The sequence below is a fragment of the Pseudomonas sp. Leaf434 genome (genome assembly GCF_001425545.1).
GTDB classification, from domain to species: Bacteria; Pseudomonadota; Gammaproteobacteria; order Pseudomonadales; family Pseudomonadaceae; genus Aquipseudomonas; species Aquipseudomonas siliginis.
Genome location: NZ_LMQZ01000010.1, coordinates 285,375 through 337,141 on the forward strand (window position 1 = coordinate 285,375; position 51,767 = coordinate 337,141).

The following is a 51,767-nucleotide window of genomic DNA, read 5'->3' on the forward strand; positions in this document are numbered from 1 at the left end:
GCGCCGGCGAGATTGACGATCGCATCCAGCGGCTCTTCGCCGAGGTCCTCCAGACGCGAAATTCCGCGCACCTGCGCGCCGCAGATCTGCGCGACTTTTTCCGCGCGGCGACTCCACACCGTCAGCCGATGGCCCTGCTCCAGCCAGTGCCGGCAGAGCTGACGTCCGATCAAACCAGTACCGCCGGTCAGCAATATGTGCATGACATCTTCCTCGCGTGGCGTTTAACCCGGATCACTAGTCTATTTTTATAGGCAGGGATCTTTTCGATCGGGCAGGCTCTATGGTTTAACAATAGGCCAAGCTGTCAGAACGAGAACGCTAGAAGTTATACCAAAAAACAGAATTGTACAGGTTTGATCGACGGCGTAGTCTGTACAGAAAGGTAAACGAGGCCCCTATGACTGTACCTATCGCAATCATCGGCACCGGCATCGCCGGGCTCTCCGCCGCTCAGGCTCTGACAGAGACCGGGCATACCGTTCAACTGTTCGATAAAAGCCGCGGCAGCGGCGGGCGCATGTCGAGCAAGCGCAGCGACGCCGGCTCGCTGGACTTGGGCGCTCAATATTTCACCGCGCGTGACCGGCGCTTCGTTACCGAAGTGCAGCGCTGGCAGAGCCGGGGCTGGGCCGCCGAGTGGGCGCCGCAGCTGTACACCTTCCAGGGCGGCCAACTGAACATGTCGCCGGACGAGCAGACCCGCTGGGTCGGCACGCCGCGCATGAGCGCCATCACCCGCGGCCTGCTCGATGGCCTGGACGTGCAGTTTGCCTGCCGCATCACCGAGGTCTATCGCGGTGAAGAACACTGGCATCTGCAGGACGCCGACGGCTGCACCCACGGCCCCTTCAGCCATGTGGTGATCGCCACACCGGCACCGCAAGCCACCGCGTTGCTCGCCGCCGCGCCGAAACTTGCCGGCGTCGCTGCCGGGGTGAAAATGGAGCCGACCTGGGCCGTCGCCCTCACCTTCGAAACCCCGCTGGATACGCCGATCGAAGGCTGCTTCGTGCAGGACAGCCCGCTCGACTGGCTGGCGCGCAACCGCAGCAAACCCGGGCGCGACAGCACTCTCGACACGTGGGTGCTGCATGCAACCAGCGCCTGGAGCCGGCAACACATCGACCTCTCCAAGGAGGCGGTGATCGAGCATCTGCACGGTGCTTTCGCCGAACTGCTGCACAGCGCCATGCCTGCGCCGACGTTCAGCCTCGCCCACCGCTGGCTCTACGCCCGCCCCGCCACTGGCCATGAATGGACCACACTGGCCGATGTCGATCTGGGCTTGTACGCCTGTGGCGACTGGTGCCTGTCGGGCCGCGTTGAAGGCGCTTGGCTCAGTGGTCAGGAGGCTGCACGTCGCTTGCACGAACACCTGCAATGAATCGCATCAATCCGCGCAAATTGCTGCTGTCGAAGTGGACAGCAGCCCATCCGCAAAATCGCGAAAAACACTTTTTGGTCACCGAACTGATCCGCGACGAGGAAGGTACGGTGCTGGAAGTTGAATTACAGGCGGTGCTGACCCAGCGTAGCGAGCGCCTGGATTGGCAGGTGCTGAAAGACAGCAAGCACTGGTTACTGGGCTGGAAATAGATTTCCCTTGTGGGAGCGAGCCTGCTCGCGAAAGCGCTGTATCGGATACGAAATCACTGACTGACCCACCGCTTTCGCGAGCAGGCTCGCTCCCACATATTCAGCGCTGTAGAAAAATCTTATACAAATCATTTGACTTGTACATCCATCGATCTATGCTGAGGAAAAGTTGTACAGAGATAACTCTCTGTACAGGTATAGATTCGAGGTGCTCATGTCTACTGCTTCCCTGTCCAAGCCGAAGATCGCCATCAGCGCCTGCCTGTTGGGCGAAGAAGTGCGCTACAACGGTGGGCACAAGGAATCGCGGCTGTGCAGCCGCACCCTTACCGAATATTTCGATTTCGTCCCGCTGTGCCCGGAAGTTGCTATCGGCATGGGCATTCCCCGTGAGCCGATTCGGCTGGTCGGCGACCCTGAACAACCCGAGGCAGTCGGCACCGTTGACCGGACCATCAACGTAACCAGGCCGCTGGCCGAGTACGGCGAGAAAATGGCCGCCGAGCTGCAGGACCTTTCCGGCTACATCTTCATGCAGCAGTCGCCCTCCTGCGGGCTGGAACGGGTCAAGGTCTATCACGACAACGGCGCGCCAGTGAATGGTGGCGGACGCGGGATCTATGCGCAGGCATTCTGTGCACAGCATCCGGATCTGCCGGTGGAAGAAGCCGGACGCCTCAACGATCCGGTGCTGCGGGAAAACTTCATCACCCGCGTGCTGGCCTACAGCGCCTGGCAGCAAGTGCTCGCCGAGGGTCTGAGCCGCCGCGCCCTTACCGAGTTCCATTCGCGCTACAAGTACCTGCTGATGGCGCACAACCCGCTGCAATACAAAAACCTCGGCAAGATGCTCGGCAACATGGCCGACAGCGATCCCGCCGAACTCGGCCCGCGCTATTTCAGCGAGCTGATGGCCGCGCTGAAGAAATGCGCCACTCGCGGCACCCATTGCAACGTGCTGCTGCACCTCAGCGGTTATTTGAAACAATCGCTGAGCGCCGAAGACAAACAGGAAATGCAGCAGATCATCGGCCAGTACCGCCAGGGCATCGTGCCGCTCGTGGTGCCGTTGACGCTGCTCAAACACCATTTTCGACTCCATCCGGACCCGTACATCGCGCAGCAGGTTTACCTGCAGCCGCATCCGGAAAACCTCAGTCTGCGAAACGCGATCTAATGAACGATAAAACCGATAGCAGCGCCCAGGAAGACCTCGGCGCCGACTTCAAGAAAGCCCTCGACGAGGGCTGGTTGCCGATTCGCGAAGTCGCGCGGCAGACCGGCGTCAACGCCATCACCCTGCGCGCGTGGGAACGTCGCTATGGGTTGGTGGTGCCTCAGCGCACGCCCAAGGGCCATCGACTGTATAGCGCTGAACATGTGCAGCGGATCATGGCCATCCTTACCTGGCTCAACCGTGGCGTTGCGGTCAGCCAGGTCAAGCCACTGCTCGATGCGCCGCAGGCCTTCACGGAAACTGTGGAAAACGATTGGCAGCGTCTGCATCAGACGTTGCTGTCGGCGGTCACCTCGCTCAATGAGCGCGCGCTGGATGACAGCGTCAATCAGGCCATCGCCTTGTATCCGCCACGGACGTTGTGCGAGCAATTGCTGATGCCGCTGCTGGCCGAGCTCGAACAGCGCTGGCAGGGCCAGTTCGGCGCACAGATGGAACGGACGTTTTTCTTTTCCTGGTTGCGCAGCAAATTCGGCGCACGCATCTACCATAACAACCGTCAGCTGCATTCGGCGCCGCTGTTGTTGATCAATCATTCCGACCTGCCGCTGGAGCCGCATCTGTGGCTGTGCGCATGGCTGATCAGCAGTGCCGATTGCCCGGTGCAAGTGTTCGACTGGCCACTGCCGGCCGGTGAACTGGCGCTGACCGTCGAGCATCTGCAAGCCCGTGGCGTGCTGCTGTATTCGAGCAAAGCCATGCAACTGGCGCAGTTGCCCAAGCTGTTGGCAAACGTCAATTGCCCGACCTTGATTGCTGGCCCCACGGTGCACATCCACCACACCGAGTTGTCCGCACGCACCGCCCAGACTGCCGACCTGTTCCTGGCTGAAGATCCGCTTGCCGCACACCAGGCGCTGCTCGAGCGCGGATTGATTTGATGATGGGTTTAATCACATGCAACTGATCTGGCTGCGCAGCGACTTGCGCCTACATGACAACACAGCCCTCGCGGCCGCCGCAGCGCGCGGCCCGACCGTGGCGGTGTATCTGTTGAGTCCGCAGCAGTGGCTGGAGCACGACGATGCGCCGTGCAAAGTAGATTTCTGGCTGCGCAACCTGCGCGAAATGAGCCAAAGCCTCGGCGCGCTGAACATCCCGTTGTTGATTCGCAGCGCACCGCATTGGGATCAGGCACCGGCAGAATTGCTCAAGCTGTGCCGGCAATTGAAGATCGAGGCGGTGCACGTCAACGAGGAATACGGCGTTCACGAAAGCCGCCGTGATGAAGCCGTGGCCGAAACGTTGCGAGCCGAAGGCATCGAATTCCACAGTTACCTGGATCAGTTGCTGTTCAAACCCGGCACAGTGCTGACCAAGACCGGCACCTACTTCCAGGTGTTCAGTCAGTTTCGCAAAGTCTGCTACGAACGCCTGCATCGCTCGATGCCGGCACTGGTCAAGGCACCCGGCAAGCAGGCCGCGCTGGATATCGCCAGCGATGCAATTCCGGAGGCGGTAAAAGGTTTCGCCACACCGAGCGAATCCCTGCGCGCCCTGTGGCCGGCCGGCGAGCAAGAGGCGCGGCGCCGCCTCGACACCTTCACCGATGCACAGATCGACTACTACCGCAGCGAACGCGACTTCCCGGCCAAACCCGGCACCAGCCAATTGTCGGCGTATCTCGCCGCCGGGGTGATCTCGCCACGCCAGTGCCTGCACGCTGCACTGCAAAGCAATCAGGGCGAGTTCGAAAGCGGCAAAGTCGGCGCAGTGACCTGGATCAACGAGCTGCTGTGGCGCGAGTTCTATAAACACATTCTGGTCGGCTACCCACGCGTCTCGCGGCATCGCGCCTTCCGCCCGGAAACCGAGGCGCTGGCCTGGCGCGATGCGCCGGAAGAACTCAAGGCCTGGCAGGAGGCACGCACCGGGCTGCCGATCATCGACGCGGCGATGCGTCAACTGCTGGATACCGGCTGGATGCACAATCGCCTGCGCATGGTCGTAGCGATGTTCCTGACCAAAAACCTGCTGATCGACTGGCGCGAGGGCGAACGCTTTTTCATGCGCCACCTGATCGACGGCGACCTGGCGGCCAACAACGGTGGCTGGCAGTGGAGCTCGTCGACCGGCACCGACTCGGCGCCGTACTTCCGTATCTTCAACCCGTTGAGCCAGTCGGAAAAATTCGACGCCGAAGGCGTGTTCATCAAGCACTGGTTGCCGGAACTGGCCGGGCTCAACAAGAAGGAAGTGCACAATCCGGCGGCAGCCGGAGGACTGTTCGGCGTGGCCGATTATCCGGCCCCGATCGTCAACCTCAGCGCCTCACGCGAGCGTGCGCTGACGGCGTTCAAGAACCTGCCGTCGCGCCAGCCTGTGGGCGGCAGCGATGAGTGAATTCCTGCGCAGCTTCGCCCGCGAGTTTTGCGGGTTGAACAAAGACAACCTGCATCGCCTCGGCGAGCTGTACAGCGACGACATTCATTTCACCGATCCGCTGCACGAAGTTCAGGGCCTGGCACAACTGCAGGATTACTTCAGCGAGCTGTACGCCAACGTCAGCGATCTGCGTTTCGATTTTCATGGTTTCGACCAGATCCGCGAAGGTGAGGGTTACCTGCGCTGGGTCATGAGTTATCGCCATCCGCGCCTGGCCAACGGGCGGAAAATCAGAGTCGGTGGCTGTTCGCACCTGCTCTGGCGCGACAAGGTCTATCGCCATCGGGATTATTTCGATGCCGGGGCGCTGCTGTATGAACACTTGCCAATATTGGGCCGGGTGATTGCCTGGCTGAAAAGGAGAATGGGATGAGTCGTACACCTCCACGGCGGTATTGGTTGACCGGGGCCAGCAGTGGCATCGGTGCAGCCTTGTGTGAGGACATTCTGAAAAGCGGCGCGCACCTGGCGGTCAGCTCGCGCTCGGCCGCGCCGCTCAAGGTCTTGTCCCAGCGTTATCCGGGCCAGGTGCTGGTGGTGCCCGGCGATCTGACCAACAGTCAGACCGTGCGCGAAATCGGTGAGCAGATCGCCGACGCCTGGGGATCGCTGGACAGCGTGATTCTCAACGCTGGCACCTGTGAATATGTCGACGCACGCCAGTTCGATTCGTCGATCATCGAGCACGTGGTGCGCACCAATCTGCTCGCCAGCAGCTATTGCATCGAAGCCGCCCTGCCGCTCTTGCGCAAAGGCACCGCGCCGCATCTGGTCGGCATGGCCAGCTCGGTGACTTACCTGCCGCTGCCTCGCGCCGAAGCCTATGGCGCATCGAAGGCCGGGCTGCGTTACCTGTTCGAATCGCTGCGCATCGATCTGGCGGATGAAGGCATTGAAGTCACCATCATCAGCCCGGGTTTTGTCGAAACGCCGCTGACCGAAAGGAACGATTTCCCGATGCCGCTGAGCTGGCCTGCGGATAAAGCGGCGCGGCACATCTTCGCCAAACTCAAGGACCGTCCGCTGGAAATTGCCTTTCCGGGACTGTTCATGGCCGCGCTGTGGCCGCTGTCGAAACTGCCCGCCCGCGCGCAATTGGCGATCGGCAAACGCATGGTGCGCAAGAACCCTCCGCAGCGGGACCCGATATGAAAATCGCCGTAATTGGCAGCGGTATCGCCGGGCTCACCTGCGCCTACCTGCTGAACCGCCGCCACGACATCACCGTGTTCGAGGCGAGTGACTGGGTCGGCGGCCATACCCACACCGTACCGGTCAGCGTGGCTGGGCAATCGTTCGCCATCGACACCGGTTTCATCGTGTTCAACGACTGGACCTACCCGAACTTCATTCGCTTGCTCAACCAGCTCGGCGTGGCGTTCAAGCCGACCGAAATGAGCTTTTCGGTAACCGACCCGGACACTGGCGTGGAGTACAACGGCAACAACCTCAACAGCCTGTTCGCCCAGCGCAGCAATCTGTTGTCGCCGGGGTTCTGGGGCATGCTGCGCGATATTCTGCGCTTCAACAAAGAAGCCCAGCGCGACCTGATGGAACTGCGCATCGCCGCCGATACCACGCTCGATGATTACCTCAAGGCCGGCGGCTACGGCGAGCGCTTCATCCTGCACTACATCGTGCCGATGGGCGCGGCGATCTGGTCGATGCCGATGGCGGAAATGCTCAATTTCCCGCTACAGTTTTTCCTGCGTTTTTTCAAGAATCATGGCCTGTTGTCGGTCAGTGATAGGCCGCAGTGGCAGGTCATCGAAGGCGGTTCCAGTGCCTACGTCGCGCCGCTGACCGCTTCGTTCAGCGACAGGATTCGTCTGAACTGCCCGGTCAGCCGCGTCGAGCGCAACCAGCACGGCGTGGTTATCCACAGCCCGGCCGGCCTCGAACATTTCGACAAAGTGGTGTTCGCCTGTCACAGCGATCAGGCTCTGAGGCTGTTGGCCAACCCGAGCGACGCCGAGCGTTCGATTCTCGGTGCCCTGCTCTACGCCGACAACGACGTCGTGCTGCACACCGACACACGCCTGCTGCCGACGCGCAAACTGGCCTGGGCCAGCTGGAACTATCGCCTCGGCGGCGCCGGCCATACCCGCGCGGCGGTCACCTACAACATGAACATCCTGCAGGGCATCGAAAGCGACACCACGTTCTGCGTCAGCCTCAACCAGACTGCCGGCATTAGCCCGGACAAAGTGCTGGCCCGCTATACCTACGCCCACCCGCAATACACCTTGGCCGCCGCAGCCGCGCAAAACCGTTGGGGCGAACTCGATGGCGAGCAGCACACGCATTATTGCGGCGCCTACTGGGCCAACGGCTTTCATGAAGATGGCGTGGTCAGCGGTTTGCGCGTGGCCGCCGCGTTCGGTGAAACCCTGTGAACAGCGCACTGTATAGCGGCGTGATTGGCCACCGACGTTTTGCGCCGCGCCGCCACGAATTCCGCTACCGCATTGGCCTGCTCTATCTCGACCTGAGCGAACAGGACGCCGTGCTGGCCTTGTCGCCGCTGGCGGGGCGCAGTCGTTTCGCGCCCTTCTCGTTTCGCGAAACCGATTACCTCAAAGCCTTCACCGGCAAGGGCATGCGCCTGATCGACGCCGTGCGTCAGCAGGTCGGTGCAGCCATCGGTCATGAACCACAAGGCGCGGTATGCCTGCTGACCCAGCCGCGCAGTTGGGGGCTGTCGTTCAATCCGGTGAGCTTCTTCTACTGCCATGAAGCCGACGGACAACTGGCGGCGATCGTTTGTGAAGTCACCAATACGCCATGGCGCGAGCGTTTTCATTACGTGTTGCCGGCGCAGACGCCGACCAGTCTGGTGGATTTCCACCAACATTTTGCTGTAGCCAAGGCGTTTCACGTTTCACCGTTTCTGCCCCGCGACCTCGAATACCGCATGAGCTTCAGCCCGGCCGCGCAAAGCCTGGGTGTGCACATGGCCGATTGGCAGGGCAGCGAGAAACTGTTCGACGCCACACTGAATCTGCGCCGCGAACCGCTCGATCGTCGCAGCCTGCATCGCTATCTGCGGCGCTTCCCGTGGATGACCGCAAAAACCGCTCTGGCGATTTATTGGCAAGCACTGCGACTGCTGCTCAAGCGCGCGCCGATCTTCCCTCACCAGGCTGCCGACGGCAGCTTTAAAACCGCCACTGTGCCTCCGAAGGAGCCGCACCATGAAATCCTCTAGCCTGCCGCTCGGTCGCTTCAGCACCAACGGTTTGACCGGCTCGCTGCTGCGCCGTGGCGTGTTGCGCCAATTGGCCCAGCTCAAACACGGACAATTGATGGTCGTCGAGGATGGCGAACAAATGCTTTTCGGCACCCCGGGCAGTGCTCTGCTCGGCGAAGTCCATGTGCTCGATCCGGCCCTGTGGGGCATGGTCGCCAGTAGCGGCTCGATCGGCGCCGGCGAAGCATTCATCCACGGCTATTGGAGTTCGCCGGACCTGACTGCTGTGGTGCGCGTGTTCGTCAGCAATCTCGATGTACTCGATGCCATGGAAGGTGGCCTGGCGCGTCTGGGCCGGCCCTTCGTGCAAGGCCTGCACTGGCTCAATCGCAACACGCGCAAGGGTTCGCAGAAAAACATCGCCGCGCACTACGACCTCGGCAATGAACTGTTCGAACAGTTTCTCGACCCGACCATGATGTATTCCGCCGCCCAGTTCCTTTCGCCGAGCGACACCCTGGAACAGGCGCAATTGAACAAACTTGAACGCATCTGCCAGAAACTCGCGCTCAAACCCAGCGACCACCTGCTGGAAATCGGCACCGGTTGGGGCAGCATGGCCCTGTACGCAGCGCAGCATTACGGTTGCCGCGTGACCACCACGACGCTGTCGAAAGAGCAATTTGCGTTCACCGCCAAGCGCATCGAACAACTCGGCTTGCAGGATCGCGTCACCCTGCTGCTCAAGGACTACCGCGACCTCAGCGGCGAGTACGACAAACTGGTATCGATCGAGATGATCGAGGCGGTCGGCCATCGGTTCCTGCCGACCTACTTCAAGCAATGCGCGCAGTTGCTCAAAAGCAACGGCCTGATGCTGCTCCAGGCGATCACCATTCGCGAACAACGCTACGAACAGGCCAAGCGCAGCGTCGACTTCATCCAGCGCTACATCTTCCCCGGCGGCGCCCTGCCCTCGGTGCACAAGATGCTCGATGTGGTCGGCCGCGAAACCGACATGAACCTGCTGCACATGGAAGATTTCGGCCTGCATTACGCCAGGACACTGCGCCTGTGGCACGAGAACTTTCGCCTCGCCCATGGTCGTCTGAACGAATTGGGCTATGACGATTATTTCCTGCGTTTGTGGGAGTTTTACCTGTGCTATTGCGAGGGCGGGTTCCTCGAACGCACCATCGGCACCGCGCAATTGCTGCTGGCCAAACCGGCGGCGATGACCGCTCCCCTGCTCGGGCGCTTCGATGCGTGAGCGAATCGCCAATGCCGTGCTGTTTCAGCTCGGCTGGCTGGCCTGCGTACTTGGCGGCAACAGTTTGTGGCTGCTGCTGGCACTGGCGGCGCTGGTGATACATCTGCGCTGGATCAGCAGTTGGGCGGCAGAAGGTCGTTTGATTCTGTGCGTGGTGATTGTCGGCACGGCGGTGGACAGCGTCTTGCGTTACCTCGACGTGTTCCGCTTTGCAGACGCCTCGCCGCTGATTCCGCTGTGGCTGATGCTGCTATGGGCACTGCTCGCCACCACGTTGCGCCACTGCCTGGCCTGGAGCGCGCGGCCATGGTGGCTGGCCAGCGGACTTGGCGCGGTGGGCGGGGCGTTGTCGTACTACGGTGGCGGACGCCTGGCCGGCGTACATTTCCCTTACGGCGAAGTGTCGACGCTGATCGTTATCGGGCTGCTCTGGGCAGGCTTGTTCCCACTGTTGCATTTGATGGCGCGACGACTGGTGCCGTGAGCGTCCGTCAGCGCTTTCACACCCACCGCGATCACTGCCTTACACTGCCACGATGAAAACCATCCCACACACCCAAATCGCCGAACCGGCGGTCACCTGCTCGACCTGTGCGGCGTGCTGCTGCCAGCTCGAAGTGATGCTGATCACCGACACCGGCGTGCCTGATCGCTTTATCGATACCGATGAATGGGGCGGCGAAGTGATGCTGCGTCTGGACGACGGCTGGTGCGCGGCACTGGATCGCGACAGCATGATGTGCACGATCTATGAACGACGCCCGCTGATTTGCCGCGAGTTTGAAATGGGCGCGCCGGAGTGCATCGAAGAGCGCCGGGGTATCGCTACAGCCTACCGCTGATTTCTTTCACGGCGCAGAAACAACTGTGGGAGCGAGCCTGCTCGCGAAGGCGGTGTGTCAGCCACCATTTGAATTGACTGACACTCTGCTTTCGCGAGCAGGCTCGCTCCCACGTTGGTTCCGCGTAGGCGGATTACAGCGGCATTGTGTAATGCAGCGCGTAGCTTTCTACACCATCGTTGTCGCTGGACAGGCCGGCGTTGGAGTAGTGCGTGGCGCGGATTCCGACTTCGTGGCCGCCGTTGAAACGCAGGCCGACACCGATGCGGTCTTCAAACTGGAAGGAGCCGCCCAGGTTGTTGCTTTCGTATTCGGTGTTGGAGAAGAACGCCACGCCGATACCCGCTTCCACGTATGGCTTGACCGACTGGCCGGCAAACTCGTAAACGAATACAGGTGAGAACGATAGGCTGTTGTTGCTGGAAGTCTTGTCACCTTCCCAGTACGTGTAGGCACCGCTCCAGTAGCCGGTCAGGCGACCGACGTCGCTCTGCAGCCAGCTCTTGTCCCAGTCGAAATTCATGCCTAAGCGATACGTCATTGTCGAATCGCTGGTACCGCCGACGGCGAATTCAACGCCAGCGGCTTGTGCAGAAATGCTTTGCCCCATCAGTGCGGCCGCAATCGCGGCCAAGCAGAATAGTCGCTTCACTTTGAAACTTCCTTTTCCGGAACGATCGTTTGGTTTTTAGTTGCTGCTGTCGCTATAGAAATCCGCGCTTGGTCAGAAGTTCAGCGTTTTTTTAGTTATTTCACATTTTTTTTACAAGTCGAAGTTTTGCACATTCGACGCAGTTTGGCCCAGCAACGGTAGGATTTTTCTGAGAGATTGCGGATCGCCGCTGGTCCAGAACTTCACCGGCTGGCTCGGACGTTGCGCCAGCAGATCACGCTCGGCGAGCAAGCGTTGCAACTGCCGGGCCACGGCAGCTCCGGTATCGATCAGGCTGACATCATCGGCGATCATCGACCTGAGTAACGGCTTGAGGAAGGGATAATGGGTGCAGCCAAGAATGATTGTGTCGCAGTTTTGCGCCAGCAATGGAGCGACGTAACTTTGCAATAAAGTGCGTAATTCAGCGCTGTGCAGATCACCCGTTTCGATCAGTTCGACCAGTCCCGGACAGGGCTGGGTGATGACTTTTATGTCAGCCGCGAAACGATCCAGCAACGCGGCAAACTTCGCGCTCTGCAACGTGCCGGTCGTGGCCAGGACGCCAACCACGCCGCTTCGCGTGGCCGCTGCGGCCGGTTTGACCGCCGGTTCCATGCCGACAATCGGCCAGTCGGGGAAATCGCGACGCAGATCGGCAACCCCCGCTACGGTCGCGGTATTGCACGCTAGCACCAAAGCTTTGGCCCCCTGCTCGCGAAAGAACCCGGCCATCACGCTGCAACGCTCACGGATGAATTCCGGGGTTTTCTCGCCGTAAGGAATGTTCCCGCAATCGGCGACATAAAGCAGCGATTCGTTGGGCAGCAAGCGCTGGATTTCGCCGAGGACCGACAAGCCGCCGACCCCGGAATCGAACACGCCGATCGGCGCTTCACGCATGGCGGGCGCCACAGACGCTGCAGCCCGGATCACGCTTGACCCGCAGCTCACGGAAGCGCGAACCCAAGGCATCGATCAACAACAGTCGCCCCACCAATGGTTCACCAAAGCCGACCAGCACCTTCAACGCTTCCAGCGCCTGCAAGCTGCCAACCAGACCGACCAATGGCCCGACCACGCCGGCCTCGCTGCAGGTCAGTTCGGCTTCGCTGCCGTGTCCGTACAGGCAGTGGTAGCAAGGGCTTTCGGCACGCCGTGGATCGAACACCGACAATTGCCCTTCCAGACGAATCGCCGCGCCACTGACCAGTGGCTTGCGCGCGGCAACACAAGCGGCGTTAACCGACTCGCGCGTGGAAAAGTTGTCCGAACAATCGAGCACCAGATTCACCGCCGCCACCGCTGCACCGAGAGAATCCTCGTCCAGCGCCTGGCGATGAGCGACCAGTTGAATTTCCGGATTGATCGCGCCCAGGCGCTTGAGCGCCGAGTCGACCTTGGACATGCCGACACTGTCGGTGTCGTGAATGATCTGCCGTTGCAGATTGGTCAGATCGACCGTGTCGAAATCCGCCAGATGCAATTCGCCGACGCCCGCTGCTGCCAGATACAGCGCCACTGGCGCGCCGAGACCGCCGAGGCCGACGATCAGCACGCGGCTGGCCTTGAGCTTCAGCTGCCCGTCGATGTCGATGTGTTGCAGCAGAATCTGCCGGCTGTAGCGCAGCAATTCCTGATCATTCAGCACGGCAGGCGCCCCAGACTGATGCGTTGATGGCCGCCCAGATCGGTGCGGCTGTGGACTTCTTCAAAGCCACGGGTAAGCAGCAGATCACGCACCGCTTCGGCCTGATCATAGCCGTGCTCGAGCATCAGCCAGCCGCCGGTTTCAAGATGATCCGGCGCCTGCGCAACAATCAGGCGCAGATCGTCGAGGCCATCTTCACCGGCGATCAGCGCACTGGCCGGTTCGAAGCGTACATCGCCCTCGACCAGATGCGGATCGGTGGCGGCAATGTACGGCGGGTTGCTGATGATCAGTTGAAAGCGCTGGCCCTCAAGGGCGCTGAACCAATGGCTGCTCAGCACCGTAGCGTTGTTCAAGTGCAGACGCTGGCGGTTGCGCTCGGCCAGGGCCACGGCTTCGAGCACGCGATCCACAGCGGTGACCTTCCACGCCGGGCGCTCGCTGGCCAAGGCCAAAGCAATCGCGCCACTGCCGGTGCCCAAGTCGAGGACCTTGGCCGGGGTTGCCGGCAGCAGCTCAAGGGCTGCCTCCACCAGCAATTCGGTGTCGGGACGCGGAATCAGCGTATGTGGCGCGACTTCCAGATCGAGTTTCCAGAAGCCCTGCTGGCCGAGAATATAAGCCACCGGTTCACCGCTGCGCCGCCGTTGCAAATACTCGGCAAAGGTCAGCGCAGCCTCGCTCGGCACGATGCGCTCGGGCCAGGTGTGCAGGAAGCTGCGCGACTTGCCCAGTGCGGCGGCGAGCAGCAGTTCCGCGTCCAGACGCGCTGTGGGCGAGTCCGGCAGCTCGGCGGCGCGCAACAGGCTGGCGATGATGGTCATTTATTCACCTATCGCTGCGAGTTGGTCAGCCTGATATTCGGCCAGCAAGGGCTCGATCACAGCTTCGACGCCACCGGCGAGAATTTCATCCAGCGAATACAGGGTCAGGTTGACGCGATGGTCGGTGACCCGGCCCTGGGCGTAGTTGTAGGTGCGGATACGCTCGGATCGATCGCCGGAGCCGACCAGCAACTTGCGCTCACTGGCAATCGCGTTGGCTGCCGCTGCGTTTTGCTGATCGTTGAGCTTGGCCGACAGCCACGCCATCGCCCGGGCACGGTTCTTGTGCTGGGAGCGTTCTTCCTGACACTCGACGACGGTGCCAGTCGGAATGTGGGTGATGCGGATCGCCGAATCGGTGGTGTTGACGTGCTGACCACCAGCGCCAGAGGAACGGTAAGTATCGACACGCAGATCCGCCGGGTTGATCTCGATCGCTTCGCGCTCGTCCGGCTCCGGCAACACCGCCACGGTGCAGGCCGACGTGTGGATCCGGCCCTGGGATTCGGTAGCCGGTACGCGCTGGACGCGGTGCGCGCCGGACTCGAATTTCAGCTTGCCGTAAACGTTGTCGCCTTCAATGCGCGCGATGACTTCTTTATAGCCACCGTGTTCGCCTTCGTTTTCCGAGAGGATCTCGACGCGCCAGCCACGCCGCTCGGCATAACGCGAGTACATGCGGAACAGGTCACCGGAGAAGATCGCTGCCTCGTCGCCACCGGTGCCGGCGCGAATTTCGAGGAAGACGTTGCGGCCGTCATTCGGATCTTTAGGCAGCAGCATGCGCTGCAGATCGGATTCCAGCGTGACCAGCAACTCCTTGGCTTCGCGAACTTCTTCCACGGCCATTTCGCGCATGTCCGGGTCGTTATCCTTGAGCAGCGCCTGCGCGCCTTCAAGATCGCTTTGTACGCCGAGCAGCTTTTTATAGGCGGCCACTACCGGTTCGAGTTCGGCGTACTCCTTGGAATAGGCGCGGAATTTGGCCTGATCGGCAATGACTTCACCGTCGCCGAGCAGCGCGGTCAGTTCCTCGAAACGGTCCTGGAGAATGTCCAGCTTGTTGAGCAGTGACGCTTTCATTGCGGTTTTTTATCCGAAAAACTATCCGGTGAGCCCTCAAGGGCAAAGAGTTCCTGGGCCATGGCCAGCGCATCGAGGCGGCCTTCGGCAGACAGCTTTTTCAATTGCACGCTGGGCGCATGCAAGAGTTTGTTGGTCAGGCCACGGGCCAGTTGCCCGAGCACGTCTTCGGCGTTGCCGCCGTTGGCCAGCAGACGCAGGGCCTTCTGCAATTCTTCGTCTCGCAAGCGTTCGCTCTGTTGACGATAGGCCTTGAGCACATCGACTGCCGCCAGTTCGCGCAGGCGCACCATGAAATCGTCGGCGCCGACCGAGACCATCTCCTCCGCTGCCTGGGCTGCACCCTGGCGGCTCTTGAGGTTCTCGGCGACCACTTCGTGGAGATCGTCGACGCTGTACAGGTAAACGTCGTCCAACTCGCCGACTTCTGGCTCGATATCTCGCGGTACGGCGATGTCGACCATGAAGATCGGCTTGTGCTTGCGCAGCTTCAGCGCACTTTCCACCGCACCCTTGCCGAGGATTGGCAACTGGCTGGCGGTCGAACTGATGACGATGTCGCTGCGCACCAGCTCCGCCGGAATGTCCGAGAGCAGCACCGCGTGGGCGCCGAACTGTTCGGCCAGTTGACTGGCGCGCTCCAGCGTGCGGTTGGCGACGACGATGCGCTTGACCCCCAGCTCATGCAAATGGCGCGCGACCAGCGTAATCGTCTCGCCGGCACCGATCAGCAGCGCCTGGCTGCGTTGCAGATCGCTGAAAATCTGTTTCGCCAGGCTCACCGCAGCAAACGCCACCGACACCGGGTTCTCGCCAATCGCAGTATCGGTACGCACCTGCTTGGCGGCATTGAACGTCGCCTGAAACAACCGCCCCAGCAGCGGACCGATGGTGCCGGCCTCGCGGGCCACGGCGTAGGCCGATTTCATCTGACCGAGAATCTGCGGTTCGCCCAGCACCAGCGAGTCGAGCCCGGAGGCGACGCGCATCATGTGACGAACAGCCGCATCGTCTTCATGCACGTAAGCACTGGCGCGCAGCTCGTCGAGACTCAGATGGTGATAATCGGCCAGCCAGCGCAGCACGACATCGGCCGACAGCTGATCCTGTTCTATATAAAGCTCACTGCGATTGCAGGTGGAGAGGATCGCGGCTTCGCGGCTGTCGGTCAGTCGGCAGAGCTGCTGCAAGGCCTCCACCAGCTGCTCAGGGGTAAAGGCCACGCGCTCGCGGACGTCTACTGAAGCAGTCTTGTGGTTAATACCGAGTGCAAGGAAGGCCATTCAAGGTCGCTGATGGTGACGTGAAGCCGGCAATTGTCCTACTTCGAAAGATTCAGAACAACTACCGCTGACTATTGTCCCAATCGTCAGCCCCTATAATGGCCACAATTGAGTCTCGGTTATGTTTGGCCGAAGGCTTGTGTCATGATGATCCGACCGCAGGTTAGTCGTCCTCTTCCTATATGAATAGATCTTCCGCGTTGCTCCTCGCTTTTGTCTTCCTCAGCGGCTGCCAGGCCATGGCGCCCGTTGCGCCGGATGGCACCCCGCCGGTCGAAGACACCACGCCCGCACCTGAAAAGCCCAAGGTTTACGGCTCGTTCAGTGAGGAAACCGTGTTCAGCCTGCTGAGCGCCGAACTCGCTGGCCAGCGCAATCGTTTCGACATTGCCCTGGACAATTACGTGACCCAGGCCATCAACACCCAGGATCCGGGCGTTTCCGAGCGTGCGTTCCGCATCGCCGAATATCTGGGCGCCGATCAACCGGCCCTCGACACCGCGCTGATCTGGGCGCGCAACGCTCCGGATGATCTCGAAGCGCAACGCGCCGCTGCCGTGCAACTGGCCCGCGCCGGGCGTTACGACGACTCCATGGTCTACATGGAGAAAGTCCTGCAGGGCAAGGGCGACACCCATTTCGATTTCCTCGCGCTGTCGGCCGCCGACACCGATCAGGAAACCCGCAACGGCCTGATGAAAAGCTTCGACCGTTTGCTCCAGCGCCACCCGAACAATAATCAGCTGATTTTCGGCAAGGCTCTGCTGTTGCAGCAGGACGGCGACAATCAAGGCGCGCTGACTCTGCTCGAAGACAACCCACCGGAAGACGGCGAGATCGCACCAATCCTGCTGCGTGCGCGCCTGCTTCAATTGCTCAACCGTGGCGACGAAGCGCTGCCGCTGTTGCAGAAAAGCATCAGGAAATACCCGGAAGACAAACGCCTGCGCCTGACTTACGCGCGCATGCTGGTCGAACAGGACCGCATGGACGACGCCAAGGCCGAATTCTCCACGCTCGTTCAGCAATACCCGGAAGACGATGAACTGCGTTACTCGCTGGCACTGGTGTGCCTGGAAGCCAAGGCGTGGGATGAAGCCAAGGGCTATCTGGAAGACCTGATCGCTCGCGAAAGCCACGTCGATTCAGCGCATCTGAACCTCGGCCGGATTGCCGAAGAGCGCAACGACCCACAAGGCGCGCTCATCGAATACGCCCAGGTCGGTCCGGGCAATGACTATCTGCCGGCACAGCTGCGTCAGGCCGATATCCTGATGAGCAACGGCAAAACCGCCGAAGCGCAGAGCAAGCTGGCGGCCGAGCGTGACGAGCAACCGGATTACGCGATCCAGCTGTATCTGATCGAATCGGAAACCCTGTCGGCCAACAAACAGGACGACAAAGCCTGGAAGGTTCTGCAACAAGCGCTGCAGAAATACCCGGACGATCTCAATCTGCTTTACACCCGCGCCATGCTCGCGGAGAAACGCAATGATCTGGCGCAAATGGAGAAAGACCTGCGCCTGATCATCAAGCGCGACCCGGACAACGCCATGGCGCTCAATGCTCTGGGCTACACCTTGTCCGATCGCACCACCCGCTACGCTGAAGCGAAAACGCTGATCGAGCAGGCGCACCAGATCAACCCGGAAGACCCGGCAGTTCTCGACAGCCTCGGCTGGGTGAACTATCGCCTGGGCAATCTGGACGACGCGGAGAAATACCTGCGCCAGGCGCTCGAGCGTTTCCCTGACCACGAAGTCGCCGCGCACCTGGGCGAAGTCCTCTGGGCCAAGGGCAATCAGCGCGAAGCCAAACAAGTGTGGGGCAAGTTCCTCAAGGATCAGCCCGACAGCACCATTCTGCGCAGCACCATCAAGCGCCTGACCGGATCCGAGAATCTTTAAACCATGCTTTTGCGCCACGTTATTGTTTTCAGCTTCATCGCCCTCCTCGCCGGCTGCTCGGGTTTCGGCACTCGCGAATCGGTCGAGGGCCACGGCAGCCCGGCCCAGTGGGCGGCGAATAAACAGCAACTGACCGGCCTTGATGGCTGGCAGATCGACGGCAAGATCGGCATCCGCGCGCCGAAGGATTCCGGCAGCGGCACGCTGTTCTGGCTGCAGCGTCAGGATTACTACGACATTCGCCTGTCCGGCCCGCTGGGTCGTGGCGCGGCGCGCCTGACCGGGCGCCCGGGCAAGGTGTCGCTGGAAGTCGCCAACCAGGGCCGCTACGAATCGCAATCTCCTGAAGCCTTGCTCGAAGAGCAACTGGGCTGGAAATTGCCGGTGTCGAATCTGGCCTGGTGGGTTCGCGGCCTGCCAGCGCCGGAAAGCAAGAGTCGCTTGAACCTGGACGCCGACAGTCGCCTGGCCAGCCTTGAGCAGGACGGCTGGAAAGTCGAATACACCGCCTACACCGAACAGAATGGTTATTGGCTGCCCGAGCGCATCAAGCTGCACGGCACCGATCTCGACGTGACGCTGGTGATCAAGACCTGGCAACCGCGCAAGTTGGGGCAATAAAGCATGACCGCTGCACGCCTGACCCTGCCCTCGCCGGCCAAACTCAACTTGATGCTGCACATTCTCGGTCGCCGTGAAGACGGTTATCACGAATTGCAGACGCTGTTTCAGTTCCTCGATTATGGCGATGAAATCACTTTCGCCGTGCGCGATGACGGCGTGATTCAGCTGCACACCGAGTTCGCCGGCGTGCCCCACGACAGCAACCTGATCGTGCGCGCGGCGAAGATGTTGCAGCAACAGTCCGGCTGCGCGCTCGGTATCGACATCTGGATCGACAAGGTGCTGCCCATGGGCGGCGGCATCGGTGGCGGCAGTTCGAATGCGGCGACGACTTTGCTCGGCCTCAACCATCTCTGGCAGTTGGGCTGGGATGAAGATCGTCTGGCGCAACTGGGCCTGTCACTCGGTGCCGACGTACCAGTGTTCGTCCGTGGCCATGCGGCATTTGCCGAGGGCGTCGGCGAGAAACTGACCCCGGTCGACCCCGAAGAACCGTGGTATCTGGTGCTCGTGCCGCAAGTCGCTGTTAGTACGGCAGAAATTTTTTCCGATCCTTTGTTGACACGTAACACACCGCCCATTAAAGTGCGCCCCGTTCCCGAGGGAAACAGTCGAAATGACTGCTTGCCGGTGGTCGAAAGGCGTTATCCAGAGGTACGTAACGCATTGGATTTGTTAGGTAAATTTACCGAAGCAAAGCTCACCGGAACTGGAAGTTGTGTGTTTGGGGGCTTCCCAAGCAAAGCTGAAGCTGATAAAGTCTCGGCCCTTCTGACAGAGACCCTTACAGGGTTTGTAGCGAAAGGAAGTAACGTTTCGATGTTGCATCGCAAGCTGCAAAGTCTGCTCTAAAGGAATCAAGTGCCCGGCACTTGAAAGCAACAGATACAGGGGCGTCGCCAAGCGGTAAGGCAGCAGGTTTTGATCCTGCCATGCGTTGGTTCGAATCCAGCCGCCCCTGCCATTTTCTCTACTCATCCAGGTTACCCTCAGCCTCTAGGTACTGCGCGTGTCCAAGATGATGGTCTTTACGGGGAATGCCAACCCCGATCTGGCTCGGCGTGTCGTACGTCAGCTGCATATCCCTCTCGGTGACATCTCTGTCGGCAAGTTTTCCGACGGCGAAATCACAGCCGAGATCAATGAAAACGTTCGCGGTAAAGACGTCTTCATTATTCAGCCGACCTGCGCTCCGACCAACGATAACCTGATGGAACTGGTAGTGATGGCTGATGCCTTCCGCCGCTCCTCAGCTACTCGTATCACTGCTGTTATTCCTTATTTTGGTTATGCCCGTCAGGATCGCCGTCCGCGTTCCGCACGTGTGGCTATCAGCGCGAAAGTCGTTGCTGACATGCTTACCGTAGTCGGCATCGACCGTGTTCTCACGGTTGATCTGCATGCTGACCAGATTCAGGGCTTCTTCGATATTCCGGTAGATAACATCTACGGCTCCCCGGTTCTGGTGGATGACATCGAAGATCAGCGCTTCGAAAACCTGATGATCGTGTCTCCGGACATTGGTGGCGTCGTGCGTGCACGGGCTGTTGCCAAGTCGCTGGGCGTCGATCTCGGGATCATCGACAAACGCCGTGAGAAAGCCAATCACTCTGAAGTGATGCATATCATCGGTGATGTCGAAGGGCGTACCTGTATTCTGGTCGATGACATGGTCGATACCGCCGGCACCCTGTGCCACGCGGCCAAGGCCCTGAAAGAGCATGGCGCAGCCAAGGTCTTTGCCTACTGCACACACCCTGTGCTGTCGGGCCGGGCCATCGAGAATATCGAAAATTCCGTGCTGGACGAGCTGGTGGTCACTAACACCATCCCGCTGTCCGCTGCAGCACAAGCCTGTGCACGTATCCGTCAACTGGATATCGCACCGGTTGTTGCCGAAGCGGTTCGCCGCATCAGCAATGAAGAATCGATCAGCGCGATGTTCCGTTAAGGGCCCTGCCCTTCGCGAAATGTCTCGTTGACGAAAAGCGCCCCGCCCCGGCATTCCTGTCGGGGCGGGGCTTTTTTGCCCATACCGTGTTCGGCGCTGGTCGCAAACGCCACTCGGTCATGGCTATTTTGGAGATACAAAATGAACGATTTTACTCTGAATGCTGAAGTGCGTTCCGACCTGGGGAAAGGTGCGAGCCGCCGCCTGCGTCGTCTCGCCGCTCTGGTTCCAGCTGTTGTTTACGGTGGCGACAAAGCCCCTGAATCCATCAGCATGCTGGCCAAAGAAGTTGCCAAACTGCTCGAAAACGAAGCGGCTTACAGCCACATCATCGAGCTGAACGTTGGTGGCACCAAGCAGAACGTCATCATCAAGGCGCTGCAGCGTCACCCGGCCAAAGGCCACGTGATGCACGCTGACTTCGTACGCGTTGTTGCCGGCCAGAAACTGACCGCCATCGTGCCTGTACACTTTGTTGGCGAAGAAGCTCCAGTGAAGAAAGGCGGCGAAGTTTCGCACGTTGTTGCTGAAATCGAAGTGACCTGCCTGCCAAAAGATCTGCCTGAGTTCATCGAAGTCGATCTGTCGAAAGCAGAAATCGGCACCATCATTCACCTGTCGGACCTCAAAGCTCCTAAAGGTGTTGAGTTCGTTGCTCTGGCACACGGCGATGACAAGGCTGTTGCCAACGTCCACGCTCCACGTGTTGCTGCAGAACCTGCCGAAGAAGGCGAAGCAGAGTAATTCACTCTGTCATGCCGGGGAGTGAGCAAGTAACATCGCGGACTGGAACGTAGCGAGAAAGCGGGCGAGAACGCGGAGTTTACATCCATGGTAAATGAGCATTTTTCGTCCACTTTCGCCGCTTTCCCCGATCGCGGCGATGTTATCCACCACTCCAAGGAAGGGCCCCTATCGTGACTGCCATCAAACTGATCGTTGGCCTGGGAAATCCAGGCGCTGAATACGAACAGACCCGGCATAACGCAGGGGCCCTTTTTGTTGAGCGCATCGCCCACGCACAGAATGTGAATCTCGTGGCCGATCGCAAATATTTCGGCCTGACCGGGCGCTACTCGCATCAGGGTCAGGATGTTCGTCTGCTGATTCCCACCACCTACATGAACCGCAGCGGCCAGGCCGTGGCGGCACTCGCCGGTTTCTTCCGCATCAAGCCTGAAGAAATCCTCGTGGCGCATGACGAACTCGACTTGCCTCCGGGCGTTGCCAAGCTCAAGCAGGGCGGCGGCCATGGCGGTCACAACGGATTGCGCGACATCATTGCGCAACTGGGCAATCAGAATACGTTCTACCGTCTGCGGCTTGGCATCGGCCACCCGGGCGTTGCCAGTATGGTTTCAAATTTCGTCCTGGGTCGTGCGCCACGCGCCGAACAGGAAAAACTCGATGCCAGCATCGACTTTGCCCTCGGCGTGCTGCCGGATATCCTCGCCGGGGAATGGAACCGCGCGATGAAAAACCTGCACAGCCAGAAGGCCTGACTTTTACCCGAGGGGAAACACCATGGGATTCAATTGCGGCATCGTCGGCCTGCCTAACGTCGGCAAGTCCACCCTGTTCAACGCCCTGACCAAATCCGGTATCGCGGCCGAGAACTTCCCCTTCTGCACCATCGAGCCGAACAGCGGCATCGTGCCGATGCCTGATCCACGCCTGGAAGCGCTGGCGGCCATCGTCAATCCCAAGCGCATCCTGCCGACCACCATGGAATTCGTCGACATCGCCGGCCTCGTCGCCGGCGCCTCGAAAGGTGAAGGCCTGGGCAACAAGTTCCTGGCCAACATCCGCGAAACCGACGCTATCGCTCACGTGGTGCGCTGCTTCGAAGACGACAACGTGATCCACGTGTCCAACAGCGTCGACCCGAAACGCGACATCGAAATCATCGACCTTGAACTGATCTTCGCCGACCTCGACAGCTGCGAGAAACAACTGCAGAAAGTCGCGCGCAACGCCAAGGGCGGTGACAAGGACGCCGTGGTTCAGAAGGCTCTGCTCGAGCAACTGATCGCGCACTTCACCGAAGCCAAACCGGCACGCAGCCTGATGAAGAACATGAGCGCGGATGAGAAAGCCGTGATCAAGGGCTTCCACCTGCTGACCACCAAGCCGGTCATGTACATCGCCAACGTTGCCGAAGACGGTTTCGAGAACAACCCGCACCTGGACGTGGTCAAGGCCATCGCCGAAGAAGAAGGCGCCATGGTCGTTCCGGTGTGCAACAAGATCGAAGCGGAAATCGCCGAGCTCGATGATGGCGAAGAGAAGGACATGTTCCTCGAGGCCCTGGGCCTGGAAGAGCCTGGCCTGAACCGCGTGATCCGCGCCGGTTACGAAATGCTGCACCTGCAGACCTACTTCACCGCCGGTGTCGAAGAAGTCCGCGCCTGGACCGTCAAGGTCGGTGCCACCGCACCACAGGCCGCCGGCGTGATCCACACCGACTTCGAAAAAGGCTTCATCCGTGCCGAAGTCATCGCCTACAACGACTTCATCCAGTACAAGGGCGAAGCCGGCGCCAAAGAAGCCGGCAAGTGGCGCCTGGAAGGCAAGGATTACATCGTCAAGGACGGCGACGTGATGCACTTCCGCTTCAACGTCTAAGCAACAGCCGCACAAGAAAAAGCCGCGTTTGATACGCGGCTTTTTTGTGCCCGAAAGATTGTTAAAAGATCGCAGCCTTCGGCAGCTCCTACAGATGTACATCTATCCCCTGTAGGAGCTGCCGAAGGCTGCGATCTTTTGATCTCAAGCTTTTTTAGTACGCGGGAGAAAGATCGCCAACACACCAAACAACGGCAGGAATGAGCAAAGGAAATACACGTACTCAATCCCGTGCACATCCGCCAGATGCCCGAGCAGCGCCGCGCCAATCCCGCCGAAACCGAACATCAGGCCGAAGAAAATCCCGGCAATCATCCCGACATTACCCGGCACCAGTTCCTGCGCGTACACCACGATCGCCGAGAATGCCGACGCCAGAATGAAGCCGATCACCACGCTGAGAATGCTGGTCCAGAACAGATCGACATGCGGCAGGATCAGGGTGAATGGCGCCACCCCCAGGATGGAAAACCAGATCACTGCCTTGCGCCCGATCTTGTCGCCGATAGGCCCGCCGAAGAACGTCCCCGCCGCCACTGCGCCCAAAAACAGGAACAAGTGCAATTGCGAGCTAGCCACCGACAGGTCGAACTTCTCGATCAGGTAGAAGGTGAAGTAGCTGGTGAAACTGGCCATGTAGAAATATTTGGAGAACACCAGCAGCCCCAGGACCACCAAGGCACTGGTCACCCTGCCCTTCGATAAGCCGTGCGTCGCGGCTTGGCCGGCCTTGAGCTTGAACAGGTTCAGGTGATTGGCGTACCAGCGGCTGATGCGGTACAGCACGAACAGCGCAAACACCGCGAACAGACCGAACCACGCCACATTGCCCTGGCCGAAGGGAATGATGATCGCCGCCGCCAGCAATGGGCCGAACGCAGAGCCGGCATTGCCGCCGACCTGAAAGGTCGATTGCGCAAGACCAAACCGGCCGCCCGAGGCCAGCCGCGCAACACGCGAGGCTTCCGGGTGAAAGGTCGACGAGCCGATACCAATCAGCGCCGCCGCCAGCAGAATCAATGGGAAGCTGCCGACCACCGACATCATCAGAATGCCGATCAAGGTACACACCGTGCCCGCCGGTAACAGCCACGGTTTGGGGTGGCGATCAGTGTGATACCCGACCCACGGCTGCAACAGCGACGCGGTCAACTGAAAGGTCAAGGTGATCAGGCCGACCTGGGTAAACGTCAGGCCATAGCTGGCCTTGAGCATCGGGTAGATCGACGGCAGCACCGACTGGATCAGGTCATTGATCAGATGCGCCAGCGCCACCGCGCCGATGATGCGCATCACCAAGGGGCTGCTTTGCGGAGCAGCGGTCGCCGAGGCAGCGGCGGTCTGGACGTTGCTGATAGCCATGGAAAATTCCGGACAGCAGATGGGTGCCCGCAGGCAGGTGCGTCAATGTGCCATTTTTCGGTGCGCTCGCGCTATCCCCTTAGCCAGCTAACTAACCAACATTCCTATCTCGCGTAGGAGCTGCCGAAGGCTGCGATCTTTTGATCTTGCTTCTAAGCATCAAAGTCAAAAGATCGCAGCCTTCGGCAGCTCCTACAGGGGATCGCTGGTGGCGAAGGTGATAGCTCAACGCCATGGTCTGAATCTTGCCTTGCTTCTGCCCTTGAACACGATCGCCTTACAAAGGCGCTCGACAATGGGAAGTTTCGCTACAGAGCCGGCCTACAGAGCGGGCGAGGGTGAACTTTCGAGGCCTTTTAGAGGGCACGGGTCGTGAGCCAACAGCTCGCGATGCACGCCAATGGTGCGTGGTGTCCAGAGGAGTCATGAGGCATGCAGGCTTTCCTTTCACCGGGGATCAAATTGCTGGGGCGGTTTGGCTTCGCAGGTAAATTCCAATTGTTGTTTCTGCTGTTCATTCTGCCGCTGGCCGGCAGCCTGTTGATGATAGGCCATGACTATCGCGAGAAGCTCAATCTGATCTCGGGCGAACGTGCCGGCGTGCGTCAGCTGCTCGCGCTGGATGCGCTGGACAACCTGCTCGCCGCTCAACGCGACCGCGCCGCCCGCTGGCGCGCCACCGAGACCAATCGTCAGCCGACACCGGCCACTCTCGCCGCCATGGCCGCCTTCGACGGCGTGCAACCGGCGGTGCTGCAAGCCACCACGGAGCTGGGCAATGCCCTGAACCAGCAAGGCGCCGACGGCGCAATCCTCGAACGCTTTCAGGCGCTGCAAACCGCACTCAATGGCCTTGATTCGAAAAGCTTGAGCAGTGTCGGCTGGTGGCCGGACGGTTATGACCGCTTCACCAATGCCCTGGGCGCGCTGCAAGCCTTGCGCGAGCAGATCGTCATGGACAATCGCCTGACCCTCGCGCCGTGGCTGGAAACCTACCTGCTGACGCAGATTTCCACGCAGCACGCGCCGGACCTGATCGAGCGTGTCGGCCGTCTCGCCGCGGTCGGCCAGGCTTCGGTGGTCTCCGGGCAGTTCACCCTGCAGAGCCGCCTGCAGTTGCGCGACCTGCGCAGCCGCATTGGTGACGCCCGCGAGCAACTGGTGAAAACCGCCGGCCTGCTGGAGGCGCGTCTGCCAGCCGAGCTGCAAGCCTGGGCCGGCCAGTATCACGACAGCCTGAAACACCTCGACAGCGGCCTGAAAGTCCTCGACGACGGTGTGTTTGGCGGCAGCATCAACCTAAAGCCAGAGGACTTCGAACGCAGCCTCGACGCGCTGCTCACCGACCTCGCTTCCCTGCGCCAGCAATCCCTGGTCGCGCTGGATCAGCGGCTCGATGCGTATTACAGCTCGGCGATCCGCCAGTTCATTGTTGTCGCCGCAATCTTCGGTTGCCTGCTGTTGGCCGCGTTATACCTGTTCGTTTGCCTGCAAGCCTCGATCCGCCGTAGCGCCAGCGGCATCACCTTGCTAGCCGAAGCCTTGCGCGACGGTAACCTGAGCCTGCAAGTGCCGGTGGTGGGGCGCGATGAGCTGGCAGCGATCAGCACCGCGCTCAACGTCGCTGTGGTGCAATTGCGCAGCAGCATGCTCGGCGTCGACCACGAGACCTCGCAGTTGAGCAACGCGGTGCGCAGCCTCAACCAACACTCCAGCGGCGCCCTGAGCGAAGTCGAAGCGCAGCAATTGCAGATCAGCCAGATCGCCGCTGCCGCCACGCAATTGGCCGCCACCTCGCAAGGCGTCGCGCAGAGTTGCGAACAGGCCTCCGGCAGCGCCCAGCAAACCCGGCGCATCGCCGCCGACAGCAGCCGCGACAGCCAGCGCACCACGGCGAGCATTCAGCAGCTCAATCAGCGCCTGAACGACACCGCCGCCGCGCTCGGCCGGGTCAGCGAGCAAGGCCAGCAGATTCAACTGGTCGTGGACACCATTCGCGGCGTCGCCGAGCAGACCAACCTGCTCGCGCTCAACGCCGCCATCGAGGCCGCCCGCGCCGGCGAACAGGGTCGCGGCTTTGCCGTGGTCGCCGACGAGGTGCGCAGCCTATCGCAACGCACGCAATCGTCCACCGCGCAGATCGCCGGCACCGTCGACAGCCTGCGCGCCACGGTCAACGAAGCGGTAAGCCTGATGGAAGCCGCCTGTGGTCAGGCGCAATCGGATGCCGAAGCGGTCACCGGACTCGGCGAACGCCTGGGAGAAATCGCCAGCGCCGTACAGAGTGTCACCGACACCCTGGCGCAAATCGCCACAGCGGTTGAAGAACAGGCCAGCACTGCCGACGAAGTCAGCGGCAATATCCAGCAGGTCGATCAAGCGGCGGTGCGTTTGCTTGAAGGTGCACGCGCCGTAAACCTCGCGGCGGACACCTTGAGCCATGGTAGCGAGGCCCTGAGCGCCAATACCGCCAGATTCCAACTGCGCTGACGCCCTCCCCGGCCCCGATTTTCGGGGCTGGAGGATAAGCAGTTGAAAACAGGAAGAAATATTTTCGATTTACGCTTGACGCTTTGCCATTTCAGCGGAATAATGCGCGCCACTTGGCTACATAGCTCAGTTGGTTAGAGCATAGCATTCATAATGCTGGGGTCCGGGGTTCAAGTCCCTGTGTAGCCACCAAGTACTAAAAACGGCTTACCGAAAGGTAGGCCGTTTTTTTATGCCTCGAGAAAAGTCCTTTTCCTCCCGCTCCCTGCATGCAATTCAGATGCCTCCGTAAGAAAAAAGTAGATCTCTGGTACGAAACGGATCTTTCGTAGCATCGGCCACCTGTCGCTCTCTCCCCGAATCGCTCCTATACCGACAAGCTCCCCTGGCTCGATTCAGCGCCATACAGGGAGTTGGCATGCCTCAATACAAATACCTTCTCGACGATGACTGGTTATTAAATCCGTATAGCGGTGGCAGGGCCTGGTTTACTTTGCTTCCACCGAAAGCGCCGGAGCCGGTGTACATCGAGAAGGATGAGTGGCCTGCGCCCAAGCCACGCGAAGACAGGGTCTTTGCCAAGTCCTGCACGCCGGACAACTGGTGTCGCACGGACGCTGGCACTGCCGAGGAGCCAGCCAGCAACTTCGGCAAGATCATGGTCGCCGGCGCCATGCTCATGCCCTCCGCCAGTACCGCTGTCGCGACGGCAATTGGCGCCGACCTGGCTTTGGGGCGTCTGGCCGGCGGCGGGATTTTGCAACAGCGCCTGAACTGGGCCATCCGTGGCGCCGGCGGGCCGGCCAGCGTGTTTGTGCTGGGAATGCTGCCGAGCAAAATGGCCGACGGCACGCTTCACACCGACGAAGAACTACGCCGCATGAGCCGCGCCACCACGCGCGTGCGCTTCCAGTTTCGTCGTGATGCCGAAGGTGTTCTGCGGGTTTACGGCATCCATTCCGGCGCCTCTGGCGACGACGCCGTACGCACGGTGAACGTCAAGTGGAACGCCGACAAGACCGCCATGGAGGCCAAGCTCAACGGCATCACCATTCTCTGGACGCCGCAACGCGGGCCGTTGGGATCGATGCCACCGCTGGTTTATCCCGACCACGGTGAGGCACTCGACCCGATCCTCGTCCACCCGATTCCGGACAATACCGATAGCCAGATTGAGGGTCTGCCGGGCGAGGATGTAACGGCCGAGGATTGTATTCTGGTGTTCCCGGCGGACACCGGGCTGAAGTCGTTATATGTGGTTTATTCGAGGCCGGCGAGGCAGACGCCGGGGATCGTTACGGGGGTGGGGGAGGATGTGTCGGGGATATGGCTTGCGGGGGCTGGGACTGGAATTGGTGTGCCGATTCCTACTCGGATCGCGGATAAGCTCAGGGGGAGGGAGTTTTCGAGTTTCGACAAATTTAGGGAGGCGTTTTGGCAGGAAATTGCGAATGATCCAGAGCTGTTCAGTCAATTCAAACGAACCAACCAAAGTAAGCTTACAGATGGCAGAGCACCATTTGCTCCGATGCCAGAGCATCATGGGGAGAAGGCCAAGTACGAACTCCATCACATCGAACACATCCGCCATGGAGGCGCTGTTTACAATGTAGATAACTTGGCCGTAATCACGCCGAAACGGCATGTAAAAATACATAAGGAAAATAAAGATGACTGAAAAATCTACTTTCTCGGATTATACGGAACAAGAGTTCATTGCCTTGCTTGAGCGCATCATTGGCAATGATGAGAACGAGGAGGAAGAAAGCAAACTTGTATTTCATTTCAATTCCATTTGCGGACACCCCAGAGGATCTGACTTGATTTTTTATCCTGAAGACGACGCAGATGATTCACCAAGAGGCGTGACCGAGACCTTAAAAAAATGGCGCGCAGCCAATGGACTGCCTGGATTTAAGCAATAAGCAGCTATCCTTCCTGTAAAAATCAATAACTCAAGAGCAGAGGCGAGGCTAATTTTACTTAAAAGAAAAATTTCGGCTTACACCGAAACCGAATTCGTCGCGCTGCTACAAGAGATCGCGAAAGAGGATGAAGAAGCTGAAAACGATGATCGTGCTGATTTACTGTTGGCGCACTTCGAGTCAATCAGCGAGCATCCAGCAGGATCAGACTTGATCTACTATCCGGAGCCTGGTGCTGATAACTCCCCAGTGGGGGTAACGCAAAGTGTCAGGGACTGGCGAGAAGCAAAGGGATTGCCGGGGTTCAAAGACTCTTGATAAGTCGAGTCGTTGAGGATTCGAGCAACCGGATCAACGCTGGCTTTCACGACTTACTTGCGGCTCAACACATCCAAGATTTGTGCAGGAGATACGCAATGGCAAACGAAACTCCCGGTTACACGGAGAAGTATTTTTCGGGCCTCTTAGAAAGAATATTTGCTGCCAATCGAAATGGTACGCCTGAAGTCTTGCTGGCGGATATGTTGGATAACTTCTGTGAACTGGCCGAGCATCCCGCCGGCACCGATCTGATTTATTGGCCCGAAGATGAAACCCAATGCACTCCGGAAAGCATCACGGCAACTGTTAAAAAGTGGCGGACTGACCATGGTCCAACTGAGTTCAAGCGATAGGCACCTACAGTATGACCACTCACTCTCCAAAAAACTGCCTGTCGGATTACACCTTTAAAACATTCGTCCGTCTCATAGATGAAATAAGAAAGGAAGATTCAGCAACGACGGATGTCCGTGCAGATGCATTAGTACTGCACTTCAACAAGATAGCAGGACATCCGAGCGGGATGGATCTGATCTACTATCCCGAGCCCGGAGCAGATACAACATCTGCCGGAATAGCTCGTACAGTCATGGCATGGCGCGAAGCGAATCGACTACCCGGGTTCAAGACATGAATCCTGCCGCCCGTTTCATTTGAACTGTGGAACTTCAACTTGAGAACGTTATGACTAAGATATCCGACTACACCGAAGCAGAATTCTTGAAATTTGTGCAATCTGTTCTTGCAGCCAACACAAGCCCAGACGAGATTCTCGATCCGCTGTTGTTTGAATTTGTACGTCTGTGTGAGCACCCAGCGGGCACTGACCTTATCTATTGGCCCGAGGATATGAAACAACAAACAGCCGAGAGCATTACCGAAATCGTGAAAAAGTGGCGCTCTACCCATGGTCTGCCGGGCTTCAAGCAATGAGTTTCTGACTCACTAACCCTGCATCACTCTCAAGAAGATCGCACCACCCGAGCTACCGCTTTCGCGAGCAGGCTCGCTCCCACAAGGGCATCGTTTTCGGCCAATCGATTGGCGCGGCCGCTGATCGGAAGGGCTGTAATCCCCACGCAGTTTGCACCCCGCCGGCCCGCTCGATAAAGTCCCCGAAGACTTTTACCCCACGGACGGAGAGCCCGCGTGTTTCCAGCCCAGCCCTTGAAGCGCTTTCGCCTGCCAGCCCTGACACTGTTTGTCAGCGCTCTGACCCTCACCGCATGCAACGCCCCGCCCTCTTCTTCGTTGCCGCTGGCACCGGAAGCCGCTTCCGGTTACCGCACTGATCTGCAAACCCGTCACGCCAATAAACACATGGCCGCTGCTGCCAATCCACTCGCGGCCGAAGCCGGGCGGGAGATGTTGCGTCAGGGTGGTTCGGCGATTGATGCGGCGATTGCGATGCAGGCGGTGTTGACGCTGGTTGAGCCGCAGTCTTCCGGGATCGGTGGCGGGGCGATGATTGTGTTGTGGGATGGCAAGCAGGTGCGCACCTATGACGGCCGCGAAACGGCGCCGGCCGGGGCCACCGAGAAGCTGTTCCTGAAGGCTGACGGTAAACCGATGGCCTTTACGCAAGCGCAGATCGGCGGGCGCTCGGTCGGTACGCCCGGGGTATTGCGGGCGCTGGAGCTGGCGCATCGACAACACGGTCGCTTGCCTTGGGCGAAGCTGTTTGAGCCAGCGATCAAACTGGCCGAGCAAGGCTTTGCGATTTCCCCGCGCCTGCATTCGCTGCTGACTGCCGATCCACTGATACGCCAGTCGCCAGACATGGCCGCGTACTTCCTCAATGACGATGGCAGCGTCAAAGCTGTCGGCACACGCCTGCAAAACCCGAAATTGGCTGCCGTGTTCAAACGTATCGCCAGCGAAGGTGCCGATGCGCTGTACAAAGGTCCGATCGCCGAAGAGATCGTCGCCAGGGTTCAACAGCACGCCAACCCCGGCAGCCTGTCGCTGAACGATTTGCAGCGTTATCAGGCCAAGGAGCGCGCGCCGCTGTGTACCGACTACAAGCGTTGGCAGGTCTGCGGCATGCCGCCACCGTCGTCGGGCGGGATCGCCGTGGCGCAGATTCTCGGCACGTTGCAGGCGCTGGAGACTCGCGCCCCACGCCTGTCGCTGACCCCGCTCAAACCAACGAAAACCGATAAGCCGGCCGGCATCGAACCGGTGCCGCAAGCAGTGCACCTGATCGCCGAGGCTGAACGTCTGGCCTATGCCGATCGTGCGCAATACGTGGCCGACACCGACTTCGTCCCGGTGCCGGTCAAAGGTCTGCTCGATCCGGCCTACCTGGCCAGCCGCGCCAGCCTGATCGGCGAGCGCAGCATGGGCAGCGCCAAACCGGGCACACCGCCGGGCGTGCAGGTTGCCTACGCACCGGACCGCTCGCCGTTGCGCATCTCGACCTCGCAAGTGGTGGCGGTGGATGACCTCGGCGGCGCCGTGTCGATGACCACCACCATCGAAGCCGCGTTCGGCTCGCACCTGATGGTTCAGGGTTTTCTGCTGAACAACCAGATGACCGACTTTTCGTTCATCCCCGAAGAGAACGGGCAGAAAGTCGCCAACCGCGTCGAACCGGGCAAACGCCCACGTTCGTCGATGGCGCCGACACTGATCTTTGATCGCAACACTGGTGAATTTGTCGCCACGGTCGGCTCGCCCGGCGGCTCGCAAATCATCGAATACGTGGCGAAAACCACCATCGGCCTGCTCGACTGGAACCTCGATGCACAAAGTGCAATCAACCTGCCCAACTTCGGCAGCCGCAACGGTCCCACCGAACTGGAACAGGGACAGTTCAGCCCGGTGCTGATTCAGGCGTTGAAAGACAAAGGGCACACGGTCAGTGAAATCGACATGACCAGCGGCACCCAAGCGATCGTGCGGGTGAAGGATGCGCAGGGCAAAGCGACCTTGACGGGGGGTGCCGATCCTCGGCGTGAGGGAGAAGCGTTGGGGGACTGAAACACTGCATTGAAAAAAGGCCTGTCGAGCAGCAGGCCTTCTCCCAGGAATAAATCAGACCGCCAACGTCTTGCCATCCACCCCGTCCCCAATCTTCAGGAAATGCCCCCCCGCCACGTGGTGCAAGGTACGCAATCCATCCTGCCCTTCGAAATGCCAGCGCCCATCGCTGAACACACGCTCATCGGCCTGGGCGGCGATGACTTCGGCGAGGAACAGGTCGTATTGCTCGTGATTGCGCGGCTCTGGCAGCAGGCGGCATTCGAGCCAGGCAACACAGCCCTCGAGCAGCGGCGCTTCAACCTGTTCGCCGGCAAAGGTGTGCAGGCCGTACGCCTGAAATTTGTCGTGCCCCTGGTTGCGGGTGATTTCCAGGCCGGACGTATTGCCGACGGTTTGCACGATATCGGCCTGATTGACGCAAGGCACGTTCAGCACAAAGGTCCCGGAGGCTTCAAGCAACTGGCGGGTCCAGGTGGATTTGTCGAGGACGACGGCGACTTTCGGCGGTTCGAAATCCAGCGGCATGGCCCAGGCGGCGGCCATGATGTTGCGCTGGCCGTCGTGAGCGGCGCTGACCAGCACGGTCGGCCCGTGGTTGAGCAGGCGGTAGGCTTTGTTCAGAGGCACCGGACGGCGGTGGGAAACGCTCATGGGATTTGCTCCGGAGGAAAAGGAGCCGATTGTAGCGCTGTCACTGGCGAAACACAGAACCTGTGGGAGCGAGCAGATGCGGCGCTGCCCCTCGGTGGTCGTTCCCACGCTCTGCGCGGGAATGCATCCTGTGACGCTCTGCGTCACGCCAGCGAAGGAACGCGGAGCGTCCCGGGCGGCATTCCCACGCAGAGCGTGGGAACGATCAGTGCGGTGTCAGTGAGAGAGCTGATTGGCAAACTGCCCCACCGCATCCACCACTTTCTGCGCACCGTCCTGAATCTCGACGATCACCGTGCCCGCCTCCGCCGCCAGCGCCAGGCCCTGTTCGGCCTGAAGCTTGCCGTCGGTCATCAGCGCCACGGCATTGCGGGCCATTTCCTGGTTCTGCCGTACCACGCCGACGATTTCGTCCGTCGCCTGGCTGGTGCGCGAGGCCAGTTGCCGGACCTCGTCCGCGACCACGGCAAAACCACGGCCCTGCTCGCCGGCCCGGGCGGCTTCGATCGCGGCGTTGAGCGCCAGCAGGTTGGTCTGTTCGGCAATGCCGCTGATGGTTTTGACGATCGTGCCGATCACCAGCGACTGCTCGTTGAGCGCCTCGATACCTTCGCCAGCGGCTTGCATGTGCCGCGACAAATCACGCATCACGTTCACCGCTTCGGTGACGACCGTGGTGCCCCGTTGCGCGGTGCTGTCGGTTTGTTGCGAGGTGCTGTAAGCGATGCTCGCTGCGTCGGCAACCGCCTGCTCGCGGTTGACCTGATCGGTGATCACCGTGGCGAACTTCACCACTTTGTACAGTCTGTCGTTGGCATCGACCACCGGGTTGTAGGACGCTTCCAGCCACACCGTACGACCATGGCTGTCGATACGCTTGAAGCGGCCTGCGACGAATTCGCCACTGTTCAAGCGCCGCCAGAAGTTCTGGTACTCGGCGCTGTTGTACTCTTCCGGGGCGCAAAACGTGCGGTGATGTTTACCCTTGATCTGCGCCAGGCTGTAACCCATGCCGTTGAGGAAGCGATCATTGGCGCTGAGCACATTGCCGTTGAGGTCGAATTCAATCACGGCGGTGGAACGCACCAGCGCACCGATCAGGTTCTCATGCTCGCGGGAGGCCTCGATGGTGCGGGTCAGGTCGCTGGCGTAGAAGGAAATGTGTCTGATCCGGCCATCGGACGAGCGTACCGGTTGCACGATGGAACGCAGCCACGCCTCGTCGCCATTGCCGCGCAACAGGCGCACGGCGCCGGCAAAATGCTCGCCACGGCTCATCGAGTTCTTGAAGCGCTGATGGAATTCGTCGGTTTTGACGTGGGCCGGCACGATGTCTTCGATTGCCCGGCCGATCAGGTCCTGGCTCTTGTAGAACATTTCATCGAGAAAATTCTGGTTGACCGAACGAATCCGCCCGTCGGGCTCAAGGGTCAGCGCGAGCATTTCGCTTTCCAGGCTTTCCTTCACTTGTACAAGGCTGGAGAGTTCTTCGCGCAGAGCGGCCAGCTCTTGCTTCAAGCGTTTATTGAACATGGGAAAGCACCGATGGCAGGGTAGTTAGCGGATACAACCTTGCCATCGGCCTTGCGCAGCTTTTCTGAAGCCAGCTCCAGACCCGTCAGTCGAAAATAATCCGGCGCTTGCGGATCAGGCAGCGCCGGCCGCCTGACACGGTCCGGTACGTGGCATGCGCGCACCGAAATACGCCGCCGTCACAATCCCCACAGCGCCCATCACGGCACAAAAGATCACGCAGATCCATGGACTCCACGGCATCAGACCAATCAGCAACAGCGGTGTGATACTTGCCCAGGCGGCGTAGGCAATGTTGTAGGTGAAGGAAATGCCCGACACGCGAATCCGCGCCGGGAACAACCCGACCATCACCGAAGGCACCGCACCTACTACCCCACAAGCCAGGCCGGCGACCGCATAGGCCATGCCGATCCAATGCCCGCCCATGATCAGACAGCCATACAACACGCCAATGCCCAGCGGCAGTAACAAGCTGTAGAGCATGACCGTGCGCCAGGCGCCGATGCGGTCGACCAGCAGTCCGGCGATCACGCAGCCGATATTCAGAAAAACGATGCCCAAGGCACTGAGGCCGAAGGTGTGGCTGGCGGTCATGCCGAAGGTTTTCTGCATCATCGTCGGGGTGATGACCACGAACACCACCACCGCCGAGGTCAGCACACAGGTGAGCAACATGGCCGGCAGCATGGCCAGACGATGTTCACGCAGCACCGTGCGCAGCGGCAGCTCGACCCGCGCCTCGCGCTGCGCTTCCATGGCCATGAACACCGGGGTTTCGCTGAGCCAGCGGCGCAGATAAACGCCCACCACGCCGAACACGCCGCCGAGCAGAAACGGATAGCGCCAGGCGTAATCGAGAATTTCGGCAGGCGTGAAAACCTGTGCCAGGAAGGTCGCAGTGAGTGCGCCGATCAAGTAACCGAACGTCAGGCCGGCCTGCAAGAATCCGAGGGCGTAGCCACGATGGCCGGTCGGCGCATGCTCGGCGACGAACACCCAGGCACTTGGCACTTCGCCGCCCACCGCAGCGCCTTGCAGGATGCGCAGCGCCAGCAACAGCAAGGGTGCGAAATAGCCGATCTGTGCGTAGGTCGGCATGATCCCGATCAGCAGGCACGGCAGGGCCATCATCAGGATGCTCAGGCTGAACACCTTTTTGCGGCCCAGACGGTCGGCGAAATGCGCCATCAGAATCCCGCCCAACGGCCGCGCCAGATAACCGGTGACGAAGATGCCGAAGCTTTGCAGCAAACGCAGCCACTCGGGCATTTCCGGGGGGAAGAACAACTGACTAAGGGTCAGCGCGAAGAATACGAAGATGATGAAATCGTAGATTTCCAGCGCCCCGCCAAGCGCCGCAAGGCCGAGGGTCTTGTAGTCGGCACGGCTGAACGGCGCCGGTCGGGCTGGAGAATTGGCAGTCATGACAAAGAACTCAGGCATCGGCAAAAACCAAGGCGCCCATGGTCTACGCAAAAGCACGGATCGACAACCCGTCAGACCATAGTCTCGGTTTGCGAAAACCTGCTCAACAAAAGGGCGGCGCTTGATTTACTGTTAGCGCCTGTCCAAGGGACCACGCCAACACCGACCAGCCGCCCATGTGGGAGCGAGCCTGCTCGCGAAAGCGTCAGTTCAGACAACCTGATGCTGAATGTGCCGACGTCTTCGCGAGCAGGCTCGCTCCCACAGGGTTCTCTGTGGCTGTCGAGCCGGGCGACTGCTCCCACGGATCAAAATAACCATAAAAAATCCGAGGTACTTCCTGTGGCCGTTGATATCGAAGATAGCCGCTCCGCGCGCTTTGCCCTGCGCTGTTCCAGTTTTGCCGAACGCTGGTTTCCCGATTCCTGGGTATTCGCCGCGTTGGCCGTGATCATCGTTGCGCTGGCCACTCTGGCCATGGGCGCCAAACCCACCGCTGCAGCGATGGCCTTCGGCGACGGCTTCTGGAGCCTGATCCCGTTCACCATGCAGATGGCCTTCGTGGTGATCGGCGGCTACGTCGTCGCCAGCTCTCCGCCCGCAGTCAAACTGATCGACAAACTGGCACGCATCCCGAAAAACGGCCGCTCCGCCGTGGCCTGGGTAGCGTTGATTTCGATGGTCGCTTCCCTGCTCAATTGGGGTCTGTCGCTGGTATTTGGCGGGCTGCTGGTACGCGCCCTCGCCCGCCGCACCGATCTGAAGATGGATTACCGCGCCGCCGGTGCCGCTGCTTACCTGGGCCTCGGCGCGGTGTGGGCGCTGGGCTTGTCATCGTCGGCCGCACAGTTGCAGGCCAACCCGGGCAGCCTGCCGCCGTCGATCCTGTCGATCACTGGCGTAATCCCGTTCACCGAAACCATTTTTCTCTGGCAATCCGGAGTCATGCTGCTGGCGCTGATCGTGATCTCGATCATCATCGCCTACGCCACCGCGCCCGGGCCGAATTCGGCACGCGACGCCAAGGCCTGCGGCATCGATCCGGCGTTCAACCTGCCGCCGCTGCAACCGCGCACTCGCCCCGGCGAATGGCTGGAACACAGCCCGTTGCTGATCATCGTATTGGTGCTGCTCGCAGCAGGATGGCTGTTTCACGAGTTCTCGACCAAACCAGCGATTACCGCGATTTCCGGCCTGAACACCTATAACTTCCTGTTCATCATGCTCGGCGCGCTGCTGCACTGGCGCCCGCGCAGCTTCCTCGATGCCGTGGCCCGTGCGGTGCCGACCACCACTGGCGTGTTGATCCAGTTTCCGCTGTACGGCTCGATCGCCGCGCTGATGACCACGGTCAAAGGCGCCGACGCGCAAACCCTCGCGCATCACATCTCGACTTTCTTTGTCAGCATCGCCTCCCACGACACCTATGCGCTGCTGATGGGCGTGTATTCGGCGATTCTCGGCTTTTTCATCCCGTCCGGCGGCGGTAAATGGATCATCGAAGCGCCCTACGTGATGCAAGTGGCCAATGACCTGCAATACCACCTCGGCTGGGCAGTGCAGATCTACAACGCCGCCGAAGCACTGCCGAACCTGATCAATCCGTTCTATATGCTGCCGCTGCTGGGCGTGCTCGGGTTGAAGGCGCGGGACTTGATAGGCTTCTCGTTCGTGCAACTGCTGGTGCACACGCCGCTGGTGCTGCTGTTGTTGTGGGCGCTGGGGACGACATTGGCGTATACGCCGCCGGTGATGCCGTAAGTCGATAAAAACGCACCTGCTCAAGGGCAGGTGCTCTCAAAACTTGGTTTGATCGCTGCTTTAGACGGGTCGCGCCTGATCAAGCACCTGCTGACGAAATTTCACTGGCAGGTCGCCGGGGGTCAGCACCTCGACCGCAACACCCAGCAGGTCTTCAAGCTCAACCTGAAGTCCGCCCAGATCAAAGAGCGTCGTGCCGGGCAGTGGGTCAACCAGCAGATCGAGATCGCTACCGTCCAGATCCGTCCCCAGCAATGCTGAACCAAATACACGCGGGTTGGCCACACGAAAGCGCCCGATCACTTCGCGGACGGCGGACCTTTGCATGTCGAGAGCAGTAGAAGGCTTCATGACTCACCCTTGGAAAATTCGATGTCGCTGCAGTCTAGCAGTGCGGACGCGCACCAGGCAGCGTGCTTGTTGGCACAGCCGTAACAATATGTGCGCTGCTTGGGTAATACCGCATTCAGGCAAGAATCCACACTCAACCGCTTTTCTGTCAAACACCACTGATCCACTATGAAGCGCCCCCAAATCGAGGGGAACCCACGCTGAAAAGGATCTGAGCATGTTCAAACTCGCAGGACTTACCCTCGTTGCACTGACGCTAAGCGCCGCCGTCCACGCCGATGTCGACGTAAAACTGGGCAGCACCGAGCGCGTCACCCGCCTCTTCGCCTACCCCAACAATTGCAGCGTGATCTGCTTTCGCAACTGGACGCTGGAGCAGACCGTTGCTCACTACCTGAGCCAGAGCGTCCAACGCGACGGTTACGCCGATGCCAAGGTGCTGGTGAAAAATGACAACGATCAGCTCTACGCCGAGATCACCGGAGTGCCGGACGGCTATGACAAGCCGCTGTCGGCGTTGCTCGACGCCGGCGACCTGGCTTATGCCGGCGCCAGCAAGCTCAATGCCGATGGCAAGTGGGCCTACAGCTGGTATCTGTTCCTGCCGCTGGGCATGGCCCTGGAAAATCGCAAGAGCGTCGAGTTGCTGCACTTCCCGCCTGACTACTCGCTGACCCAGGCGCAGGACTATCTGCGCTCGAACACCACCGATCGCTGGGCGACGTTGCTGACCGATAACGGCATCCCTGCCGGGCAGACGCCTGCTTATCAGACCATCATCGACATCGCGCCGATCGCCGCGCCGTCCAATGCCGGCGGGGATCTGGAGGACGTCTACGACTACTTCAAGGATTACCAGACCACGCTGGTCAAGCAGTTCAGCCAGACCGCCAGCGGCACGACGCTGCCGATGGTTGCGTTCGGGGCGCCGGTGCGCAACTGGATCAAGGAACAATACGGGCCGACCTTGGGGGTGCTGGGGCTGGCGAGCATCAGTCCGGCCGAAGGAGTGAATGTGCCGGTGCTCGGCTCGAATCATCCGAGCTATATCTGGTACGCCGCCGATCCGAAAAGCTATACCGGCGACGATGCCCAGGCGAAGGCTGACGCGGCGGGCTTGAAAGTCATGGGCCAGGATTTGAGTGCTGCCTGCTGGCAGGCGGCAATGGGCAGCAAACCGGGCAGCGATGCGCAGGCCACGCTGAACAGTTGCACGCAAACATGGCAGGTGACGCAAAAGGTCAAAACCTGCGAGTTGTTCTATACCTCGATCCGCAACCTCAGCGCTGAACAAGCGGCTGCCAAGTGCGCCACGCCACGCATCAAGACACAGCTGCAACAGCTGAAAGCGCCACTGCCTGCGGCCGCCGTGCCCGCACCAACTCTGTAATCGCTACTGGAGTCCCCCGTGTCAGCCAATGCTGACGCGGGCCAGCGGTGATCGCGCCTGTCAGGTTTGACAGTAGACCGCTACCTTCAATTGCGCGACGCTTGGATCCAATCATGCCTCGCCTGGCGGGGCATGGGCACAACTCGGAGGCAACACTCAACAACAAGGATCGTTATGAACAATCAAGCCATGGGCCGGCACCTTCCACGCGATACAGAAGGCATCTATCCGTTCGCCGGACTTCCGGTGCGACTGGGCTTTCCATCCTGCCAGGACTTTCAGATTATCCACGACGAACGTGGCATGGCCACGGCGGTGGTCGCGCGCCGCGAGTTTCTGCGCATTAGCCGAATGTGCCGGGTTTCCGGGCAATTGCTGCCCTATCGCTGTCGACAGACCCGTCAGTTGCAAACCGGCATCCACGTTTACGATCCGCGCTTTTGCGGTGTGCTCGAGCACGCCTGCGACCCGAATGTATTTCTCGACATGAGCGAATTGTGGCTGTGGGCCTTGAAAGATATCCACAGCGGCGAACATCTGAGCATCGATTACGCATCGACCGAAGACAAACTGCTACGCCAGTTCGCCTGCGATTGCGGTTCGTCGCGCTGCCGTGGCTGGATCACCGGTTACGACGAACCACCCACGCCTGAAGGCCAGCGCTTTTTACAGCGCTGGCGGCATCCAGGCAGAAGCTGAAAGCTGCGGTTACGGCGCGCCGACCGGACGCAAACGGTATTGCGGCGGCAACTGTTCGAAACCACTGATGGTGGTATTGAGACTTTTCCAGCGGCCATCCTTGATGCCGTAGATGCAGCCGTGGATCGACAGCGGCTGCCCGCGATGCCAGGCGTTCTGGATGATGCTGGTATGCGCGACGTTGGCCACTTGCTGGATCACGTTGAGTTCGCACATGCGATCGACCTGCTCTTCTTCGGTCGCCAGCTTGGCCAGTTCTTCGCGTTTCTCGTAGTACAGGTCGCGGATCGAGCGCAGCCAGCCGTCGATCAGGCCGAACTGGCGATCCTGCATCGACGCGCGCACGCCGCCGCAGCCGTAGTGGCCGGTGACGAGGATGTGTTTGACCTTGAGCACATCCACCGCGTACTGGATCACCGAGAGGCAGTTGAGGTCGGTGTGCAGCACGACGTTGGCGACGTTGCGGTGTACGAACAGATCGCCCGGCAACATGCCGACGATTTCGTTGGCCGGTACGCGCGCGTCGGAGCAGCCGATCCATAGATATTCCGGGGTCTGCTGGCGCGCCAGTTTGGCGAAGAAGTCCGGGTCTTCCTTGGTGATCGCGTCAGCCCAACGCTCGTTGTTATCAATCAGGTCTTGTAGATCGTGCATGGATAAGGCCTCAAGAAAGATGCGCAGGTTTGATAGACGACCACCCGTCGAAGTCACGCCGCCAGCGCAAAGTGTTTTCGTTGGAATTCTCGCGCGCCCGGTGAGTCCACTCAGTAAGGCCCACAGTATGAGGAATTGCCATGACTGATTCACGACGCCCTTATGATGCGGTGCAACCGGAACCCATCGACGATAACGAAGACCGCATGGGCTCGGTGCACGAGCTGGATTTCGACGACGAAGAGCCCAGCGCAAAAATCGGAGATGAACTGCCCGAGCGTGAACGTGAACAATTGATGCCGGCTGAGCGAGTGCGTGAGGCTGGCATGACCGGGGCTTCGGTGGATGATCATCAGCCGACCGACGACGACCTGAGCCCGGAAACGTTGATTCGCGAGGATGGCGCGCGCGATGCCGATGAACTCGGCGAGGGCAATCCGGCGGATTGGGATTTGAGCGAGGTCAGTGAAACCGACATCGGCGGCGGTGACGGGCTGGATGAAGCGGAACTGGCGGATCTGGATCCGCTGGATGGCAAGCGCTGACCCGCTGACTTGAAATTCGCCCCCTGTAGGAGCTGCCGAAGGCTGCGATCTTTTGATTTTGCTTTGGATCTTACAAAAACAGGATCAAAAGATCGCAGCCTTCGGCAGCTCCTACAGGCCTAATCCACCAAGGTACAGGCCATCACCACCGCATCCTCACGCCCACCCACCGCCGGGTAATAATCGCGACGCCGGCCGATCTCGTTGAAGCCATACCGCTCATACAACTTGAACGCAGCCGTGTTGCTGTCGCGCACTTCGAGAAAGCACTCCCGCGCTTCAGCCGCGTACGCTCGCGACATCAGATGCTCAAGCAACGTCAGGCCCAACCCGCGCCCCTGATTTTCCGGCTTGACGGTGATATTGAGCAGGTGCGCCTCATCAAGAATGATCTGCACCACGCCATGGCCAACCTGTTGCTGGCCTTCGAACATCAGCCAGATCTGGTATTTGCCCAGGCCATCGAGAAAAATCCCCCGGGTCCACGGATGGCTGTACGCGGCGTATTCGATCTTCAACACAGCGTCCAGGTCCGCCTCGGTCATCGGGCGAAAGGTTACAGCCTCACTCATCGGATTGTTTCCAGCGCGCCATCAGCCGACGCATGGCTTGCCACACAGCGGCCTTGCGCTGTGGCTCTTCCATTAACAGTTCCAGACCGGGAATCGCCCAGGCCAGGCCCAGACCTTCGATCTGCAATTCACTATTGAACGCTTCGGCGTCCGCTTCCCCGGCAAACTTCAGCGCCGGCAGGCCGATCAGCCACAAACAGGCGCAGGGCGCCGCTTCCATCTGCACCGAGAGGAAACCCTGCACAAAGTCGCGCGCCGCTTCCGGCCCCTGATCCAGCGTGCCGCGATTGAGCCACGGCCAGCGCACCGGTTCGCCGACGATTTGCGGCGCATCCGGCAGACCGGCGGCGCGCAGCATGTCCTTGAGCAGCAGGTAGGCCGGATCGCGACTTTGAAACGCTTCGCCTGTGGGTAACTCGACCAGCAGCAGGCAGCGCCCGGCGCGCAGCAGTTGCAGGGCAAAACGCGGCGGCGGCACTGGCGCAGGCTTGACCACCACCGGCGTCTCGTCGATCTCTTCCACCGGTTTGGCGCCGTTGCGGGTACTGGCCAGCGACGGACGCGGCACCTCGATTTTCGGTCGCTCGGCCTGACGCGCGGCAGGCTGCGCCGGTGCTTCGGCCTGAGGCGCCGGAGCAACCGGTACCTCGAGCTCGGGCTCGGGCATCTCCAGCAGCTCGGGCCGCGACGGTGCGGCGAAAGGCAGTTCGGTGCGCGGCAGCCAGTTGACCACCTGCATGGCGTTCAAATAGGCGCGGCGGCGGGACTCGATAAGCAAAGGTCGGCCACTTGTGGATAACGGAAAGTGCGCTGATTCTACCGCCCTTCGCACAAGATCGCTCGCTGTTGATCGATACCCCGCGCTGCGCTGCGCCGCTGCCCTTTGGCCAAAGAATGCGACAGCCCGTCCCGAGAGTGAATCGCCGCGCCTGTGATGCAGTACAATCGCCGCTTTTAATCGCCAACCAGCCGGCCATTCCGATGATCGAACCCAAGCGCGTCTTGCGCGCCCTCGCTGAACACTGGGCACTTCTGGAGCCACTGTGCGAGCACTTCGACCAAGGCACCCTGAGCCTCAACGAACTGCGCACGCAACTGGCCGCCCAACAACTCGACAGCACGCCACAGGACATCACCAGCCTGCTCGACGTGTGGATTCGCCTCGATATTCTGGTTCCGGTGGCGAAAAGCCCGAACCGTTTCGAGCTCAACGCGCAGATCCACGACTTCCTCGCCTACCTGCGCCGCGAACACCGCCTCGGTCTGTGCCTGGAAATCGAAGCCTACCTGCGTCACCTTGAGCGTCTGGCCGGTTATATCCAGGACGCTTTCGACGTCCGTGACGGCAACGATCTGGCGCGCCAGCTGCGCTTGCTCGACATGCGCGTGCGCGACGTACTGAAGAAACTCGACAACGATGAACAGGCCCTGGTGGCAGTCGCCGAACGGGCGAAGACCAGCGACCGGCAGATTCCGCTGCGTCAGCGTTACGCCGAAGTCCTGGCGACGTGGGACGAATACGTCGAGCCGATGATTGATCTGGTCAACGCCGACGGCGCCTTCGAACAAGGCGTGCGCAAGGTCGAAACCGTGCTGCTGAAGATGCTCAGCGAACAGCAGCGCCTCGGCCATCTGGTCGATGACGACATGCTCCTGCGCACCCACGCGCGCATCCTCGAAATGCAGACCAGCGCGCAACTGACCCTGCGTCATGCCCGCGAACTGCTGCTGCCGTTGCGTGAAGAAGCGCGTCGGCACAACGCCGTGACCCGTGGCGCCGCACTGGCGCTGGCGGCGATCCGGCGTAAGGGCATCGACGCCGTGCCGCAAGCGGCGATGCCACTGTTCACCCGTCCGCAAAGCACCTTCCTCGGCAGCGCCAGTCAGGTCGAAGCCTACGTCTACGCGCTGGCGCGTTTCGAGCCGAAACCGGCGCGCTTCCCCAAGGCGCACAAAACCCAGAAGGCTGGCGACGCTCCACGAGCGCCGCGCACCGTGCGCGAGATGGTCGATCGTTGCGAAGAGTCCCTGCCGATGCCGGACCTGATGACCTGGCTGCTGGAGCAGGAACCGGACGGCGCCACCGACGAATTGCTTTACTGGTTCTCGCGCCTGTCGCGGGAAAAACGTTTCAAGCGCGAGCGTCTGGAACGCCGCGAATACCATACTCACGAGCACCAGGTCAGCCTGCGCTCCTTCGCCCTGCTCTCGGCCAGCGATACCGCCGCCGAGGATTCTGCGAGCATCCCAAATGCATCTTGATCTTTCCGAACTGTCGCAACTGGCGCCGATCTTCCGCGAGTTGTTCAAGGGTTACCACGTCAGCCGCCGCGATCCTGAGCTGTATGCACAACTGTCGAATTTCCAGGACCAGTACCGCACGCTGTTCAAGGCGCTGGGCTTTGAACTGGTCTGCGACACCCGTGGCTTCTACTATTTCGTGCCGGACATGGCCGCCGCAGCGGTGAACAAGACCGCCCAGCGTCTGGCGCTGTTCACCTTCATCCTCGTCGAGCACCTGGCCGATCAGGGCCGCGATCCGATTGCCGTGCTCGATGGCGGCAGTCTCGGCCGCGAAGAATTGCCGTCGCTGCTGGACAAGTACCGCGACCTGTTCATTCAGGCCGAAGTGCAGACCGTCGAAGAACTCGAAGAAAAAATCATGCGCCGCATGACCCAGCTTGGTTTTGCCGGCGAAGAAAACGGTGTCTACCGCTTCCTGCCGCCGATGCACCGTTTCCTCGACGTGTGCCTGTCGGTGCAGCAGGACCGCGACCTGGCAGCCAGCGTCCACAGCGTTCTGCCGCTGCCGGCGCCGGTGCTGATCGACGAAGAAGCTGAAGCAAAATTCCTCGAAACCGACGATCCGCTCGATCTTTCCGAATTTGAAGAAGAAAGCGAAGAAGACGCACTGGCCCGCGCCATTGCCGAAGAACAGGAGTCCGATGCATGAGCCAGGAACGCTACGGCATCCGCCGCTTTGCCCTTTTGAACACCGCCGGTTACAGCCTCGGTCTGTTTCCGCTGGAAGAACCGCTGTCGGTTTACGGCGCGAACAACCTCGGCAAGTCGGCGTCGATCAACGCTTTGCAGTTCCCGATTCTGGCGCGCATGTCGGACATGAGCTTCGGCAAGTACAGCCTCGAACAATCGCGGCGCTTCTACTTCGCCTCCGACACCAGTTACATCCTCGTTGAAGTCAACCTGCCCCACGGCCCCCACGTGATCGGCGTGGTCGGGCGCGGCCCGGGCGGCGGTTTCGGGCACCAGTTCTTCGCCTACGCCGGCAAGCTCGACCTGGCGCATTACCAGAAAAACGACACCTGCCTGCGCCAGAAAGAACTGTTCAGCAATCTCGAAAAAGAAGGCCTGAAAGCCTACGAACTCAAGCCGGACGAACTGCGCCGCTTGCTGGTTGGCGGCCACACGTCAATCCCGCTCGACCTGACCCTGATCCCGCTGCGCTCCACCAGCGAGCAGAGCCTGAAAACGTTCCGCGCGCTGTTCATCAACCTGCTGCACATGCGCGAAATCACCGCGGCCAAGCTCAAGCAACTGTTCCTCGATGCTTTCGAGCACAGCCTGCGTTCGGGCAGCGTCGATTACATCGCCGCGTGCGAAGAAGCCTTCCGCGATGTGCGGCGCATGGAGCAGGACTACAACTCGCTGGTCGCCGCCGGCCCGTTGGTTGAAGCGCTGGCCAACGGCGTGAAACAGCGCGATGTGCTGCGCGGCAAGCTGCATCGCCTGTCGCCGCTGCTCGACTCCTTGCTCGGCACCTGGTCGGACTACGCCACGGCGCGCAAGGAAGAGCTGACCATCCAGGCCGAGCACTACCGTCGCGAGCAGGACGATCTGCAAAACGATCAACGCGGTGGTACTCAGGAACTGATGCGTCTGGAGCGGGAAATTTCCGGTATACAGCGCTGGCTCGGCGAGTTGTCGGTGCTGAAGAACCGCTTCGCCCTGGTAGATGACGTCAAAGTGCTCGAGCAACAATTGCTCGCGGCCAAGGATGCACACGACGAACTGGCCGGTGCCTTGGCGCAGTCGCGTCAGTTCAGTGCCGAAGATCTCGAAGAGCGTCTCCGCGATCTGGAAAAACGCCTGAAGTCAGTGAAGCAACAACTCGATCACGCCGACAACAACAGCTACGCCCGCCTGCGCGAAGAGTTCTCGCAACAGGACGTCGAGCGCCTGATGCGCCTGTTCAACAGCGCGCTGTTCAGCCTGCCGCTGGGCGAACATGGCATCACCCTCGACGAGAATGGCGAGTGGGTCAAATCCGTGGAGCTGATTCTTGATGGCTTCAAGGGCGAGCGCTTCGAAGTGCCGGGCCTGTCGATCGACATCTCGCACATTGAGCCGCCTGCCTTGCAGGCTCTGGCTGACCGCGCCGCGTTGCGTGATCAGAAAGAGCGTCTGGAAAAAGAGCTCAAGCAACTGAAAACCCAGCAGGCCGTGGCCGCCGACCGCGCCGCGAGCAAGACCCAGACCGAAGCGCTGTACCAGCAGGTGCTGGACGCGCAGAAGGCGCTGGAAGATTTCCGTCGCACCCAGACGCTGAGCGCCGAAGAAAGCGACAAGCTCGAGCAACTGGCGCAGATGGAAGCCGCGCAGGATGAGCTCAAGCGCTCCAGCGATGCGTTCACCGAGCGCGTCCAGCAACTGTCGGCCAAGCTGCAACTGGTCGGCCGTCAGATCGCCGACATGGAAGCCAAGCAACGCACGCTCGACGATGCGCTGCGTCGTCGTCAGTTGCTGCCAGCGGATCTGCCGTTCGGCACGCCGTTCATGGATCCTGTCGACGATTCGATGGACAACCTGCTGCCGCTGCTCAACGACTATCAGGACAGCTGGCAGGGTCTGCTGCGTGCCGATGGGCAGATCGAGGCGCTGTATGCGCAGGTCCGTCTCAAAGGCGTGGCCAAGTTCGACAGCGAAGACGACATGGAGCGGCGTCTGTCGCTGCTGATCAACGCTTACGCACACCGCACCGATGAAGCGCTGACCTTGGGCAAGGCGCGGCGCGCGGCGGTCACCGATATCGCCCGCACCCTGCGCAACATCCGCAGCGACTACGACAGCCTCGAGCATCAACTGGCGCTGTTCAACCGCGAGATCAACAAGCGCCAGGTCTCCAACCTGCAGAGCTTCCGCATCGTCCTCGCGCCAAACAAGGAAGCACTCAAGCACATCGACCAGATCATCCACAGCGCCGGGCAATATGAGGAAGGCGAAACCCTGTCGGTGTTCGATCTCAGCCAGAGCGCCGAGCAGGACAACAAGAACGAAGAGGCCAAGGAATATCTGGCGCGGCTGGTGGCAGCGAACCACAACCAGCTCGGCCTCAAGGACTTGTTCGAACTGGCCTTCGAGATCACCAAGGTCAACGGCCAACCGGTGATCCACACCGACATCGACGGCGCGGCCTCCAACGGTACGACCATGACCATCAAGGCGCTGACCAACATGTACTTGTTGCTGCACTTGATGGATCGCGATCTGGCCGGCCGCGTGCGTTTGCCGTACTACCTTGACGAGGCGGCGGACATCGACGAGAAGAACCAGGCGGCGCTGCTGGAAACCAGTCTGCAACTAGGCTTCGTGCCGATTCTGGCGAGTGTGAAGCCGCAGGTCTGCGCCAGTGTCGCAATCGACCTGGAAGGCGGCAGCGGCCCGGCCGGGATCTACATCGATGAGGCGGACTGGAAGTACATTCGCCGGCATGATGTGGTCAAGGCCACGCTGAATGTGCAGGCCGATGAGCCGGAGCTGGATGCGGTTTGATCGGCGGTAGCTGAAGCAAAAAAAGGGCCGCGATCTGATGAGATCGCGGCCCTTTTTTATCGCCTGGATTTTGTGTTGATTTGGCTGGCCCCTTCGCGAGCAGGCTCGCTCCCACAATTGGAATGCGTTCCCCTGTGGGAGCGAGCCTGCTCGCGAAGGCGTCTCAACAGACGCTGCTATTTACCAAGCTGAATCTTCGGCGCCCAGGTCAGCCATTCATCCTCGAACTTGTCGAACAACGGGAACGTCTGCTCGGCCCGCGCCGGATTGCCCATGCGCTCGCCATCCGGGGTGGCGAAGGCAATCCCGCCCTGAATCAGTGTCTCCAGCGACTCGGTGCGCACCGTCACGCCCTTGAACAACCCATAATCGAAGCCCACGCCGCTGGTATTCCAGAAACGGCTGCCGCTGCGCACCAATGGCGCGTACTTCGGCTCGATCAGGATGTGCACCAATACACGGTCAGCGGTCTGCCCCAACTCATAACCGGTCACCTTGCCGACGGTGATTTCACGATAGGTCACAGGTACGCCGGGCTTCAGCGAGCCGCGACGTGCAGCGCTCAACACCAGACTCAAACCGGCTTCCTGTTTAGTGACTTCCGGCGCCTCGGCCAAGGCAACGAAGTTCTTCTGCGGGCCGAGATTCTTCGCCGCTGGCTGGACTTCGATGTATTTACCGGTGACCAGCGTTTCCAGATTCTGCGTCTTGATCAGGCCCAGCTCCGGCTTGACCACCCAGAATTGACTGCCGACTCGCGCAATCTTCTCCGGCACTTCGGTGATGCGCGCGGTGAGGATCACCGACTGCATGTCATCGGTCAGATCGACGCTTTCAATCTTGCCTACGTCCAGCCCCTTGAAACGCACTGGCGTACCGCTGCTCAAACCGTCGGCGCGATCGACTTTAATGGTAACGACGGCACCTTTCTTGTTCGCCTCATCGTGATCGGCGAACAGACGGAAACGCGGGATACGTTTCTTCAACGGCGCATTGGCTTGTGGGGTTTCGAAGGCAATACCACCGGCCATCAGGGTTTGCAAAGATTCACTTTTGACCTGAATGCCGCCGGTCAAGCCACCCGTGAGGGTAATGCCGCTGACATTCCAGAAGCGCGTCGAAGCGTTGACCAGGTTTTCATATTCCTTCTCGATGTGCACGCCGATGACCAGCTGCTTCTTGGTTCTGGAGAACTGGTAGCTCTGCACCGAACCGACCTTGACCTGCTTGTACAGAATCGGACTGCCGACATCGATCGAACCCAGCGAATCGGTAAACAACACCAGATGCAGGCCCGGCGAACGCAGATCCAGCGGTGGTGCTTTCGGTCGCGCCTCGAATTCGCGTTTCGGCGCAGCGCCTTTGTCGCCCGGACGCACGGCGATGTAGTTACCTTTCACCAGCGCTTCCAGGCCGGTAATACCGGCAAGGGATATCGACGGTTTGACCACCCAGAACTGCGTGCCCTCAACCAGATAGTCTTCGGCCAACGGATCGAGGGTCAGCTCGGCTGTTGCACTGTTCAGGTCCGGATCGACTTTGAGCGCTTTCAGGTTGCCGACCTGAATGCCTTTGTACATCACCGGCGTGCGACCGGCTTGCAGGCCCTCGAAATCGCTGAGTTTGACCTTCACGCGAATGCCGGCAGCGGCAGCGTCGAAGTCTTCATAGAGACGGAATGGCAGGCTCGGGTCGGTCGCCGGACTGTCCTTGCGATTCTCCGGCGTCGCGAACGCGATACCACCGGCGACGATGCTGGCCAGGGATTCACTGCGCACTTTCACGCCGGACAGGTTAGCGTCGATGCTGATGCCGCTGGCGTTCCAGAAACGAGTATGTTTGCGCACCAGTTTGGCGTAGGTAGGCTCAATGAACACCTTAAGTTCAACGGTGCTCTGATCCTCGGACAGCACGTAGCTTTTGACCTGACCGACCTTGATCTGCTTGTAGAACACCGGGCTGCCGCGATTCAGCGAGCCGAGGCGATCGGCCTTGATGGTCAGGTGCAGACCGGGCTTGGCGTCGGAAAGCGGCGGCTCTTCGGCGAGTGCCTTGAACTTGCGCACGGGCTCGCCTTCACCGGGACTGATCGCGACATAGTTACCCGAGACCAATGTCTCCAGACCAGTGATACCGGCCAGGGTCACGCTCGGTTTGACCAGCCAGAACCGCGTGCTGGTCTTCAGGTACTGCTCAACATCCTTGTTCATCTCGATGGTGGCGATCACCCCTTTCGAGTTGCCCTCATCGTCGAGCTTGAGCGTCTTGACCTTGCCGACCGGCATGCCTTTGTAGACCACTTCAGTCTTGTTGGCCTGGATGCCTTCGCCGCTTTCGAAGCGCACCTGAATTTCGATACCGGTCTCGGAATAAGCACGCCAGCCGAGCCAGCCGCCGATGATCAGCGCGATCAGAGGCAGCACCCAAATGGCCGACCAGTTCGAAGCCGGTCGGGTTTTCGCTACAGGCAAATCAGTCATGGTCGTCGTCCGACTCCGTGTTATCCCAAATCAGTCGGGGATCGAAAGTTACTGCGGCGAGCATCGTCAGAATCACCACAGAGGCGAAGGCGACGGCGCCCAGATTGGCTTCGACACTGGCTATCCGGCCGAAGTTGACGACCGCCACGAGAATGGCGATCACAAAAATATCGAGCATCGACCAGCGGCCGATGAACTCGATGAATCGATACATCCAGATGCGCTGACGGGCCGACAATGGCTGCCGGCGCTGCACGGAAAACAGCAACAATGCGATGCCGACCAGTTTGAACGTGGGCACCAGAATGCTGGCGATGAACACCACGGTGGCGATCGGGATCATGCCGTGCTGAACCAGTTCAATCACCCCAGACATGATAGTGCTCGGTTCACCCTGGCCCAGAGAACTGACCGTCATGATCGGCAAGACATTCGCCGGAACATAGATAATGGCTGCCGTGATCAACAGCGCCCAGGTGCGGGTCAGGCTGTTGGGGCGGCGAGCGTGAACCTGCGCACCGCAGCGGGTACAGCTCTGCTCATCGACGTCAGCTTCCTGCTTGTTCAGTTCGTGGCATTCGGTGCACACCAGAATGCCCGCATCAATCGCCCGCATGGGCATCCTCTCCTGATAATGCCTGCCAGATCTGATGCGGTGACATCACCACCTCCAGCCAGACTTGCACCAATAACAAGCCAATGAAACATGCCAGTCCGAGGCCGACGGTGATTGCTGCCATATCCGCCAGCTTCACGATCGCGACGAGGACGCCCATGAGGTAGACCTCGAGCATGCCCCAGTCCCTAAGGTGGTGGTAAATACGATAGAGCAGCAAACCGTAGCTTCGGCCGACATCGAAACGAATCGTCAGTAACACAAACAGCTGGCACAACAACTTGAGTAACGGTATGGCCATGCTGCAAAGGAAGACGACGATCGACACACCTTGCATGTCGGTGCTGAACAGGCCGACTACGCCACTCCAGACCGTATCCTGCGAGGATTGCCCGAGGATATTGAGTTGCATGATGGGTAAAAAGTTTGCCGGCACGTAAAGTAATAACGCGGCAATCACCAGGGCGAGGCTGCGCTGCACCACGTTATGGCGATGGGCGTACAACTCATAACCACAACGCGGGCAGAGTGCTTTCTCACCATGGGCAAGTGTCGGCTTGCGCATCAGCAGGTCGCACTCGTGGCAGGCTATCAAGTCTTCCAGCGGTAAATCTGACAGCCCGGGGGCGTCAACCGATTCTGACATACAGGCTCTGGCTCCGATAAAGATGGGGCTATTCTAGTGTTCTGCTTCGAAAATAACTGTGCAATTTTGTTCGCCATAGCGCTGAAACTTTCTCGCAGGCAAAACAAAACCCCAACTGCTTTCGCAATTGGGGTTTCGGAATTTAATCTTGACGATGACCTACTCTCACATGGGGAAACCCCACACTACCATCGCATCGGCGATGCATCGTTTCACTGCTGAGTTCGGGATGGGATCAGGTGGTTCCAACGCTCTATGGTCGTCAAGAAATTCGGGTACTGACTCGGGACCAGACGGCCTCGCTTCAGCAAATTGGGTATGTGACAGCTAGGTGTTTGTGAATTTCGAACTTTCGGTTCGTTTCGTCTTCACACACCGCAATCTGGTGCCTTTTCAGGTCAGCAAATTGCTTGGGTGTTATATGGTCAAGCCTCACGGGCAATTA

52 protein-coding genes, 2 tRNA genes, 1 rRNA gene and 1 pseudogene (1 of these 56 only partly in view) are annotated in these 51,767 nt (G+C 60.1%); 36 read left to right on the forward strand and 20 right to left on the reverse strand.

All coding sequences use genetic code 11. From position 1 onward, the window contains the following. A protein-coding gene (locus ASG55_RS21825; RefSeq protein WP_056790263.1) for a TIGR01777 family oxidoreductase crosses the window boundary here: on the reverse strand, positions 1–203 show its 5' end (the start). The gene continues 700 nt to the left of window position 1, outside the view; the window shows 203 of its 903 coding nt (coding positions 1–203); its start codon is at positions 201–203; its stop codon lies beyond the left edge, outside the window. 197 nt (positions 204–400) lie between these two features. On the opposite strand from ASG55_RS21825, the gene ASG55_RS21830 reads away from it, so the two are divergent. From ASG55_RS21830 to ASG55_RS21885, 12 genes are all read left to right on the forward strand, one after another. Further along, a complete protein-coding gene (locus ASG55_RS21830; RefSeq protein WP_056790266.1) occupies positions 401–1,387 on the forward strand; it encodes an NAD(P)/FAD-dependent oxidoreductase in 987 nt (328 codons plus the stop codon). Next, entirely contained in the window at positions 1,384–1,599 is a 216-nt protein-coding gene (locus ASG55_RS21835) for a TIGR02450 family Trp-rich protein (protein WP_056790269.1), read from the forward strand. The genes ASG55_RS21830 and ASG55_RS21835 overlap by 4 nt, the downstream gene beginning before the upstream one ends. Before the next feature lie 214 nt (positions 1,600–1,813). After that, positions 1,814–2,776, forward strand: coding sequence for a YbgA family protein (locus ASG55_RS21840; RefSeq protein ID WP_041479992.1), 963 nt, complete (start codon positions 1,814–1,816; stop codon positions 2,774–2,776). Next, positions 2,776–3,717: a MerR family transcriptional regulator gene (locus ASG55_RS21845; RefSeq protein ID WP_056790272.1), complete on the forward strand. Its 942-nt coding sequence runs from the start codon at positions 2,776–2,778 to the stop codon at positions 3,715–3,717. Before ASG55_RS21840 ends, ASG55_RS21845 begins: the two co-directional genes overlap by 1 nt. 16 nt (positions 3,718–3,733) lie before the next feature. Beyond that, entirely contained in the window at positions 3,734–5,179 is a 1,446-nt protein-coding gene (gene phrB, locus ASG55_RS21850) for a deoxyribodipyrimidine photo-lyase (RefSeq protein WP_056790275.1), read from the forward strand. Beyond that, on the forward strand, positions 5,172–5,594 hold the full coding sequence (locus ASG55_RS21855) for a nuclear transport factor 2 family protein (RefSeq protein ID WP_056790277.1): 423 nt from the start codon (positions 5,172–5,174) through the stop codon (positions 5,592–5,594). Before phrB ends, ASG55_RS21855 begins: the two co-directional genes overlap by 8 nt. After that, entirely contained in the window at positions 5,591–6,373 is a 783-nt protein-coding gene (locus ASG55_RS21860; protein ID WP_056790280.1) for an SDR family NAD(P)-dependent oxidoreductase, read from the forward strand. The genes ASG55_RS21855 and ASG55_RS21860 overlap by 4 nt, the downstream gene beginning before the upstream one ends. After that, positions 6,370–7,617: an NAD(P)/FAD-dependent oxidoreductase gene (locus tag ASG55_RS21865; RefSeq protein WP_056790282.1), complete on the forward strand. Its 1,248-nt coding sequence runs from the start codon at positions 6,370–6,372 to the stop codon at positions 7,615–7,617. Before ASG55_RS21860 ends, ASG55_RS21865 begins: the two co-directional genes overlap by 4 nt. Then, positions 7,614–8,429: a DUF1365 domain-containing protein gene (locus tag ASG55_RS21870; protein ID WP_056790285.1), complete on the forward strand. Its 816-nt coding sequence runs from the start codon at positions 7,614–7,616 to the stop codon at positions 8,427–8,429. Before ASG55_RS21865 ends, ASG55_RS21870 begins: the two co-directional genes overlap by 4 nt. Beyond that, entirely contained in the window at positions 8,416–9,681 is a 1,266-nt protein-coding gene (locus ASG55_RS21875) for an SAM-dependent methyltransferase (RefSeq protein ID WP_056790289.1), read from the forward strand. The genes ASG55_RS21870 and ASG55_RS21875 overlap by 14 nt, the downstream gene beginning before the upstream one ends. Beyond that, entirely contained in the window at positions 9,674–10,165 is a 492-nt protein-coding gene (locus tag ASG55_RS21880; protein ID WP_056790291.1) for a DUF2878 domain-containing protein, read from the forward strand. The genes ASG55_RS21875 and ASG55_RS21880 overlap by 8 nt, the downstream gene beginning before the upstream one ends. A 52-nt stretch (positions 10,166–10,217) precedes the next feature. Next, positions 10,218–10,523 (forward strand): YkgJ family cysteine cluster protein, encoded by a 306-nt coding sequence (locus tag ASG55_RS21885; RefSeq protein ID WP_024014290.1) that lies wholly within the window; start codon positions 10,218–10,220, stop codon positions 10,521–10,523. A gap of 133 nt (positions 10,524–10,656) precedes the next feature. Here ASG55_RS21885 and ASG55_RS21890 read toward each other — a convergent pair whose 3' ends face one another. From ASG55_RS21890 to hemA, 6 genes are all read right to left on the reverse strand, one after another. Then, complete coding sequence (locus ASG55_RS21890; RefSeq protein WP_016773213.1) at positions 10,657–11,175, reverse strand: acyloxyacyl hydrolase; 519 nt, start codon at positions 11,173–11,175, stop codon at positions 10,657–10,659. A gap of 111 nt (positions 11,176–11,286) precedes the next feature. Further along, complete coding sequence (gene murI / locus ASG55_RS21895) at positions 11,287–12,078, reverse strand: glutamate racemase (RefSeq protein WP_056790293.1); 792 nt, start codon at positions 12,076–12,078, stop codon at positions 11,287–11,289. Then, positions 12,071–12,826 (reverse strand): molybdopterin-synthase adenylyltransferase MoeB, encoded by a 756-nt coding sequence (locus ASG55_RS21900; protein ID WP_056790295.1) that lies wholly within the window; start codon positions 12,824–12,826, stop codon positions 12,071–12,073. Before ASG55_RS21900 ends, murI begins: the two co-directional genes overlap by 8 nt. Then, a complete protein-coding gene (gene prmC, locus ASG55_RS21905) occupies positions 12,820–13,650 on the reverse strand; it encodes a peptide chain release factor N(5)-glutamine methyltransferase (RefSeq protein WP_056790299.1) in 831 nt (276 codons plus the stop codon). Before prmC ends, ASG55_RS21900 begins: the two co-directional genes overlap by 7 nt. Further along, on the reverse strand, positions 13,651–14,733 hold the full coding sequence (prfA, locus tag ASG55_RS21910; protein ID WP_016773210.1) for a peptide chain release factor 1: 1,083 nt from the start codon (positions 14,731–14,733) through the stop codon (positions 13,651–13,653). It lies immediately after the preceding gene. Beyond that, entirely contained in the window at positions 14,730–16,016 is a 1,287-nt protein-coding gene (hemA, locus tag ASG55_RS21915; protein ID WP_016773209.1) for a glutamyl-tRNA reductase, read from the reverse strand. The genes prfA and hemA overlap by 4 nt, the downstream gene beginning before the upstream one ends. A gap of 182 nt (positions 16,017–16,198) precedes the next feature. Between hemA and ASG55_RS21920 the strand changes: the two genes are divergently transcribed. The 8 genes from ASG55_RS21920 to ychF all read left to right on the forward strand — a co-directional run bounded on the left by ASG55_RS21920 (position 16,199) and on the right by ychF (position 23,123). Then, positions 16,199–17,923, forward strand: a complete 1,725-nt coding sequence (locus ASG55_RS21920; RefSeq protein ID WP_056790302.1) for a tetratricopeptide repeat protein — start codon at positions 16,199–16,201, stop codon at positions 17,921–17,923. Positions 17,924–17,926: 3 nt separating this feature from the next. Further along, positions 17,927–18,544, forward strand: coding sequence for a lipoprotein insertase outer membrane protein LolB (gene lolB / locus ASG55_RS21925; RefSeq protein ID WP_016773207.1), 618 nt, complete (start codon positions 17,927–17,929; stop codon positions 18,542–18,544). Between the two features lie 3 nt (positions 18,545–18,547). Further along, a complete protein-coding gene (ispE, locus tag ASG55_RS21930) occupies positions 18,548–19,399 on the forward strand; it encodes a 4-(cytidine 5'-diphospho)-2-C-methyl-D-erythritol kinase (RefSeq protein ID WP_056790305.1) in 852 nt (283 codons plus the stop codon). A 37-nt stretch (positions 19,400–19,436) separates the two neighbouring features. Beyond that, positions 19,437–19,511, forward strand: a tRNA-Gln gene (locus tag ASG55_RS21935). A 45-nt stretch (positions 19,512–19,556) separates the two neighbouring features. Further along, on the forward strand, positions 19,557–20,498 hold the full coding sequence (locus ASG55_RS21940) for a ribose-phosphate pyrophosphokinase (protein WP_003171603.1): 942 nt from the start codon (positions 19,557–19,559) through the stop codon (positions 20,496–20,498). A gap of 141 nt (positions 20,499–20,639) precedes the next feature. Beyond that, positions 20,640–21,242 (forward strand): 50S ribosomal protein L25/general stress protein Ctc, encoded by a 603-nt coding sequence (locus ASG55_RS21945; protein WP_056790308.1) that lies wholly within the window; start codon positions 20,640–20,642, stop codon positions 21,240–21,242. 173 nt (positions 21,243–21,415) lie between these two features. After that, a complete protein-coding gene (gene pth, locus ASG55_RS21950) occupies positions 21,416–22,000 on the forward strand; it encodes an aminoacyl-tRNA hydrolase (protein ID WP_016773203.1) in 585 nt (194 codons plus the stop codon). Between the two features lie 22 nt (positions 22,001–22,022). Next, positions 22,023–23,123, forward strand: a complete 1,101-nt coding sequence (gene ychF, locus ASG55_RS21955; protein WP_016773202.1) for a redox-regulated ATPase YchF — start codon at positions 22,023–22,025, stop codon at positions 23,121–23,123. 144 nt (positions 23,124–23,267) lie between these two features. On the opposite strand, the gene ASG55_RS21960 is transcribed toward ychF, so the two are convergent. Continuing rightward, positions 23,268–24,485, reverse strand: coding sequence for an MFS transporter (locus tag ASG55_RS21960; RefSeq protein WP_056790311.1), 1,218 nt, complete (start codon positions 24,483–24,485; stop codon positions 23,268–23,270). 432 nt (positions 24,486–24,917) lie between these two features. Between ASG55_RS21960 and ASG55_RS21965 the strand changes: the two genes are divergently transcribed. The 9 genes from ASG55_RS21965 (at position 24,918) to ggt (ending at position 32,203) form a co-directional block, all read left to right on the forward strand. After that, the gene (locus ASG55_RS21965) at positions 24,918–26,975 is read left to right on the forward strand and encodes a methyl-accepting chemotaxis protein (RefSeq protein WP_056790313.1); all 2,058 of its coding nucleotides are present in this window, start codon (positions 24,918–24,920) and stop codon (positions 26,973–26,975) included. Between the two features lie 115 nt (positions 26,976–27,090). Further along, positions 27,091–27,167 (forward strand) — tRNA-Met (locus ASG55_RS21970). Positions 27,168–27,393: 226 nt separating this feature from the next. Then, positions 27,394–28,653: an S-type pyocin domain-containing protein gene (locus tag ASG55_RS26535; protein ID WP_082530331.1), complete on the forward strand. Its 1,260-nt coding sequence runs from the start codon at positions 27,394–27,396 to the stop codon at positions 28,651–28,653. After that, entirely contained in the window at positions 28,646–28,900 is a 255-nt protein-coding gene (locus ASG55_RS21980; RefSeq protein ID WP_056790316.1) for a bacteriocin immunity protein, read from the forward strand. Before ASG55_RS26535 ends, ASG55_RS21980 begins: the two co-directional genes overlap by 8 nt. A gap of 51 nt (positions 28,901–28,951) precedes the next feature. Next, positions 28,952–29,218: a bacteriocin immunity protein gene (locus tag ASG55_RS26540; RefSeq protein WP_082530332.1), complete on the forward strand. Its 267-nt coding sequence runs from the start codon at positions 28,952–28,954 to the stop codon at positions 29,216–29,218. A gap of 98 nt (positions 29,219–29,316) precedes the next feature. Next, positions 29,317–29,574 (forward strand): bacteriocin immunity protein, encoded by a 258-nt coding sequence (locus tag ASG55_RS21985; RefSeq protein ID WP_056790319.1) that lies wholly within the window; start codon positions 29,317–29,319, stop codon positions 29,572–29,574. A gap of 11 nt (positions 29,575–29,585) precedes the next feature. Further along, positions 29,586–29,855, forward strand: a complete 270-nt coding sequence (locus ASG55_RS26545; RefSeq protein WP_082530333.1) for a bacteriocin immunity protein — start codon at positions 29,586–29,588, stop codon at positions 29,853–29,855. A 50-nt stretch (positions 29,856–29,905) separates the two neighbouring features. Beyond that, positions 29,906–30,154: a bacteriocin immunity protein gene (locus ASG55_RS21990; protein ID WP_056790321.1), complete on the forward strand. Its 249-nt coding sequence runs from the start codon at positions 29,906–29,908 to the stop codon at positions 30,152–30,154. 216 nt (positions 30,155–30,370) lie between these two features. Beyond that, a complete protein-coding gene (gene ggt / locus ASG55_RS21995) occupies positions 30,371–32,203 on the forward strand; it encodes a gamma-glutamyltransferase (protein WP_056790324.1) in 1,833 nt (610 codons plus the stop codon). A gap of 54 nt (positions 32,204–32,257) precedes the next feature. On the opposite strand, the gene ASG55_RS22000 is transcribed toward ggt, so the two are convergent. From ASG55_RS22000 to ASG55_RS22010, 4 genes and pseudogenes are all read right to left on the reverse strand, one after another. Next, the gene (locus ASG55_RS22000; protein WP_041480012.1) at positions 32,258–32,857 is read right to left on the reverse strand and encodes a flavin reductase family protein; all 600 of its coding nucleotides are present in this window, start codon (positions 32,855–32,857) and stop codon (positions 32,258–32,260) included. A gap of 216 nt (positions 32,858–33,073) precedes the next feature. Then, complete coding sequence (locus tag ASG55_RS27755) at positions 33,074–33,634, reverse strand: methyl-accepting chemotaxis protein (RefSeq protein ID WP_241663599.1); 561 nt, start codon at positions 33,632–33,634, stop codon at positions 33,074–33,076. Next, positions 33,614–34,390 (reverse strand): annotated as a pseudogene (locus ASG55_RS27760) (PAS domain-containing protein); the annotation flags it as partial. The gene ASG55_RS27755 and the pseudogene ASG55_RS27760, both read right to left, overlap by 21 nt. A gap of 114 nt (positions 34,391–34,504) precedes the next feature. Then, positions 34,505–35,818, reverse strand: a complete 1,314-nt coding sequence (locus ASG55_RS22010) for an MFS transporter (protein ID WP_056790330.1) — start codon at positions 35,816–35,818, stop codon at positions 34,505–34,507. Positions 35,819–36,160: 342 nt separating this feature from the next. On the opposite strand from ASG55_RS22010, the gene ASG55_RS22015 reads away from it, so the two are divergent. Then, positions 36,161–37,579, forward strand: a complete 1,419-nt coding sequence (locus ASG55_RS22015) for a short-chain fatty acid transporter (RefSeq protein WP_016773194.1) — start codon at positions 36,161–36,163, stop codon at positions 37,577–37,579. A 60-nt stretch (positions 37,580–37,639) separates the two neighbouring features. Here the strand turns inward: ASG55_RS22015 and ASG55_RS26550 are convergent, their stop codons facing one another. Further along, a complete protein-coding gene (locus ASG55_RS26550; protein WP_042609686.1) occupies positions 37,640–37,930 on the reverse strand; it encodes a nucleotidyltransferase family protein in 291 nt (96 codons plus the stop codon). A 217-nt stretch (positions 37,931–38,147) separates the two neighbouring features. Between ASG55_RS26550 and ASG55_RS22025 the strand changes: the two genes are divergently transcribed. Continuing rightward, the gene (locus tag ASG55_RS22025; RefSeq protein WP_056790336.1) at positions 38,148–39,320 is read left to right on the forward strand and encodes a hypothetical protein; all 1,173 of its coding nucleotides are present in this window, start codon (positions 38,148–38,150) and stop codon (positions 39,318–39,320) included. 174 nt (positions 39,321–39,494) lie between these two features. Further along, entirely contained in the window at positions 39,495–40,019 is a 525-nt protein-coding gene (locus ASG55_RS22030) for an SET domain-containing protein-lysine N-methyltransferase (protein WP_056790338.1), read from the forward strand. Between the two features lie 9 nt (positions 40,020–40,028). On the opposite strand, the gene can is transcribed toward ASG55_RS22030, so the two are convergent. After that, on the reverse strand, positions 40,029–40,673 hold the full coding sequence (can, locus tag ASG55_RS22035; RefSeq protein ID WP_039761245.1) for a carbonate dehydratase: 645 nt from the start codon (positions 40,671–40,673) through the stop codon (positions 40,029–40,031). Positions 40,674–40,813: 140 nt separating this feature from the next. On the opposite strand from can, the gene ASG55_RS22040 reads away from it, so the two are divergent. Next, on the forward strand, positions 40,814–41,218 hold the full coding sequence (locus ASG55_RS22040) for a hypothetical protein (protein ID WP_056790341.1): 405 nt from the start codon (positions 40,814–40,816) through the stop codon (positions 41,216–41,218). Positions 41,219–41,337: 119 nt separating this feature from the next. Here ASG55_RS22040 and rimI read toward each other — a convergent pair whose 3' ends face one another. Continuing rightward, positions 41,338–41,790 (reverse strand): ribosomal protein S18-alanine N-acetyltransferase, encoded by a 453-nt coding sequence (gene rimI / locus ASG55_RS22045; protein WP_039761243.1) that lies wholly within the window; start codon positions 41,788–41,790, stop codon positions 41,338–41,340. Then, the gene (locus ASG55_RS22050; protein ID WP_056790344.1) at positions 41,783–42,529 is read right to left on the reverse strand and encodes a hypothetical protein; all 747 of its coding nucleotides are present in this window, start codon (positions 42,527–42,529) and stop codon (positions 41,783–41,785) included. The genes rimI and ASG55_RS22050 overlap by 8 nt, the downstream gene beginning before the upstream one ends. 242 nt (positions 42,530–42,771) lie before the next feature. Here ASG55_RS22050 and mksB point away from each other — a divergent pair, with 242 nt between their 5' ends. Genes mksB through mksF form a run of 3 tightly spaced genes read left to right on the forward strand, consistent with a single transcriptional unit; the run spans position 42,772 to position 47,580 of the window. Beyond that, on the forward strand, positions 42,772–44,052 hold the full coding sequence (gene mksB / locus ASG55_RS22055; RefSeq protein WP_160768349.1) for an Mks condensin complex protein MksB: 1,281 nt from the start codon (positions 42,772–42,774) through the stop codon (positions 44,050–44,052). After that, a complete protein-coding gene (gene mksE / locus ASG55_RS22060) occupies positions 44,042–44,743 on the forward strand; it encodes an Mks condensin complex protein MksE (RefSeq protein WP_016773189.1) in 702 nt (233 codons plus the stop codon). The genes mksB and mksE overlap by 11 nt, the downstream gene beginning before the upstream one ends. Continuing rightward, positions 44,740–47,580 (forward strand): Mks condensin complex protein MksF, encoded by a 2,841-nt coding sequence (mksF, locus tag ASG55_RS22065; protein ID WP_041480021.1) that lies wholly within the window; start codon positions 44,740–44,742, stop codon positions 47,578–47,580. The genes mksE and mksF overlap by 4 nt, the downstream gene beginning before the upstream one ends. A gap of 176 nt (positions 47,581–47,756) precedes the next feature. On the opposite strand, the gene ASG55_RS22070 is transcribed toward mksF, so the two are convergent. The 4 genes from ASG55_RS22070 to rrf all read right to left on the reverse strand — a co-directional run bounded on the left by ASG55_RS22070 (position 47,757) and on the right by rrf (position 51,589). Further along, a complete protein-coding gene (locus ASG55_RS22070; RefSeq protein WP_016773187.1) occupies positions 47,757–50,060 on the reverse strand; it encodes a PqiB family protein in 2,304 nt (767 codons plus the stop codon). After that, a complete protein-coding gene (locus ASG55_RS22075; RefSeq protein WP_056790346.1) occupies positions 50,053–50,676 on the reverse strand; it encodes a paraquat-inducible protein A in 624 nt (207 codons plus the stop codon). Before ASG55_RS22075 ends, ASG55_RS22070 begins: the two co-directional genes overlap by 8 nt. After that, a complete protein-coding gene (locus ASG55_RS22080; protein ID WP_056790348.1) occupies positions 50,663–51,322 on the reverse strand; it encodes a paraquat-inducible protein A in 660 nt (219 codons plus the stop codon). The genes ASG55_RS22075 and ASG55_RS22080 overlap by 14 nt, the downstream gene beginning before the upstream one ends. A gap of 146 nt (positions 51,323–51,468) precedes the next feature. Then, positions 51,469–51,589, reverse strand: a 5S ribosomal RNA gene (gene rrf, locus ASG55_RS22085). Positions 51,590–51,767 lie beyond the last annotated feature (178 nt).

What these genes read in the sequence shown, in the direction of transcription:
- ASG55_RS21830 (WP_056790266.1), top strand. Translation starts at nt 401, where the DNA reads ATGACTGTACCTATCGCAATCATCGGCACCGGCATCGCCGGGCTCTCC.
- ASG55_RS21835 (WP_056790269.1), top strand. Translation starts at nt 1,384, where the DNA reads ATGAATCGCATCAATCCGCGCAAATTGCTGCTGTCGAAGTGGACAGCA.
- ASG55_RS21840 (WP_041479992.1), top strand. Translation starts at nt 1,814, where the DNA reads ATGTCTACTGCTTCCCTGTCCAAGCCGAAGATCGCCATCAGCGCCTGC.
- ASG55_RS21845 (WP_056790272.1), top strand. Translation starts at nt 2,776, where the DNA reads ATGAACGATAAAACCGATAGCAGCGCCCAGGAAGACCTCGGCGCCGAC.
- phrB (WP_056790275.1), top strand. Translation starts at nt 3,734, where the DNA reads ATGCAACTGATCTGGCTGCGCAGCGACTTGCGCCTACATGACAACACA.
- ASG55_RS21855 (WP_056790277.1), top strand. Translation starts at nt 5,172, where the DNA reads ATGAGTGAATTCCTGCGCAGCTTCGCCCGCGAGTTTTGCGGGTTGAAC.
- ASG55_RS21860 (WP_056790280.1), top strand. Translation starts at nt 5,591, where the DNA reads ATGAGTCGTACACCTCCACGGCGGTATTGGTTGACCGGGGCCAGCAGT.
- ASG55_RS21865 (WP_056790282.1), top strand. Translation starts at nt 6,370, where the DNA reads ATGAAAATCGCCGTAATTGGCAGCGGTATCGCCGGGCTCACCTGCGCC.
- ASG55_RS21875 (WP_056790289.1), top strand. Translation starts at nt 8,416, where the DNA reads ATGAAATCCTCTAGCCTGCCGCTCGGTCGCTTCAGCACCAACGGTTTG.
- ASG55_RS21880 (WP_056790291.1), top strand. Translation starts at nt 9,674, where the DNA reads ATGCGTGAGCGAATCGCCAATGCCGTGCTGTTTCAGCTCGGCTGGCTG.
- ASG55_RS21885 (WP_024014290.1), top strand. Translation starts at nt 10,218, where the DNA reads ATGAAAACCATCCCACACACCCAAATCGCCGAACCGGCGGTCACCTGC.
- murI (WP_056790293.1), bottom strand. Translation starts at nt 12,078, where the DNA reads ATGCGTGAAGCGCCGATCGGCGTGTTCGATTCCGGGGTCGGCGGCTTG.
- prmC (WP_056790299.1), bottom strand. Translation starts at nt 13,650, where the DNA reads ATGACCATCATCGCCAGCCTGTTGCGCGCCGCCGAGCTGCCGGACTCG.
- prfA (WP_016773210.1), bottom strand. Translation starts at nt 14,733, where the DNA reads ATGAAAGCGTCACTGCTCAACAAGCTGGACATTCTCCAGGACCGTTTC.
- hemA (WP_016773209.1), bottom strand. Translation starts at nt 16,016, where the DNA reads ATGGCCTTCCTTGCACTCGGTATTAACCACAAGACTGCTTCAGTAGAC.
- ASG55_RS21920 (WP_056790302.1), top strand. Translation starts at nt 16,199, where the DNA reads ATGAATAGATCTTCCGCGTTGCTCCTCGCTTTTGTCTTCCTCAGCGGC.
- lolB (WP_016773207.1), top strand. Translation starts at nt 17,927, where the DNA reads ATGCTTTTGCGCCACGTTATTGTTTTCAGCTTCATCGCCCTCCTCGCC.
- ispE (WP_056790305.1), top strand. Translation starts at nt 18,548, where the DNA reads ATGACCGCTGCACGCCTGACCCTGCCCTCGCCGGCCAAACTCAACTTG.
- ASG55_RS21945 (WP_056790308.1), top strand. Translation starts at nt 20,640, where the DNA reads ATGAACGATTTTACTCTGAATGCTGAAGTGCGTTCCGACCTGGGGAAA.
- ychF (WP_016773202.1), top strand. Translation starts at nt 22,023, where the DNA reads ATGGGATTCAATTGCGGCATCGTCGGCCTGCCTAACGTCGGCAAGTCC.
- ASG55_RS21960 (WP_056790311.1), bottom strand. Translation starts at nt 24,485, where the DNA reads ATGGCTATCAGCAACGTCCAGACCGCCGCTGCCTCGGCGACCGCTGCT.
- ASG55_RS21965 (WP_056790313.1), top strand. Translation starts at nt 24,918, where the DNA reads ATGCAGGCTTTCCTTTCACCGGGGATCAAATTGCTGGGGCGGTTTGGC.
- ASG55_RS26535 (WP_082530331.1), top strand. Translation starts at nt 27,394, where the DNA reads ATGCCTCAATACAAATACCTTCTCGACGATGACTGGTTATTAAATCCG.
- ASG55_RS21980 (WP_056790316.1), top strand. Translation starts at nt 28,646, where the DNA reads ATGACTGAAAAATCTACTTTCTCGGATTATACGGAACAAGAGTTCATT.
- ASG55_RS21985 (WP_056790319.1), top strand. Translation starts at nt 29,317, where the DNA reads ATGGCAAACGAAACTCCCGGTTACACGGAGAAGTATTTTTCGGGCCTC.
- ASG55_RS26545 (WP_082530333.1), top strand. Translation starts at nt 29,586, where the DNA reads ATGACCACTCACTCTCCAAAAAACTGCCTGTCGGATTACACCTTTAAA.
- ASG55_RS21990 (WP_056790321.1), top strand. Translation starts at nt 29,906, where the DNA reads ATGACTAAGATATCCGACTACACCGAAGCAGAATTCTTGAAATTTGTG.
- ASG55_RS22000 (WP_041480012.1), bottom strand. Translation starts at nt 32,857, where the DNA reads ATGAGCGTTTCCCACCGCCGTCCGGTGCCTCTGAACAAAGCCTACCGC.
- ASG55_RS22010 (WP_056790330.1), bottom strand. Translation starts at nt 35,818, where the DNA reads ATGACTGCCAATTCTCCAGCCCGACCGGCGCCGTTCAGCCGTGCCGAC.
- ASG55_RS26550 (WP_042609686.1), bottom strand. Translation starts at nt 37,930, where the DNA reads ATGAAGCCTTCTACTGCTCTCGACATGCAAAGGTCCGCCGTCCGCGAA.
- ASG55_RS22025 (WP_056790336.1), top strand. Translation starts at nt 38,148, where the DNA reads ATGTTCAAACTCGCAGGACTTACCCTCGTTGCACTGACGCTAAGCGCC.
- ASG55_RS22030 (WP_056790338.1), top strand. Translation starts at nt 39,495, where the DNA reads ATGAACAATCAAGCCATGGGCCGGCACCTTCCACGCGATACAGAAGGC.
- can (WP_039761245.1), bottom strand. Translation starts at nt 40,673, where the DNA reads ATGCACGATCTACAAGACCTGATTGATAACAACGAGCGTTGGGCTGAC.
- ASG55_RS22040 (WP_056790341.1), top strand. Translation starts at nt 40,814, where the DNA reads ATGACTGATTCACGACGCCCTTATGATGCGGTGCAACCGGAACCCATC.
- rimI (WP_039761243.1), bottom strand. Translation starts at nt 41,790, where the DNA reads ATGAGTGAGGCTGTAACCTTTCGCCCGATGACCGAGGCGGACCTGGAC.
- ASG55_RS22050 (WP_056790344.1), bottom strand. Translation starts at nt 42,529, where the DNA reads ATGCAGGTGGTCAACTGGCTGCCGCGCACCGAACTGCCTTTCGCCGCA.
- mksB (WP_160768349.1), top strand. Translation starts at nt 42,772, where the DNA reads ATGATCGAACCCAAGCGCGTCTTGCGCGCCCTCGCTGAACACTGGGCA.
- mksE (WP_016773189.1), top strand. Translation starts at nt 44,042, where the DNA reads ATGCATCTTGATCTTTCCGAACTGTCGCAACTGGCGCCGATCTTCCGC.
- mksF (WP_041480021.1), top strand. Translation starts at nt 44,740, where the DNA reads ATGAGCCAGGAACGCTACGGCATCCGCCGCTTTGCCCTTTTGAACACC.
- ASG55_RS22070 (WP_016773187.1), bottom strand. Translation starts at nt 50,060, where the DNA reads ATGACTGATTTGCCTGTAGCGAAAACCCGACCGGCTTCGAACTGGTCG.
- ASG55_RS22075 (WP_056790346.1), bottom strand. Translation starts at nt 50,676, where the DNA reads ATGCGGGCGATTGATGCGGGCATTCTGGTGTGCACCGAATGCCACGAA.
- ASG55_RS22080 (WP_056790348.1), bottom strand. Translation starts at nt 51,322, where the DNA reads ATGTCAGAATCGGTTGACGCCCCCGGGCTGTCAGATTTACCGCTGGAA.